The sequence below is a fragment of the Treponema saccharophilum DSM 2985 genome (assembly GCF_000255555.1).
Classification (GTDB): Bacteria; Spirochaetota; Spirochaetia; order Treponematales; family Treponemataceae; genus Treponema_D; species Treponema_D saccharophilum.
Window position 1 is genome coordinate 1 of record NZ_AGRW01000053.1, and the last position, 57,671, is coordinate 57,671.

At 55.7% G+C, this 57,671-nt stretch carries 47 protein-coding genes (1 of these 47 running past the window's edge); 24 read left to right on the forward strand and 23 right to left on the reverse strand.

Features of this window, described 5'->3' with window-relative positions; translation table 11 throughout:
• Nucleotides 1-127 precede the first annotated feature (127 nt).
• Nucleotides 128-1,747, reverse strand: a complete 1,620-nt coding sequence (locus TRESADRAFT_RS11615; RefSeq protein ID WP_002705896.1) for an extracellular solute-binding protein — start codon at nt 1,745-1,747, stop codon at nt 128-130.
• A 198-nt stretch (nt 1,748-1,945) separates the two neighbouring features.
• On the opposite strand from TRESADRAFT_RS11615, the gene TRESADRAFT_RS11620 reads away from it, so the two are divergent.
• The 11 genes from TRESADRAFT_RS11620 to TRESADRAFT_RS11670 all read left to right on the forward strand — a co-directional run bounded on the left by TRESADRAFT_RS11620 (nt 1,946) and on the right by TRESADRAFT_RS11670 (nt 15,822).
• Nucleotides 1,946-3,016, forward strand: a complete 1,071-nt coding sequence (locus tag TRESADRAFT_RS11620; protein ID WP_002705897.1) for an MraY family glycosyltransferase — start codon at nt 1,946-1,948, stop codon at nt 3,014-3,016.
• 78 nt (nt 3,017-3,094) lie between these two features.
• Nucleotides 3,095-4,411 (forward strand): SH3 domain-containing protein, encoded by a 1,317-nt coding sequence (locus TRESADRAFT_RS11625; RefSeq protein WP_002705899.1) that lies wholly within the window; start codon nt 3,095-3,097, stop codon nt 4,409-4,411.
• Between the two features lie 63 nt (nt 4,412-4,474).
• Nucleotides 4,475-6,418, forward strand: coding sequence for an ABC-F family ATP-binding cassette domain-containing protein (locus tag TRESADRAFT_RS11630; protein WP_002705901.1), 1,944 nt, complete (start codon nt 4,475-4,477; stop codon nt 6,416-6,418).
• A 186-nt stretch (nt 6,419-6,604) separates the two neighbouring features.
• On the forward strand, nt 6,605-7,945 hold the full coding sequence (locus TRESADRAFT_RS11635) for an SPFH domain-containing protein (RefSeq protein ID WP_002705902.1): 1,341 nt from the start codon (nt 6,605-6,607) through the stop codon (nt 7,943-7,945).
• Nucleotides 7,946-7,993: 48 nt separating this feature from the next.
• Entirely contained in the window at nt 7,994-9,118 is a 1,125-nt protein-coding gene (locus tag TRESADRAFT_RS16310) for a TFIIB-type zinc ribbon-containing protein (RefSeq protein ID WP_002705903.1), read from the forward strand.
• 14 nt (nt 9,119-9,132) lie between these two features.
• Complete coding sequence (locus TRESADRAFT_RS16315; protein ID WP_002705904.1) at nt 9,133-9,882, forward strand: TPM domain-containing protein; 750 nt, start codon at nt 9,133-9,135, stop codon at nt 9,880-9,882.
• Nucleotides 9,883-9,949: 67 nt separating this feature from the next.
• The gene (locus TRESADRAFT_RS11650) at nt 9,950-11,191 is read left to right on the forward strand and encodes a M20 family metallo-hydrolase (RefSeq protein ID WP_002705905.1); all 1,242 of its coding nucleotides are present in this window, start codon (nt 9,950-9,952) and stop codon (nt 11,189-11,191) included.
• Between the two features lie 125 nt (nt 11,192-11,316).
• Nucleotides 11,317-12,153: a FliG C-terminal domain-containing protein gene (locus TRESADRAFT_RS11655; RefSeq protein WP_002705906.1), complete on the forward strand. Its 837-nt coding sequence runs from the start codon at nt 11,317-11,319 to the stop codon at nt 12,151-12,153.
• A 282-nt stretch (nt 12,154-12,435) separates the two neighbouring features.
• Nucleotides 12,436-13,551, forward strand: coding sequence for a class II glutamine amidotransferase (locus TRESADRAFT_RS11660; RefSeq protein ID WP_002705907.1), 1,116 nt, complete (start codon nt 12,436-12,438; stop codon nt 13,549-13,551).
• Nucleotides 13,538-15,046 carry a glutamate synthase-related protein gene (locus tag TRESADRAFT_RS11665; protein WP_002705908.1) on the forward strand — a complete coding sequence of 503 codons (1,509 nt, stop codon included), beginning with the start codon at nt 13,538-13,540 and terminating at the stop codon, nt 15,044-15,046. The genes TRESADRAFT_RS11660 and TRESADRAFT_RS11665 overlap by 14 nt, the downstream gene beginning before the upstream one ends.
• Nucleotides 15,047-15,081: 35 nt before the next feature.
• The gene (locus tag TRESADRAFT_RS11670) at nt 15,082-15,822 is read left to right on the forward strand and encodes a GltB/FmdC/FwdC-like GXGXG domain-containing protein (protein WP_002705909.1); all 741 of its coding nucleotides are present in this window, start codon (nt 15,082-15,084) and stop codon (nt 15,820-15,822) included.
• Nucleotides 15,823-15,897: 75 nt separating this feature from the next.
• Here TRESADRAFT_RS11670 and msrA read toward each other — a convergent pair whose 3' ends face one another.
• From msrA to TRESADRAFT_RS11685, 3 genes are all read right to left on the reverse strand, one after another.
• Complete coding sequence (msrA, locus tag TRESADRAFT_RS11675; RefSeq protein ID WP_002705910.1) at nt 15,898-16,380, reverse strand: peptide-methionine (S)-S-oxide reductase MsrA; 483 nt, start codon at nt 16,378-16,380, stop codon at nt 15,898-15,900.
• Between the two features lie 167 nt (nt 16,381-16,547).
• Complete coding sequence (locus TRESADRAFT_RS11680) at nt 16,548-17,411, reverse strand: LysR family transcriptional regulator (RefSeq protein WP_002705913.1); 864 nt, start codon at nt 17,409-17,411, stop codon at nt 16,548-16,550.
• Between the two features lie 412 nt (nt 17,412-17,823).
• The gene (locus tag TRESADRAFT_RS11685; protein ID WP_002705914.1) at nt 17,824-19,815 is read right to left on the reverse strand and encodes an oxidoreductase; all 1,992 of its coding nucleotides are present in this window, start codon (nt 19,813-19,815) and stop codon (nt 17,824-17,826) included.
• A gap of 151 nt (nt 19,816-19,966) precedes the next feature.
• On the opposite strand from TRESADRAFT_RS11685, the gene TRESADRAFT_RS11690 reads away from it, so the two are divergent.
• Nucleotides 19,967-21,046: a biotin--[acetyl-CoA-carboxylase] ligase gene (locus TRESADRAFT_RS11690; RefSeq protein ID WP_002705917.1), complete on the forward strand. Its 1,080-nt coding sequence runs from the start codon at nt 19,967-19,969 to the stop codon at nt 21,044-21,046.
• A gap of 194 nt (nt 21,047-21,240) precedes the next feature.
• On the opposite strand, the gene TRESADRAFT_RS11695 is transcribed toward TRESADRAFT_RS11690, so the two are convergent.
• Together TRESADRAFT_RS11695 and TRESADRAFT_RS11700 are read right to left on the reverse strand one after the other, a co-directional pair.
• Nucleotides 21,241-23,025: a hypothetical protein gene (locus TRESADRAFT_RS11695; protein ID WP_002705919.1), complete on the reverse strand. Its 1,785-nt coding sequence runs from the start codon at nt 23,023-23,025 to the stop codon at nt 21,241-21,243.
• 167 nt (nt 23,026-23,192) lie between these two features.
• The gene (locus TRESADRAFT_RS11700; protein ID WP_002705921.1) at nt 23,193-24,059 is read right to left on the reverse strand and encodes an AraC family transcriptional regulator; all 867 of its coding nucleotides are present in this window, start codon (nt 24,057-24,059) and stop codon (nt 23,193-23,195) included.
• A gap of 129 nt (nt 24,060-24,188) precedes the next feature.
• On the opposite strand from TRESADRAFT_RS11700, the gene TRESADRAFT_RS11705 reads away from it, so the two are divergent.
• Nucleotides 24,189-25,655 carry an MATE family efflux transporter gene (locus TRESADRAFT_RS11705; protein WP_245534354.1) on the forward strand — a complete coding sequence of 489 codons (1,467 nt, stop codon included), beginning with the start codon at nt 24,189-24,191 and terminating at the stop codon, nt 25,653-25,655.
• A gap of 120 nt (nt 25,656-25,775) precedes the next feature.
• Here the strand turns inward: TRESADRAFT_RS11705 and TRESADRAFT_RS11710 are convergent, their stop codons facing one another.
• Together TRESADRAFT_RS11710 and TRESADRAFT_RS15340 are read right to left on the reverse strand one after the other, a co-directional pair.
• Nucleotides 25,776-26,045 carry an ACT domain-containing protein gene (locus TRESADRAFT_RS11710; protein ID WP_040843048.1) on the reverse strand — a complete coding sequence of 90 codons (270 nt, stop codon included), beginning with the start codon at nt 26,043-26,045 and terminating at the stop codon, nt 25,776-25,778.
• Nucleotides 26,046-26,527: 482 nt separating this feature from the next.
• Nucleotides 26,528-27,673 carry an Mbeg1-like protein gene (locus TRESADRAFT_RS15340; protein ID WP_002705927.1) on the reverse strand — a complete coding sequence of 382 codons (1,146 nt, stop codon included), beginning with the start codon at nt 27,671-27,673 and terminating at the stop codon, nt 26,528-26,530.
• A 183-nt stretch (nt 27,674-27,856) separates the two neighbouring features.
• On the opposite strand from TRESADRAFT_RS15340, the gene TRESADRAFT_RS11720 reads away from it, so the two are divergent.
• A complete protein-coding gene (locus TRESADRAFT_RS11720) occupies nt 27,857-29,290 on the forward strand; it encodes an amidophosphoribosyltransferase (protein ID WP_002705929.1) in 1,434 nt (477 codons plus the stop codon).
• A gap of 97 nt (nt 29,291-29,387) precedes the next feature.
• Here TRESADRAFT_RS11720 and TRESADRAFT_RS11725 read toward each other — a convergent pair whose 3' ends face one another.
• Nucleotides 29,388-31,139, reverse strand: coding sequence for a 1-deoxy-D-xylulose-5-phosphate synthase (locus TRESADRAFT_RS11725; RefSeq protein ID WP_002705931.1), 1,752 nt, complete (start codon nt 31,137-31,139; stop codon nt 29,388-29,390).
• Nucleotides 31,140-31,327: 188 nt separating this feature from the next.
• On the opposite strand from TRESADRAFT_RS11725, the gene TRESADRAFT_RS11730 reads away from it, so the two are divergent.
• Nucleotides 31,328-31,810 (forward strand): flavodoxin, encoded by a 483-nt coding sequence (locus TRESADRAFT_RS11730; protein ID WP_002705932.1) that lies wholly within the window; start codon nt 31,328-31,330, stop codon nt 31,808-31,810.
• Between the two features lie 169 nt (nt 31,811-31,979).
• Here TRESADRAFT_RS11730 and TRESADRAFT_RS11735 read toward each other — a convergent pair whose 3' ends face one another.
• The 10 genes from TRESADRAFT_RS11735 to nrdD all read right to left on the reverse strand — a co-directional run bounded on the left by TRESADRAFT_RS11735 (nt 31,980) and on the right by nrdD (nt 42,029).
• Nucleotides 31,980-34,067: a methyl-accepting chemotaxis protein gene (locus tag TRESADRAFT_RS11735; RefSeq protein ID WP_002705934.1), complete on the reverse strand. Its 2,088-nt coding sequence runs from the start codon at nt 34,065-34,067 to the stop codon at nt 31,980-31,982.
• A 160-nt stretch (nt 34,068-34,227) separates the two neighbouring features.
• On the reverse strand, nt 34,228-34,869 hold the full coding sequence (locus TRESADRAFT_RS15345; protein ID WP_002705936.1) for a S24 family peptidase: 642 nt from the start codon (nt 34,867-34,869) through the stop codon (nt 34,228-34,230).
• 53 nt (nt 34,870-34,922) lie between these two features.
• Entirely contained in the window at nt 34,923-35,537 is a 615-nt protein-coding gene (locus TRESADRAFT_RS11745) for a histidine phosphatase family protein (protein ID WP_002705939.1), read from the reverse strand.
• 103 nt (nt 35,538-35,640) lie between these two features.
• On the reverse strand, nt 35,641-35,787 hold the full coding sequence (locus TRESADRAFT_RS16320) for a hypothetical protein (RefSeq protein WP_159100066.1): 147 nt from the start codon (nt 35,785-35,787) through the stop codon (nt 35,641-35,643).
• A 182-nt stretch (nt 35,788-35,969) separates the two neighbouring features.
• Nucleotides 35,970-36,341 (reverse strand): hypothetical protein, encoded by a 372-nt coding sequence (locus TRESADRAFT_RS11750; protein ID WP_141607371.1) that lies wholly within the window; start codon nt 36,339-36,341, stop codon nt 35,970-35,972.
• Nucleotides 36,342-36,913: 572 nt separating this feature from the next.
• A complete protein-coding gene (gdhA, locus tag TRESADRAFT_RS11755; protein WP_141607373.1) occupies nt 36,914-38,284 on the reverse strand; it encodes an NADP-specific glutamate dehydrogenase in 1,371 nt (456 codons plus the stop codon).
• A gap of 301 nt (nt 38,285-38,585) precedes the next feature.
• On the reverse strand, nt 38,586-38,810 hold the full coding sequence (locus TRESADRAFT_RS15730) for a hypothetical protein (protein ID WP_002705942.1): 225 nt from the start codon (nt 38,808-38,810) through the stop codon (nt 38,586-38,588).
• Nucleotides 38,811-38,990: 180 nt separating this feature from the next.
• The gene (locus TRESADRAFT_RS11765) at nt 38,991-39,215 is read right to left on the reverse strand and encodes a hypothetical protein (RefSeq protein ID WP_002705943.1); all 225 of its coding nucleotides are present in this window, start codon (nt 39,213-39,215) and stop codon (nt 38,991-38,993) included.
• 2 nt (nt 39,216-39,217) lie between these two features.
• The gene (locus tag TRESADRAFT_RS16090; RefSeq protein WP_141607375.1) at nt 39,218-39,466 is read right to left on the reverse strand and encodes a hypothetical protein; all 249 of its coding nucleotides are present in this window, start codon (nt 39,464-39,466) and stop codon (nt 39,218-39,220) included.
• A 361-nt stretch (nt 39,467-39,827) separates the two neighbouring features.
• Complete coding sequence (nrdD, locus tag TRESADRAFT_RS11770; RefSeq protein ID WP_040843052.1) at nt 39,828-42,029, reverse strand: anaerobic ribonucleoside-triphosphate reductase; 2,202 nt, start codon at nt 42,027-42,029, stop codon at nt 39,828-39,830.
• A gap of 371 nt (nt 42,030-42,400) precedes the next feature.
• Here nrdD and nrdG point away from each other — a divergent pair, with 371 nt between their 5' ends.
• Complete coding sequence (nrdG, locus tag TRESADRAFT_RS11775; protein ID WP_002705949.1) at nt 42,401-42,931, forward strand: anaerobic ribonucleoside-triphosphate reductase activating protein; 531 nt, start codon at nt 42,401-42,403, stop codon at nt 42,929-42,931.
• A 189-nt stretch (nt 42,932-43,120) separates the two neighbouring features.
• On the opposite strand, the gene TRESADRAFT_RS11780 is transcribed toward nrdG, so the two are convergent.
• Complete coding sequence (locus TRESADRAFT_RS11780) at nt 43,121-45,226, reverse strand: cation:proton antiporter domain-containing protein (protein ID WP_002705951.1); 2,106 nt, start codon at nt 45,224-45,226, stop codon at nt 43,121-43,123.
• Nucleotides 45,227-46,003: 777 nt separating this feature from the next.
• Here TRESADRAFT_RS11780 and TRESADRAFT_RS11785 point away from each other — a divergent pair.
• The 4 genes from TRESADRAFT_RS11785 to TRESADRAFT_RS11800 are packed head-to-tail and all read left to right on the forward strand — an operon-like array spanning nt 46,004 to nt 50,214.
• Nucleotides 46,004-47,551, forward strand: coding sequence for a S41 family peptidase (locus TRESADRAFT_RS11785; protein WP_245534355.1), 1,548 nt, complete (start codon nt 46,004-46,006; stop codon nt 47,549-47,551).
• The gene (locus TRESADRAFT_RS11790) at nt 47,548-48,324 is read left to right on the forward strand and encodes an RsmE family RNA methyltransferase (protein ID WP_002705956.1); all 777 of its coding nucleotides are present in this window, start codon (nt 47,548-47,550) and stop codon (nt 48,322-48,324) included. Before TRESADRAFT_RS11785 ends, TRESADRAFT_RS11790 begins: the two co-directional genes overlap by 4 nt.
• 2 nt (nt 48,325-48,326) lie before the next feature.
• A complete protein-coding gene (locus tag TRESADRAFT_RS11795) occupies nt 48,327-49,190 on the forward strand; it encodes a WecB/TagA/CpsF family glycosyltransferase (protein ID WP_002705957.1) in 864 nt (287 codons plus the stop codon).
• Between the two features lie 13 nt (nt 49,191-49,203).
• Complete coding sequence (locus TRESADRAFT_RS11800; protein ID WP_002705958.1) at nt 49,204-50,214, forward strand: sigma 54-interacting transcriptional regulator; 1,011 nt, start codon at nt 49,204-49,206, stop codon at nt 50,212-50,214.
• Here TRESADRAFT_RS11800 and TRESADRAFT_RS11805 read toward each other — a convergent pair.
• On the reverse strand, nt 50,208-50,945 hold the full coding sequence (locus TRESADRAFT_RS11805; protein WP_002705959.1) for an RNA methyltransferase: 738 nt from the start codon (nt 50,943-50,945) through the stop codon (nt 50,208-50,210). The two genes, TRESADRAFT_RS11800 and TRESADRAFT_RS11805, sit on opposite strands and share 7 nt — an antisense overlap.
• A 45-nt stretch (nt 50,946-50,990) precedes the next feature.
• Between TRESADRAFT_RS11805 and TRESADRAFT_RS11810 the strand changes: the two genes are divergently transcribed.
• The 4 genes from TRESADRAFT_RS11810 (at nt 50,991) to TRESADRAFT_RS11825 (ending at nt 55,405) form a co-directional block, all read left to right on the forward strand.
• Nucleotides 50,991-51,740 (forward strand): SDR family NAD(P)-dependent oxidoreductase, encoded by a 750-nt coding sequence (locus TRESADRAFT_RS11810; RefSeq protein ID WP_002705960.1) that lies wholly within the window; start codon nt 50,991-50,993, stop codon nt 51,738-51,740.
• A gap of 117 nt (nt 51,741-51,857) precedes the next feature.
• Nucleotides 51,858-52,409, forward strand: coding sequence for an STAS domain-containing protein (locus TRESADRAFT_RS11815; RefSeq protein WP_002705962.1), 552 nt, complete (start codon nt 51,858-51,860; stop codon nt 52,407-52,409).
• Nucleotides 52,410-52,638: 229 nt separating this feature from the next.
• Entirely contained in the window at nt 52,639-53,568 is a 930-nt protein-coding gene (locus tag TRESADRAFT_RS11820; RefSeq protein ID WP_002705963.1) for a hypothetical protein, read from the forward strand.
• A gap of 1 nt (nt 53,569) precedes the next feature.
• Nucleotides 53,570-55,405: an LptF/LptG permease family protein gene (locus TRESADRAFT_RS11825; RefSeq protein WP_002705964.1), complete on the forward strand. Its 1,836-nt coding sequence runs from the start codon at nt 53,570-53,572 to the stop codon at nt 55,403-55,405.
• Between the two features lie 93 nt (nt 55,406-55,498).
• Here the strand turns inward: TRESADRAFT_RS11825 and murA are convergent, their stop codons facing one another.
• Both murA and pepT read right to left on the reverse strand, forming a co-directional pair.
• The gene (gene murA / locus TRESADRAFT_RS11830; protein ID WP_002705965.1) at nt 55,499-56,803 is read right to left on the reverse strand and encodes a UDP-N-acetylglucosamine 1-carboxyvinyltransferase; all 1,305 of its coding nucleotides are present in this window, start codon (nt 56,801-56,803) and stop codon (nt 55,499-55,501) included.
• Nucleotides 56,804-56,806: 3 nt separating this feature from the next.
• Nucleotides 56,807-57,671, reverse strand: partial view of a peptidase T gene (pepT, locus tag TRESADRAFT_RS11835; RefSeq protein WP_002705966.1) — the 3' portion only. The gene runs 371 nt beyond the window's last position; only the last 865 of its 1,236 coding nucleotides appear in the window; its start codon lies off the right edge, out of view — the gene reads right to left on this strand; the stop codon is at nt 56,807-56,809.

The window sequence follows — 57,671 nt, forward strand, 5'->3', positions numbered from 1 at the left end:
GGCGCAACTCGTTGCGCATCCGCTCGCTCCGTAAATCAAAGATTAACGAGCGTTATCAATGCGAGCACGCGCTCCATCCAAAAAGGGCGCAACTCGTTGCGCATCCGCTCGCTCCGTAAATCAAAGATTAACGCGCGCTATCAATGCGAGCGGCTTCCCCAAGCAGCCTGTTGTCTTCGGCGAACGAGATGCACTCGGCTTCCCATTTTTTGCCGCCGAGACGGTCGAACTCGGCAAGAAAGCTCTTCCAGTTGTCGCGGGAAAGGCTTCTCTTGCCCGTCACGAAGTCGAGGATTCCGTTCTCGTACATCTTCTTGAGCTCCGGGGGCGGCGGGGGAAGCCTGTCCGCTCCCAGCGCCGCAGTCCACGGGCGGGACTGCATGTCGCGGAGAATCGAAAGCGCGCTTATCTTCTTTCCGTTTTTCGTCGTCCACTCCGGATAGCGCGCGGAAAGCTCGCTGTCGCTGTTGTAGAAGACCATGTTCCGAAGCTGGATTAACGGGGCGGCGGCCGTCTTCGAATACGCGAGTTCCGGGTCGGGAAGGCCTTCCGTCGTCACCTTGCCGTCGGAATCGAACATGAAGTTGACACCCTCCTCTCCGTACGCGACGAGATAATACGCGTCGGTGCTCATCCACTCAAGGAGGCGCGCAATCGCCGGAAGCTTGTCCAGCTCAGCGGCGCGGCGGCTTACGGCATACGTCCTGTAACCCTGCGTGTAGCAGCCGACGGACTGCAATCCGTCCGGCCCCTTCGGCGGGTTTATGAGAATCCACTCGCCGTCGGGGAATTTCTCATCGAACGGCTTGTAGCCGCGCTCAAGCCCGAAAGCCGCGTTCTGCTCGCGCATTATCCCAAAACGCCCGTTCTTCCACGCCTCGCGGAAATCGTCCTTGCCGTACGCGAGCCAGTTCGGGTCGATTACGCGCTCCATGACCATTTTCTGGATGAATTCGACCGCGTCGTAGAATCCTTCCTTGTATATGTTCAGCCCGGCATTTTTCTTCGTCATGTTGAACGTCCCCGCAACGCCGAACGCCCCGAAGAACGGCTCAAGCCTGCGCCCCAAGCCTCCGCTCATCACCGTCGTCTCGATGAACGCGCCGTATCCGAACGTGTCGTTCTTTCCGTTTCCGTCCGGGTCGTCGGTCGTGAACCGGCGCATGACGTTCATATAATCCTCAAGCGTCTCCGGGACCGGCATGTTCAGTTTGTCGAGCCAATCCTTCCGTATGAAGATTCCCTCGTTGCGCGCGATTGAGCCAGACTGTGAAAGCCCGTACGAAGCCCCGTCGAAGGAGGATGCGGCCCGGGCGTCCTCATCGTACATGTGCGCGGTACGGTACGGCATCATCTTGTACATTCTGTCCACGCGCGCGATTTCGTTCCGCTTCGCGAGGGAGACAAGCTCGTCGCTCGTCACCATGAACAAATCGGGAAGGCTCCTGCTCCTGACGGCAGCCTCAATCTTCTCGTTCTGGTCGGCGACGGAAGACGGAAGAGGGACGATGGTGAGCTTTATGCCGAGCTCCTCCCTGACACGCGCGATGAAGCTCCAGTCGTCTGGCGGCGGCGGGGAATCGCTTGAGGAAGGTCCGTACCAAACCGTAAGTTCCGTGACGCTTCCGTCAGCGGAGGCGGAGCATCCCGCAAAAAACGCGGACGAAAAAGCCAGGCACGCCGCCGCCGCAAGAACCTTTCCCGAAAAGCGGCATCCTCTCCGGGAAAAGCTGATATCAAAAATCATTTTCTCCTCCTTAATTTTTGTTGCCTTTCTGACAGCGCTTCCGGGCATCCCCGGCAAAGGCAACCTGCTCGGCAACAATCCGAACACGTTTAATATCGGCACTCTTGCCGCCGGAATCGCCCGATACATGTCCCCAAAACAGCGGATTCCGAACAGCATTATTGAAGAAAAATGCCCGTTCTCCGATAATGAATCATTATGCTTTACAATTTCGGCGGTTTTTTGACGCAGTTTTTCGGTCCTGCAAGGCTTTTGCAATCATACACGGTCCTCATAGTCCTCGCGCTGTACGCAGGCTTCATAATCGTAAGATACGGGCTCCCCTCCTTCTACGACAGGCTTCCGCACGACCGCGGAAGGGAATTCACCGTCTCGGCGGAGGCGGCGAAGGGAAAACCCACCGGCTCGGGCGTCGTCTGGGTTTCCGTGTTCGCGCTCCTGTCTGTGATTTTCGTGCCGTTCGACTGGGAGAAGACGGCGCTCATCGCGCTCATATGGCTCATGATGCTCACCGGCTATCTTGACGACGCAAGCAAGGCGTCGTGGGGCGAATACAGGAAGGCAATCCTCGACCTCGTTTTGAGCGTGGCGGCATCCGTCGTCATCGCGCTCTACATGAAGAACACCTCCGACGACGGGACGATAAAGTTCTGGTTCCCGTTCTTCGCGCATTCCGTCCCGGTGGCGCCGTGGCTGTTCGTCGCGATTTCGACGGTGATACTCTGGGTTTCGGTGAACACGACGAACTGCACCGACGGCGTCGACGGGCTGAGCTCCACGCTCGTACTCGTCGCGCTCATAACGCTCGGCTCGCTTTTCTATTTCGTGCTCGGCCACAAGGACATCGCCGCATACCTCCTCGTCCCGCACATAAAGGACGGCGCCTCCTGGGCGGTCATGACGTTCTGCCTCGCGGGCGTCCTTATGGGATACCTCTGGCACAACGCCTACCCCAGCCATGTCCTCATGGGCGACGCCGGAAGCCGCGCGCTCGGGTTCTTCATCGGAATCGGCGTCATGGTGACGGGAAATCCGTTCATCATTTTGGCGACATCGTCCGTCATCTTCATCAACGGGGGGCTGGGGCTCGTGAAGGTCGCGCTCAAGCGTTTCCTCCACATATCGATTTTCACGACGGTTCGCTTCCCGCTCCACGACCACATGCGGAAAAACCACGACTGGAGCCCGACGCAGGTTCTCATCAAATTCCTGATGATACAGATTCTCGTCACGCTCGCAATCGTCGGAATCATTTTCAAAATCCGCTGAGCAGCCGGAAAAATCCCGCCCGAGGGGAATGCGCATTCCTTCCTTTTCCCTCCGGGCGGGTTTTTGTATAATTGGCGAATGGACTTCAGAAAGATAAAGGGAACGATAATTCTTGCGGCGGCGTGCGCCGTATTCCCGTCATGCACGAAAACAATCGGATATTCCGTCGTACTTTGGGGCGACGAGAGCAACGGGCTGGAAGACGGCGACATCGTAAAGGTCATAGTCAAATCGAACATCACCCACTCATACATAATCGAGCTTCCCGAAGGGCAGGGAAACAAGGAAATCCCGATATGGCAGGTTTCCGAGCCGGAAGGAAAGAAATCGGCGCTCAGAATGGCAGCGGCATACGCGGACTTCGCGAACAAATACGCCGAGGTCAAGCTTGACGGACTTCCGATACGGGCGGAGCCGGTGAACACCGCGAAACAGGTCTACCGGCTCCGGGCGAAGGAAATAATCCGCGTGCTGTACAAGGGCAAGGGCGCGGCAGTCTCGAACGGAAAGGGAACGATTGACGGCGAATGGTACCGCGTCCTCACCGCCGACGGAACGCAGGGATGGTGCTTCTCGCACAACCTCGACATATACGATTCGGAGACCGGCGGCAGGCGGGAAAAAGCGGCATCGGAAAAAAAGGGCGAGACGGACAAGCTCCTCCAGATTCTGCGCGGGAAGAAATGGGTTCCCGCAGAATACGAGGACCTCATAAAGGCGAAGAGAATCGACCTCGACAGGTTCGACGAGCAGTACGGGTTCACCTTCGACGAGCAGACGGGAAAGCTTTCCATACTGACGGCGGACGGGCAGAACGAGCAGACTTTCACGAAAATCAGGAAGATAACGGGAAAGCAGTACCGGTTCGAGGGCGCGAGCGTCACCGCGACGATAAACGGGGACGACGACATCACCGTGCAGTACATGGAGAACGGAAAGCCGAAGAACGTGAAGTTCTCCACGACAAAGGAGGACATCCCCGCGCTCATAAAGAACGAGCGGAGCCGCAGAATCCGCGAAATACAGAAAATCGCGGGATTCGGCCCGACGTTCTCAAGCTCGAACTACGGGACGCTCACGATAACGCCGGCAAACGGCTCGTTCTCCTTCACCTGGCAGAACACGAAGCTCCTGTCCGACTCCAAGATAATCGAAAGCGGGGCGCGGGGAAGCGGCACCGTCTCCGTAAAGTACTACCTCTCGAAGCAGCTTCAGTCGTCATACGACGGAATCCTCACGTTCAGGTTCGACGGTTCCGCTTCGGAGAACAATTTCATCTACAAGATGACGGAAAAAGGAATACGGCTTGAGGACGCGGGCGGCGCCTCGATAAAGAACAACGTCGTCAACTCGCGCGGGCAGTCGCCGGCAGTCATCTTCCTCGAAAAGCGCTGATTCAGGCGGCGCGCTCGGGGAAGTCTCCACCACCAATTTCAAGGCATATCGAAAGGAAAAAGAATGGCATTCGTACAATTCTCGCAGGTCTCGCTCGCATTCGGGGACCGCGACATACTGAAGGACGTTTCCGTGAACCTCATGACGGGAACGAAGGCGGCGCTTACGGGCGCGAACGGAACAGGAAAATCGACGCTCATAAAAGTGATGGCGGGGCTTGTCCAGCCCGACAGCGGAAAAAGGACGGCGGAAAAAGGCGCGCGCATCGCATACCTTCCGCAAAGCGGGCTTACGCACAAGGGGACGACGCTCCGGGAGGAGGCCGACAAGGCGTTCCAGTTCGGCTACGAACTTCAGAAGGAGCTTGATGAAATCGGCGACGCGCTGAAATCGGGGAACGGGAACCAGAACGCGCTTCTCGAGCGCCACGACAAGATAATAAACGAGCTTGAGGATTCGGGCTGGAACAGGAGAAGCGCGCTTGCGGAGCAGATTCTCGTCGGGCTAGGCTTCTCGCGCGGGGATTTGGACAGGCGGTGCGAGGAATTCTCCGGCGGATGGCAGATGAGAATCGCGCTCGCGAAAAGCCTCATGGTGAATCCCGACATACTCCTTCTCGACGAGCCGACGAACTACCTCGACCTCGACGCGCGCGAATGGCTTGAGTCGTTCCTCGTGAATTTCAAGGGCGGGTTCCTCCTCGTCAGCCACGACAGGTACTTCCTCGACCACACAATCAACGAAGTGTACGAGCTTTTCGGCGGGAACCTCCACCGCTATCCGGGCAATTTCTCCCATTACGAGAAAGTCCGCGAGGTCGAGCTCGAGACGCTGATGAGGGAATACGAGAAGCAGCAGGCGGAAATCAGGCACCTTCAGGAATTCATCGACCGCTTCGGCGTGAAGGCGACGAAAGCCGCGCAGGCGCAGGAACGCCAGAAAATGCTCGACAAAATAAAGGAAAACGAAATCGTGATTCCCGAATCGCTCAAGAAGATACGCTTCAAATTCCCGCAGGCGCCGCATTCCGGGCGTCTTGTCGCGACGATTCAGGGACTGACAAAATCATACGACGGCGAGCGGAACGTCATAGACAACCTCGACCTCGTAATCGAGAACGGCGACAGGCTCGTCGTCGCGGGTCACAACGGCGCCGGAAAATCGACGCTCCTCCGTATGATTGCGGGAGTCGACACGGCGACGGGCGGAAGCGTCAAGCTCGGAGCGGGCGTCGAGGTCGGCTACTTCTCTCAGGACAACGCGGAAAGCCTCAAGGGAAGCGGAACCGTGCTCGATACAATCGAGGCGGAGGCTCCACTTGAGCTGATTCCGAAAATCCGCGACATGCTCGGCGCGTTCCTGTTCCGGGGCGACGACGTTTTCAAATCGATAGACATGCTTTCCGGCGGAGAGAAAAGCCGCGTCGCGCTCCTCAAGCTCCTACTCCGCCCGGTGAACCTTCTGATTCTCGACGAGCCGACGAACCACCTCGACATGCACTCGAAGGACGTCCTCCTCGACGCGCTCAAGGATTTCGGCGGGACGGTAATCTTCGTCAGCCACGACCGCGGCTTCATCGAGGATTTGTCAACGCGCGTCCTTGAGCTCAAGCCGGGCGAATGGCGGGTTTTCCCCGGCGACTACCGCTACTATATGCAGCGCCTTGAGGACGAGCGGAACGGCATCGTCTCCGCCACGGCTTCCCCGTCTGAAAAGAAAACAGAGAAAAAGCCCGAGGAAACAAAATCCGCGACAAAGCTTTCCTGGGAGGAGCAGAAAAAAGCGGACGCCGAACGCCGGAAAATCGAGAAGGCGGTGGAGAAGCTCGAATCGGAAATCGCTTCCGCGGAGGAGGAGAAAGCCGCCGAGGAAGCGAAGATGGCGAACCCCGACGTCTACTCGAACGGAGAGAAAGCGAAAGCCGTCCAGAAAAAAATCGAGGAGCTTTCCGCGAAAATAGACGCCCTCACCGAGGAATGGGAAGCACAAGCCGCCCTCCTCGGGTGATGCGACGCCCGGAATTGACGTGATTCAGTTCCGGGCGTTTTTTTTTCGACAAGGCGGCGTTCTGCTGTTAGAATCTATTTTATCCGGACAATAATTTTCAATTTTCCGTTCAGAAAAACAGCCGATTCAAACGAGCTGTCTGATTTTTCGGGCAGCTCGTTTTTTTGATGAAAAAGGAGGACAAAGATGGGACTTTTGAAAGCTGCGGCAGGCGCGGTCGGGGGAACGCTCGCCGACTCATGGAAGGAATATTTCTACTGCGATGCGCTCGACGCAGACACGCTCGTCGCGAAGGCGGAAAAACGGGTCGGCGGGCGCTCGTCGAACAAATCGGGATCGGACAACATCATAACGCAGGGCTCCGTTATCGCCGTTGCCGACGGGCAGTGCATGATAATCGTCGACCAGGGAAAAGTCGTGGAGCTGTGCGCGGAGCCGGGCGAATTCAAGTACGACTCGTCGTCGGAGCCGTCTATTTTTTCGGGCGGGCTCGGAGAGGGAATCATCAGCACGTTCAAGAGCATCGGAAAGCGGTTCACGTTCGGCGGGGAAGCACCGAAAGACCAGCGCGTTTATTTCATCAACACGAAGGAAATCCCCGGAAACAAATACGGCACGGCATCTCCCGTCCCGTTCAGGGTCGTAGACGAGCGCGCGAGAATCGACATGGACATTTCGATACGGTGCTTCGGCGAATACAGCTTCAGGATTTCGAACCCGATTCTCTTCTACACGAACGTCTGCGCGAACGTCCAGACGGAATTCACGCGCGAGCAGATTATGGGGCAGCTCAAGGCGGAGCTTCTCACCGCGCTCCAGCCGTCGTTCGCGCTTCTTTCCGAGCGGGGAATCCGCTACTCCGCCCTTCCCGGCCACACGACGGAGCTTGCGGAATTCCTCAACAAGAACCTTTCCGAAAAATGGCGGAACCTCCGCGGAATCGAAATCGTCTCGTTCGGAGTCTCCTCTGTAACGGCAGACGAGGAGGACGCGAAGAAAATCAAGCAGATGCAGGAGATGGCGGCGTACACCGACCCCACGATGGCGGCGGCTCGCCTCGTCGGTGCGCAGGCGAACGCAATGGAGACGGCGGCGGGAAACGCAAGCGGAGCCGCGCACGCGTTCATGGGGATGAACATGGCGGCGGGTGCCGGCGGATTCAACGCGCAGAACCTGTTCGCGATGGGAGCCGCGCAGCAGAACAAGACGGCGCAATCAGCCCCGAGGCAGGCAGAAAGCCCGAAAAATTCACCTGCATCGTGGAAATGCTCGTGCGGGGCGACGGCAGAGGGAAAATTCTGCCCGGAATGCGGAAAGCCGAAGCCCGCGGAAACGACCGGCTGGACGTGCTCGTGCGGGACCGTCAACAAGGGAAAATTCTGCATGGAATGCGGAAAGCCGAAGCCGGCAGGAGCGCCCCTCTACCGATGCGACAAATGCGGTTGGGAGCCTTCCGACCCGAAAAACCCGCCGAAGTTCTGCCCGGAATGCGGCGATCCGTTCAATGAAGGCGACATCGTAGGATGACAAAAGCGCCCGGGGGATTTTTCCTTCGGGCGGAAAACTGGAGACGGCATGGAAAAGACGAACAACTACAAATGCCCGGCGTGCGGCGGCGGGCTCATATTCAGCCCGAAAACAGGAAAAGTGACGTGCGAATACTGCGACAGCAGCTACACCGTCGAGGAAATCGAGTCGAAGAACAAAGTCCAGGAGACCGCCGATTCCGGAGAACAGGAGAAAGAGGCGGACATCGGAAACGAGGGCGCGGAATGGAGCACCGACTCGCTTTCATCGGAATGGGGAAGCGAATCCGGCTCGATGAAGGAATACTCGTGCCCGTCGTGCGGAGCCTCGATAATCTGCGACAAGACGACAGCCGCGACGAAATGCCCCTACTGCGACAATCCCGCGATTATGGAAAAGCAGTTCTCGGGCGCGCTCAAGCCGAACTGCGTCATCCCGTTCGCCATAACGAAAAAAGAGGCGGTCGCGCGCCTGGGCGATTTCTACAAGAACAAAAAATTCCTCCCGAAACTTTTCTCGGACAAAAACCACCTCGAGGAGACGAAGGGAATCTACGTCCCGTTCTGGTTCTTCGACGGAAAGACGGAAGGCTCGGCCGTTTTCAGGACGACGACGACGAGCCGCTCGCGCAGGGGCAACACGGAGACGATTACGACGAGGCATTTCGAATGCGAGCGGACTGGCTCGCTCGACTTCGAGTCTATTCCGGTGGACGCGTCGAAGAAAATGCCCGACGATTTGATGGATTCCCTCGAGCCGTTCGATTTCTCCGCGATGAAGGATTTCTCCACGGCGTATCTTCCGGGATACCTCGCGGACAAATTCGACGACACGATAGAGGAATGCACGCCGCGCGCCGAGCGGAGATGCTCCGAGTCGTTCGTTTCCTCGCTCCGCGCGTCCGTCAGCGGCTACGACTCGGTGTCGCTCAAGCAGAGCAACATAACGTTCCGCAACGGAAAAGTGAGATACGGGCTTGTCCCCGTCTGGCTTCTCTACACGAAATACAACGGCGAGCGGTTCCTCTTCGCGGTCAACGGGCAGACCGGAAAAGTCGCGGGAACACTTCCGGCGGGAAAAAGCGAGGTATTCGCATACAACGCGCGGAATTTCCTCGTGTCGCTGGCAGTGTTCGCCTCACTGATTGCGCTCGCGGCGAAATTCGTAATCTGACAACGGAGGAAAAAATGGAAACGAAAACGAAAGCGAGGGCAATAGCCTTCGCGCTCCTCGTCGCGCTCGCCCCGTTTTTGGGCGCGAAAGAATTCATCAGGGACGGCGCGGGAATCCTGACGCAGGTGCAGAAGGACGCCCTGTCGGCAAAGCTTGAGTCGATTTCGCTGACATTTCCGACAGACGTGTTCATCGTCACGGCAAAATCGTTCAGCGAATACGGATACGACACGGAGGACGCCGCGGAAAAAGCGCTCCGCGTCATTCCGTTCGACGACAGGCGGGGCTGCCTCCTTCTTTTCATCGCGGTGAAGGACAGGACGTACGACCTCGACGTAATCGGACACGGGCAGGAGCTCTTCTCCCATTCGGCGTGCAACAGGCTTGAGCAATCGTTCCTCAGCGATTTTTCGTCAGACGACTGGAACACCGGCCTCCTCGATTTTACGGAATGCGCGAGCACAATCCTCATGAACCACGACGCGGAAGCCTGTGCGGAAAAGAAAAAGCAAATCGCGATTATGTTCGCCATCGCGCTCATCGTCAGCATCATCATCTCGTTCGCGCTTTACCGCAAGGAAATGAAAAAGCTCGACAACGTAGCTCTTGCCCATGACGCGGACAGGTACGCCTCGGGAAGCCTCGCCCTGTCACGCTCCCGAGACACGTACACGCATTCGACGACGAGGACAATCCACCACAACGAAAATTCCTCGTCCGGCGGCGGAAGCAGAAGCCACTCGCACCACAGCGGGCATTTCTGAGCGCGCGAGAAGAAATCAAAAAAAAATGCTAGAATCCCCGCAGAAAAAAGAAAACGGAGATGAAAGCATGACAGATTTCGAGAAAATGAAGGCGACGATAGCGGGGGACATCCCGCTCATGGTCGAGATGGAGAAAATTCTTACGGCGATACCGGCAATGGCTCCGGAAAGCGGCGGTAAGGGAGAGATGGAAAAATGCGCCGCGCTCGAATCGCACCTGAGAAAGCTCGGATTTGCGGACGGAGCCGTTTCGTTCGAGCGGTTCGACGCTGACGACGAGAGAGTTCCGCAGGGAAAGAGACCGAACCTCGTGGTGACGGTTCCCGGAAAGAAGGACGATTTTTCGATTTGGGTGATGGCTCACCTCGATGTCGTCCCGCCGGGAGACCTTGCTATGTGGGAAAGCGACCCGTGGACCGTCGTCGAGAAGGACGGGAAACTGTTCGGGCGCGGCGTCGAGGACAACCAGCAGGGGCTCGTCTCCGGCGTTTTTGCGGCGAAGGCGCTGCTCGACAACGGGATTGTCCCCGAGCACACAGTGAAGCTTCTTTTCATGGCTGACGAGGAATTCGGCTCCGAATACGGAATCAAATTCCTCCTCAAAAAGCATCCTGCCCTTTTCAGGAAGGAAGACATAATCATCATCCCGGACGGCGGAGACCCGAAAGGCGAGACAATCGAAGTCGCGGAGAAGAACATCCTGTGGCTGCGCCTCCACACGACGGGGCTCCAGAGCCACGGCTCGATGCCGGACAAAGGGAAGAACGCATTCCTCGCGGGCTGCGAGCTTGCGCTGTCGCTCAACGACCTCGAGCATTTCTTCGGGGAACGCGACGAGATGTTCAACCCCACGTGGTCGACGTTCCAGCCGACAAAGAAATCAGCGAACGTCGAGACGGTGAACATCATCCCCGGCGACGACGTGTTCTTCATGGACTGCCGGATTCTCCCGCGCTACACGCTCAAGGAAGTCCGCGCCGAAATCGACAAACGGGTCGCGGCAATCGAGGCGAAGCACGGCGTCAAAATCGAGGTCGAGGAGCTGCAGCATCAGGAATCGCCCGCGACAAGCGCCGACGCGCCGGTCGTCAGGCGGCTCAAGGACGCGATAAAGAAAGCGCACGGAATCGAGGCGCGCCCCATCGGAATCGGCGGGGGCACGGTCGGCGCGGAGCTGCGGAATCTCGGGTTCGATGCCGCGATATGGTCGACGATGGACGAGGTCTGCCACCAGCCGAACGAATACTGCATCGTGAGGAACATCGCAACGGACGCGGAGACGCTCGCGGCGCTCTTCACGACGGAATAACGGCCTCAAGCGAAAAGAACATTTTTCCGCCGTTTTCCTTTACGCGCCCCATTTTCCGCCTACAATAAACAGGAGCGGCGCGCGGGTATCATATTTCCGCGCGTCCGCCAAAAAAGGAGCCTGACATGAATCTTTTTGAAGGAATCCCCACGGAAAAAATCCTCGACGAAAAAAAGCGCGCGCACCTGTTCGACGTCGCGGATATGGTCGTGTCGCTTTCCGAAATCGCGCGGCGCGAAGGGCTTCTCGGCCTGGACGAACGCGCCGATTTTTCGTCGCACAAAATCATGTTCGACAAGGAATGCGGCGACTTTTTGCCGGCGCTACGGGAAATCGAGCTTACAGACGAGGAGCATCTCGTCTTCAGCACGCTCATCCACCTCGTCGTGGACGGATGCGATCGGGAAAAAATCAGGGACATCGCGAAATACGCGGTAAGCTCGTCCGTTTCAAGCGAAGAGAGAAAACTGTCCCTGAAGATTGGCGCGGAGGGAATCATTGCCGTCTGCGAAGGATTCTCCTCGGAAACCATAATGATTGAAAGCGCAATGATGATGGGCGCGAACGCAGCGGATTATCTCTCGCACAAAAAACGGATTGATGACGAAAAAATCGCAAGCGACAATGAAATACGCGCGTTCTTCGCCGAAGAAAAGGAGGAGGACGGTCAAGTCGAGGAAGCCGAAGACGATTCAGAAATCGATTTCGACTTTCTCCTGTTCTTTGACGAGGACGAAATCCTGAAAATCATGCGCGCGTCGAGTTTCAATGATGTCGTGCTCGCGCTGAAAAACGTGTCCGACGAGGTCCGGACAAAAGTGATGGGCAGCCTCCCGAAAAAAATCGCCGCAAAAATCCGCGAGGCATGCGAATTTACCGGTCCCGTCCGGCTCAAGGACATCGAAAAAAGCCAGGCCGCGATTATCAGAACCGCAAAGAAAATGCACGGAACAAAAAAATAGCCGCCGTTCATCAGACCTGTGCGGCGGTGATGCCGGTTCCGCGCCTTTTTTGCGCGTTTTTTTTGATTAAGAGGCGCGGCAAACTTGATTTTTTTCATAGCGCGTTCTATTATGCTTGCCGTTGCGGACAATGGGGTTCGGCGGAAAGATACGTGTATTCGCGTCTTTCCGCCGAACCCTATTTTTTTTGCCCGCATGGACGATGGCGTTCACCGGAGGGGTTTTCATGCCCGTGCGGGAACGCCATTTTTTTTTCAGAACGGCAATCGGGGGTACAAACAAATGGCATTGCTTTTTGAAGGGGAGACGCGCATTCCGTCCGGCTGCGCGATTTCCGGAATTTTCGACGCGTCGGGGAGGCGCATGGACGGAAGCTCGATTATCCGCTCAATCTCCACGATGCACGACCGCTCGAACGGGCTTGGCGGCGGGTTTGCGGGGTACGGAATCTACCCCGAATACAAGCAGTATTACGCGCTGCACATCTTCTACTCGTCGCTTTCGGCGAAACACGAGACGGAGCTTTTCCTTGAGACGAAGTTCGACATCGTGAACCTGTCTAAAATTCCGGTGAGGAAGCACCCGCGCATCCACGACGAGCCGCTTATCTGGCGGTACTTCGTCGCGCCCCTCCAGACGAAACTCGCGGCAAGCCAGCTCGACGAGCTTGAGTACACGGGAAGAGCAGTGAACCATGTGAATTCGATGATTGACGGCGCATTCATATTCTCCTCGGGAAAGAACATGGGCGTCTTCAAGGCGGTGGGCTACCCCGAGGACGTAGGCGAGTTCTACCGGCTCGACGAATACGCGGGCTACGCGTGGACGGCGCACGGGCGCTATCCGACGAACACCCCGGGATGGTGGGGCGGCGCGCATCCGTTCGCGTTCCTCGACTGGACGGTCGTCCACAACGGCGAAATCTCAAGCTACGACGCTAACAGGCGCTTCGTCGAGATGTTCGGCTACAAATGCAATCTCCAGACCGATACCGAAGTCATAACGTACATAATCGACTACCTCGTGCGAAAACAGGGGCTGACCCTGACGGAGGCGGCGAAAGTCATCGCGGCCCCGTTCTGGGAGACAATCTCCAAAATCGAGGACGAAAAACAGCGGCGCGAGGCTGAATTTTTGAGAAGGCAGTTCAGCGAGCTGCTCGTCACCGGGCCGTTCTCGATAATCCTCGGGTTCAACGGCGGGCTCATGGCGCTCAACGACAGGCTCAAGCTCCGCTCGATGGTCGCCGCGCAGAAAGGATGCGTGACGTATTTTGCGAGCGAGGAATGCGCCATCCGCGTCGTGGAAAGCGACCTCGACAAAATCTGGTCGCCGCGCGGCGGGGAACCTGTTGTCGTAGAGCTTAACGAGGAGGGAAAGAGAAATGTTGCCGGTTGATTACATCGCCCCGGAATTCGAGGTTTTGAGGAGCGCGGCGTGCGTCAACTGCCGCAAATGCGAGAAGGAATGCGCGAACGAAGTGCACAAATTCGACGAGCGCACGAAAACCATGTTCGCCGACGAATCCAAGTGCGTGAACTGCCAGCGGTGCGTTGCGGTCTGCCCGCTCCACTGCATAAAGATTGTCCGCTCGGAGAACCGTTTCAAGGAAAACGCGAACTGGTCGGAGCAGACGATGAAGGAAATATACAAGCAGTCGTCTTCGGGAGGAGTGCTCCTTTCGTCGATGGGAAACCCGCTCTCGAACCAGCCCGTCTACTGGGACAGGATTCTCGTGAACGCGAGCCAGGTGACGAATCCGCCGATTGACCCGCTCCGAGAGCCGATGGAGACGCGCGTCATGCTCGGAAAGAGAAACGAGAAAGTCGAGCGGAACGCGGACGGCTCGCTCAGGACGGAGCTTCCCCCGCACATCGAGCTTTCGACGCCGATATTGTTCGGCGCGATGAGCTACGGCGCGATAAGCTACAATGCGCACAAATCGCTTGCGATGGCGGCGACGGAACTTGGAATCTGCTACAACACGGGAGAAGGCGGGCTGCACGAGGATTTCTACGCCTACGGCCCGAACACAATCGTGCAGGTGGCGTCGGGACGGTTCGGCGTACACAAGGACTACCTTTCGGCAGGCGCCGCCGTCGAAATAAAGATGGGACAGGGCGCGAAGCCGGGAATAGGCGGGCACCTTCCCTCGGCAAAAATAACGGACTCCGTTTCCGCGACGCGCATGATTCCGCTTGGGACGGACGCAATCTCCCCCGCCCCGCACCACGACATCTATTCGATTGAGGATTTGCGGCAGCTCATCTACTCGCTCAAGGAAGCGACTTCCTACAAGAAACCGATAATCGTCAAGATTGCCGCCGTCCACAACTGCGCCGCAATCGCGTCGGGAATCGCGCGCTCTGGCGCGGACATCATCGCAATCGACGGATACCGCGGAGGAACGGGAGCCGCGCCGACGAGAATCCGCGACAACGTGGGAATTCCGGTCGAGCTTGCGCTCGCGTCAATCGACCAGCGACTGCGCGAGGAGGGAATCCGCGGAAACTGCTCGCTCATCGTCTCCGGCTCGATTCGCTCGTCGGCGGATTTGGTGAAGGCGATTGCGCTCGGAGCGGACGCCGTCTACATCGGAACGGCGGCGCTCCTCGCCATGGGATGCCACCTGTGCCGCTCGTGCCAGACGGGAAAATGCAACTGGGGAATCGCGACGCAGAACCCGGATTTGGTGAAAAGGCTCGACCCCGAATGGGGAGCGAAGCGCCTCGTGAACCTCGTCCGCGCATGGACGCACGAGCTGAAGGAAATGATGGGCGGAATGGGAATCAACAGCGTCGAGGCACTGCGCGGAAACAGGCTCATGCTCCGCGGCGTCGGGCTTCACGCAAAAGAGCTTGAGATTCTCGGAATCAAGCACGCGGGGGAATGATTTTTCCGCACGCAAAAAAAGGAGAACTGAAAAAAATGACTGAGATAAATGCTGGAATAAAAATGGATTTCGGCGAGCTCAACGAGAAAATCCGCGAGAGCACCGACCGCGAAATCTCCATAAAAGGATGCACGGGCCAGCGCTACATCGCATCGGGGCTTTCCGGGAAGAAAATCGAGATTGACGGTATTCCCGGAAACGCGCTTGGTTCCTATCTCGACGGAAGCTCGATTACGGTGCGCGGAAACGTGCAGGACGCGACTGGCGACACGATGAACTGCGGCGAAATCGTCATCCACGGGAACGCCGGCGACGCGACGGGATACGCGATGCGCGGCGGCTCAATTTACATCAAGGGAAACACGGGCTACCGCGCGGGAATCCACATGAAGGCGTACAAGGAGCAGCAGCCCGCGCTCATAATCGGCGGCGAGGCAGGCTCGTTCCTCGGCGAATACCAGGCGGGCGGAATCATCGCCGTCCTCGATATTGAGCAGAAAGCCGAGCGGCGCGGGAACGGCACCTTCATCGCGACGGGAATGCACGGCGGAAAAATATACATGCGCCTCCGCACCGGCGCGAAAGTCCCGGAAGTTCCCCCGTACGTGAAGCTCACGCTCGGGCACGGAAAGGATTTGGCGGAAATCAGGCCGTATCTGGAGAAATTCTGCTCGTATTTCGGGGACGTCAACCTCGATTCGCTCATCGAAAGCGACTATGCCGTCCTTGAGCCGAACAAGGACCATCCGTACAAGCAGACGTACTGCCTGAACTAAAAAAACAGCCCGGATACGCGTTTTCCGCATGAATCCGGGCTGTTTTTTCTCTGTTCGGAATGACCGAGGGCACGGTCATTTTTTCCGGCCGCTTTCTTTTAGCTCGCGTTCAAAGGCTTCGGGATTTTTCAGATAATAATCCTGATGCTCTTCTTCTGCCCGGTAAAATGACTTGAACGGCTCTACGGCGATATACGTCTTTTTTCCGCTCCGCGCTTCAAGCTCATTGATTTTTCTTGAGGCGATTTCCTTTTCCTCGTCGGTCTGATAATAAATTGCAAGCGTGTACGAAAACCCTTTGTCGATGAACTGCCCCTGCCCATCAAACGGGTCAACATTCGAAAGAAAAATGTCGAGCAGTTTTTCGTAGCTCACGTTTTTCGGCTCGTATTCAAGCTCAATCGTTTCCCTGTGCCCCGTCTTCTGGGCCTTTACGTCCGCATAAGCCGGATTCACCTCGTCGCCGCCGGAATACCCGCAGACAACGCTGTCAACGCCATAAATTTTATAAATCGGAGTGACGCACCAAAAGCACCCTCCCGCAAAATAAGCCTTCATTCAACCTCCTCGTATGCGAATGATACACGGGCAGATTCTATCACAAAACATCGCGTCCATGCCCCACACGCTCTTTCGCAGCCGTATAAGGATTTTTGCCCCGGCAACGTGCGGAAACGACGAAAATCCGTCCGCGCCCGATTTTTTCGCTTCCGGAACGACAGCGCTCACATTCCTCCTTTCAGCTTCCTTATCAGGCGCTCGACAAGAGCGATGTCGGGATTGTCCTCGCGGTAGATTCCGTAGACATCCCAGGTGTACGCGTCCTTTATCGGGACGGCTTTTATCTCGTCCGTATCGCCGAAGAATTTCGGGGACACGCCGATTCCGATGCGGTTTCTCACGAGCTGGTAAATCGACTCGCCCTCGGACACGCGGGCGATTATCTCCGGCTTGAATCCCTTTATCATGCACGCGTTGAGCACGTCGTGGTAAATCCTGAAATGCTCCCCCATGCAGACGAGCGGCTCGTCCTTTATGTCGAGCAGGCTGACCTCGCTTTTGTCCCACAGACGGTGCCCGCCGTAGACGTAAATGACGACGCCGATGCTCTTGAGCTTCACCGATTTCAGGTTCGCGCCCGAGCCGCTTCCCACGACAAGGCCGAACCCAATCTCGTTGTTCAGGACGCGGGAAAACACGCTGTCGTTCTCCTGCTCGCGCCAGCTCGCCAGAATCTGCGGGTTGTCCTCCATGAATTTCCTGACGATTGAAACGTCAAGGGCGCGGATTGTCCCGCACGCGAACCCGATTTTGAACCGCTTCTCCCTCGCGTTTATCGCGCCGATGCACGAGAACATCTCGTTCAAATCCTTCGTGACGATTTTCGATTTCTCATAAAAGACTTTTCCGCAGGCCGTCGGGACGAACCCTTCTTTCGTCCGCACGAAAAGCGGGGCGCCGCACTCATCCTCAAGGCTCTTTATGACTTTGCTCAATCCCTGCGGCGACAAAAAAAGTTTTCCCGCGGCTGTCTGAAGATTTTTTTCCTCGTAAACGGTCTGGAAGCATTTTAGGTTGCGTGTGTTCATCTTTGACAATCCCCTCCCCGCCGCACGATTATATCGCAAATCAACTTAAAACTTGCCATCCGGAAACGGGATTTCTGCGGGAACAGGCTTTTCATCATCACGGGGTTGTAAAACGCTCCTCCACGGGCATCCGCGCGGAAAAGGCGATGATTAAACCTTTTCGGAAACATCAGTTTCAGAAAAGGTCAAATGTTTCTATTTCTGAAAGCTGCATGGCGGCGAAACCGAAGCCGCCCGAAAAAAAATCAGAGCGTCCATGCGCAATAAGATGCCTTTTTGAGGAATGCGCCACGCCGAATGGTGAAACGGCACAAAAACTCCGCCCGATACAGTACCGGGCGGAGAAAAAAAGAGGGGTAAGTTATGTTTTCCCGCGCCCGAAGAAACTCCCCGCGCGCGGTTCGCATACATATTAGATGTTGTTCGCTACCTCAAAGGCATCCCAAATTGCGTACATGATGTTCGAAACCTGCCGAGCGTCGCCGAGAAGGTACACTTCGTCAAGACAGTCCTTGAACTGGTTGTAAAGCGAATTCTCGCTCGAATATCCAACGCAGAGAACTACGCTGTCGGCCTTGAATTCCTTTTTTCCGCCAGCTGTTTCTGCACAAAGAACGCCGTTCTTGAATCCAGTGACTTTCGCGTTGCAGCAAACGTCGATTCCGTTGAAAGGAATGAGTTTTTCGAGCATTTCGCGGTTCGCAGAGCAAAGAGGTCCGTTCACAGCCAAAAGTTTTCCCAAAGCCTCAACGATTGTGACTTTCTTTCCTTTCATCGCAAGGTCAAGGGCAAGCTCGCAGCCAACAAGTCCGCCACCAACCACAACAACGGTGTTTCCGGCATCTTTCTTTCCGAGAAGAACTTCCTCTGCGGAGTACACTTTGTCGTCATCGCCGAGCGAGAATCTCTTCGGGCGTGAACCTGTCGCCATAATCACGGCATCGTAAGACTTGTCCAAAATCTCTTTTTCGCCGGCTTTTGTGTTCATGTGAACTTCTACGCCGAGTCTCTTCATCTCGTCCTCGTACCATTTTGCCAGAGCCAAATCGTCCTCTTTGAACGAAGGAGCGCCACCCGGAATCAGGTTTCCGCCCAAGCGGTCGCTTGCCTCGTAAAGAACAGGCTCGTGTCCGCGCTCAGCAAGCACACGTGCGGCTTCGCAACCAGCCACGCCACCGCCGACAACGAGAACCTTCTTTCTGCGGACAATCGGATTGAATCTGTTCACCCGTTCCTTTCCCGCCTGCGGGTTAACAGCACAGTTGATGAGGGAATACGTCTGGATTCGTCCCATACAGCCTTCCTGGCAAGAAATGCACGGACGAATCTGGCTCAAGTTGTTCCTTCGGATTTTGTTTACAATGTCCGGGTCTGCGAGAGTCGGGCGACCGAGCGAAATCATGTCGCAAACATCTTTTTCGAGGCAGCCGAGTGCCGTGTCCGGATTGTCAACGCGGCCTGCCATGATTACAGGAATCTTGACGTTCTCTTTTGTGATTCTCGCAAATTCCTTGTACGGAGCCTTTTCCATGTACATCGGCGGATGATTCCACCACCAGGCGTCGTATGTTCCGGCATCAACGTCAAGAGCGTCGTATCCGTACTGTTCGAGAAGTTTTGCGGCCTCAATTCCTTCTGCAATGTCGCGGCCTTTCTCTTCAAATTTCTCGCCCGGAAGAGCGCCTTCGCGCCAGTCCTTAATCATCGATTTGAGGGAGAACCGGAGCGCGACCGGAAAGTCAGGACCGCACGTGCGCGCAATTTCCTCGCGGATTTCGCGGGCAAAACGCAATCGGTTTTCAAGGCTTCCGCCGTATTCGTCATTTCTCTGGTTGAAGAACGAGATTGCGAACTGGTCAATCAAATATCCTTCGTGAACAGCGTGAATCTCCACTCCGTCAAAGCCAGCCCGTTTTGCGTTGAACGCGCCTTTTCCGAAGCTTTTTACGATTCCGTGGATTTCTTCGACGGTGAGCGGACGGCACGTTTTGTCGAGCCATCTGTGCGGAATTGCAGATGCTGAAACCGGCGGAAATTCTCCGAGGTTTGTAGGAATCGTAACGCGTCCGAATCCGCCGCTCATCTGCAAGAAAATCTTTGCGCCGTAAGCGTGAACTTTTTCAGTCATCTCGCGGCTCGTGCGCACGAACTGAACAGGATTGTACGTTGAATTCGGCGTGTTCGGGAACGAAGGCTTCTCAACCTCCGTGTCCGAGAACGTAACGCCTGTTATGATAAGACCGATTCCGCCCTGGGCGCGGCGTGTGTAGTAATCTATTCCGCGGTCATTCCAGCCGCCCTCGCAGTCTCCAAGACCGAGCGGTCCCATCGGTGCCATTGCGTAGCGGTTCTTGATTTCAAGTTTGCCGATTTTTATAGGCTCAAAAAGTTTCTGATATTTCATTAGATTGTACCTCTTCTGCCCATTCTACCCGCACGACAGCCCCAAATCCATCAACAAAACGTTGAGCGTCGTTTTCAAAAAGGCGATGACGAAAAAACGCCCCCGTCACGCGCTATGGCGAAAAATGTGTTTGTGTTTTAAAATCCCGCGCATGACGACAAAAGAGAAGATTCTTGAAATGATGGGAAAAGGCGAATTCGTTTCCGGCGAGCTTATGGCGCAGGAATGCGGAATATCGCGGGCGGCTGTCCACAAGGCAATCGAATCGCTCAGGAATGCGGGGTACTTCATCGATGCGGTGAAGAACAAGGGATATATGATTTCGCACATGCCGGATGATGTTTCCGGCGAAGAAATCGGACGCATCGCACAGTCGCTCGGCTGCACGATTCCGCCCGTCATGGCGCACGACACAATCGACTCGACGAACACGGAGGCGAAACGGCTCTGCGCGGAGGCAGGCTCGTTCAGGAACGCGGACGGCTCTCTCACCGAGGGCGGAAAGAAGCTCAACAGGCAGCTGATTGTCAGCGGGGAGCAGACGGCGGGACGCGGGCGCATGGGAAGGGAATTCGTCTCGAAGGCGAATTCCGGAATCTATTTCTCGCTCATCCATTCCCCCAAAAACGGCGTGACGAATCCCGCGATGCTCACGGCGGCGGCGGCAGTCGCAGTTTCCCGCGCGCTCGACGAAATCTACGGGACGAACTGCCGCATCAAATGGGTGAACGACATCCTCCTCGAAGTCGGGAACGGAAAATTCAAGAAGGTATGCGGAATTCTTACGGAAGGAATCGCGAATTTCGAGACGGGAACGGTCGAGGCGGCGATAATCGGCATCGGAATAAACGTCAGGAAGGGCGAGTTTCCCGGCGCGCTCGGGGAAATCGCGGGAAGCGTCGAGGACATTCTCGGTGACGGCGCGAAAAAAGGCGTGTCCCGCAACGAAATCGTCGCGCGGACCGCGGCAAACCTGCTCTCGCTGTACGACGCGATGGAAAACAACGGTTCGGACGCGAAAAAGGCGATGATGGAATCGTACAAGGAAAAATCGATGCTCATCGGAAGGACCGTGACCGTGAACCCCGCCGCGGGAATGACGGGCGAGACGTACGGCGCGAAAGTCATCGGAATATCCGACGAGGCGGAGCTTGTCGTCGAGGCGGAAAACGGCGGGACGAAATGCCTGCATTCGGGCGAAGTCTCCATACGCTCGTCGTCGTTCTCGTAATGTTCGGCTTTGTCCGTAAAAACGGCTGCATTATTTTTCATGCGGAACAGCAAAGCGAGTTTTCCGAACAGGTTTAATCTGCCATTCCCCGTTCGGGTGGCGGAACGGAAAAAGCAGTTTTGGCGCATGGACGGGCGTTTCCCCCAAAAAAATCCCCGGCGTGAGTCAAACCTCAAAAACCGGGGAATGTCCCGTCAATCATCGCCGATTCCGGGGAAGCGGAGCGAATCGTACGGCTCGTTTACCTTGTTGTATTCCTTCAGCTCGTCCTTCGTGAACGTTCCGATTCTGACGGAATCCTTCCTGAACAGGTCGAGGTAGACCATGCTGCGCTTGCTCAGCATCTCGCGGCGCTCCTTGCTGAACGGGATGCTTCTCCAGAATATGCCGCGAAGCTCCTTCTCCATCACCTGCGTTCCCTCGATTTCCTTCGTCATCCACGTGACGTAGTCGGCGATGAAGTATGATTTGAGGTCGCCCTTAATCTTCTTCGACTCGATGTACTGGTAATACTGACCGGTGATTCCGTCCTCGGGGTCGGTCCAGTCGACAGCCTTCTCCTTCGCGTACTGCCAGCGGTAATCGGCGACCGCCATGAGGATTGAGACCTTGAGGTTTTTGGGATACATCGGGATTATGAGGCGTCCGCGGCTTGATGAGCGGTTGAGCCTGTCGAACGGCTGCCAGCAGAAACCGAAATCGCCATATGTCGGGATGCACAGGACGAACGGGAGTATGCGGTTTATCATTCCCTTCGACTTTTTCCTGAAGACGGAGCGGTCGTTCATCTCGACCCAGCGCAGGATGTTCGCGACTTCCTCGCGGAACGCGACGCCGTGCGGCGGGCAATGGAAGAATTCGCGGGTGAAAACGGGGAACGGGTTTCCGCGCTTTCCGCAGGACATCTTCGCCATCTGCCGTATCGTGCCGAATTCGTCGTCGATGAGCGAGCTGTCTATGCTCTCGTCCACGATTCCCTGGTCGCTGAGTTTCTGCTCGAGCGAGATTCCGATTTCGCGCGCCTCCTCAAGCTCCTTCAGATACGTCGAAATGTCCTTGTCGATTTTCTGCAATGCGCGCAGCCGCTCGAATATGTCGGCAAAAAGCCCTTTCTGCGACTCCGTGTACGCCTGCTTCAGCCCGCCGTCAAGACCGATGACGCGCTCGTGCTCGCACAACGTCTCGATTCTGTTCTTGAGCTCGAGCTCCATCCCCTGACGCTCAGCCTGCTTCGCGTTCGCGAATCCCTCAGCCGCCTGAATGCGCCCGTCGTTCTTCGCCTTGAGCTGGAGCAGCTTCTGATGCTCGCCGTCCGCACCCGCGGAAACCCTGATGTGCTTCTCGTCAGTCGCCGAAGGCGCGATGTGGTTCTTCGCGACTTCCTCAAGCCACTCGTCGAGATAGTAAATCGGCTCGCCAATCTCGTTCTTGAACGGCACCTTCGAGAACATCGCCTTCTGCTCGGGCGTGAAGAGCGACGGAAGGACGACGCCAAAACGGATGAGGAAGCGCTTCGCCATGGGAAGCCGCTTGTCGATTACTTTCGGCGACATGACGCGCAAAAGCTCCCACCATGCGTTGACAATCTGCATCCTGTACTGCGCGCGCTCCTTCGGGTCCTGAGTGGTGAGATATTTTTTCAGGAGCTGGTTGACGCGGGCGCCCTGCTGTCCTTCGCCCTCAAGCGCGCTCCTGTAGTAGCTCCCGTTCTCGTAGCTTTTGTCGTCAAAATAATGGGACGGCTCCTCGTCGAAGAATTTCTTCACCTCAAGGATTCGCTCGCGCCTCATGTCAACTTTGTATGGCTCTCTTTCTGGATTTCCGTCGAATACCCTGCCGTCGTCGTCCGCACCGAAGTCGGAATCCGAAAAACCGAAAGCATCGTCACCGAATCCCGACGATGCTCCCGGCTTGGAGTCGTTCACATCCGCAAGCATTGCCGCGATTGTCGGGTCGATTTCATTGTCGATTGAATCCATACGTCTCTCCTAAAAAACAAAAATAATCCCCAAAGACAAACGCTCCCGGAGATTCACACCGATAAAATCGCGCGCGGGAGAAAATTCTTCCTGCGGGCACGCGAAACAGAATCTGATTATATCACAGCTTCGCCAAACATGCCGACCCTGAGCCTTTTTCCGGAATACTAAAGCGCTTTCGTCCGCCGCTTCCTGTATTCGAGAGGATTCGTCCCCGTGAGTGCGCGGAAGCACCTGCCGAACTGCGTGAGCGAGCCGAACCCGCATTCCATCGCGATGTCGAGGACGGAGCGGCTCCCGTCGGAAAGAAGGCGGCACGCTTTCGTAATCCTGAGGCTGTTGACGTACTCGACGAACCCGAAATGCGTCGCCTCCTTGAACGAGCGGCTCAGATGACTCCGGCTCAGCCCGAACATGTCCGCGACGTACGCCAAGCTGACGCTTCCCGAATAATTGACGTTCAGGTAGTCGATTACGGCGGCGATGTGCCCGTTCATCTCGGCGGTGGGCTGCACCGCAACCCCGGCGGACGCTTTCTGGCGCGAGACCGTGACGAGAATCTCGGAAAGGTACGCCCAGACCATGTTCTTCCATCCGTCCTGCGCAGAAAGGATTTCCCTTCCCATCTTCGAGAAAAGCGCCGTTATCTCCGACTGCACGTCCGGAAGGAGCGCGATGCAAGGGTCGCAATTTTTGAGAAGCGGCGCGATGAATTTGAAGCGCGGGCTCTCTCCGCTCAGGGGAAGGTTGTCGTCGGCGAAATACACGTTGTACAGGTTGCAGACCTCGCCCTCGGGATTCACCGCGCGATGGAGGATTCCCGGGGCGATGCAGATGAACGTCCCCGCCGTGATGTGGAGCGTCCTGTTCGCGTAGAAGAACGTCCGCTCCCCGCTTTCGATGTAGAGGATTTCCCACCACGGGTGGAAATGGCGCGTGGGGTTCGTTATCGCGTGCGATTTTTTTATGAGCGAGAATCCGCATCCTGTCGAAGTGAGCCTGTAGTCGTCAGGCTCCGCGCGCATGTTCTGCATAAAAACCTCCGGAACGGCACCAATAGTATACGGACGCAGCCGAATGACAACAGCAAAATACGCACAAAAAAAGCAAAATTCAGCAATAACCGTACAGATTTTTCAAAAACCGTACTCTAGAATGTCGCCATGAAACGGATGGATTCGGAAAAAGAGGCGCAGGGCGGAATCGTCCTCGGCGAGAAGGAAAAAAAGCGCAGGAAGATGATTCTAGAGGGCGCGGAGGTGCCGACGATTTTCGTCATCGCGCTTCCGCTCGTGTTCTACAACAGCCTTCATCAGGTTTTCCAGCTCGTCGACACGCTCATCGCGGCGAACATGGGCGCAGGCGTCGTCAGCACGGTCTCGTTCATATCGCAGATTGAGACGATGCTGTTCGCGGTCGGCTCGGGGCTTTCTGTGGGCGGCTCGATACTGATTTCGAGGAGCTACGGCAGCGGCGACATGGAGAAAGTGCGCGAGCAGATAAGCACGCTCTTCTTTTCCGCAATCGCGATTGCCGCCGCGATACTTCTTGTCGCGCTTCCGTTCGCGCGCCCGTTCCTTGTTCTGCTCCGGATGCCGGAAGAGCTTTTGGGGCAGGGAACAATCTATTTCATGATTGCGATAACGGCGATTCTCTTCCAGTTCGTCAACACGATATACCTCGCCACGGAAAAATCGCGCGGCAACACGAAGACGATAATGTGGTGCAACATCCTCGTCATGGTCGCAAAGACCGTGCTGAACGCGCTGGCAATCCGGCTGATGAAATCGGGAATCGTCACGGCGGACACGGCGATGCTTCTTCTTCCCGTCGCGACGATGGTCGCGCAGGCGTCTCTGACATCAATCGCGGTGCTGAACCTAACCTCGCGGAAAAACCCTTTCAGGATAAGCGCGCGCTGCTGCTCGTTCAGAAAAACGTTCCTGCTTCCGCTCGCCACCATCAGCATTCCCGTCTTCCTCGAGAAATTCATCTTCGCGTTCGGAAAGGTGATTGTGAATTCCATGTGCGCGGGCATGGGAACGACAGTCGTCGGCGCGCTCGGCGTGTCGAACAGGCTCGGGGGCTTCTCCACGAACCCGCCGGCAGGATTCCAGGAAGCGGAGACGAGCCTCATCAGCCAGAACCTCGGGAACAAGAACCTTTCCCGCGCGCTCGGCATCTTCTACAGGACGCTCGTCATAAACATAGGAATCGCGTCGCTCTTCTTCGCCGCAATGCTCGTCTTCAAGGACAGCATCATCCTGATGTTCGCCCGAGGGGACGCTTCGTTCGCGCGGGAAATCGACGCGATTTACACATACGAATGCTGGGATTCCGTCCTCGTCTCGATAAACGCCTCGGTGATGGGGCTTCTCTACGGGTTCGGAAAAACGCGCATATCGATGGTGATAAACCTCGTGCGGCTGTTCGTCTACCGCATTCCGCCGCTGTTCCTCCTCCTCCGCTTCACGGACATAGGAATTCCCGCCGTCGGAATCGCGATGCTCGTGTCGAACGGGCTTGTCGGAATCACGTCGGGAATCGTCGCGATTTGGTTCATCAGGAAAACGAAGCGCGAGAATAATAAACCTGTTCTGAATCTGAATTTTCCGAGCAGGCTACCTTAAAATGCGATGTTCAAAAATTGCTGTCTGCACGTTATCGAACAGGTTTAATCTGTCCGACAAAAAATCGCTTTCCGCATAAAAAAATCCCGGAAGGAAATTCCCCGGGATTTCTGGCGGCATTCAGATTCTGTGCATGGACGTGAAGACTTTCTCCGACATGATGTTTATCTCCACGCCGAGTTTTCCGCTCGTCTCGGCGAGGATTGTGCGAAGCGCATCAATCGTAATGTCCGCATTGTCGAAGCTGACCATCATCATCATGACGAAATTCCCCGATAGGATTGTCTGCGTGATGTCCGCTATATTGATTTTGTGAGAGGCGAGCAGCGCGCTGACCTCCGCTATGATTCCCACTTTGTCGCTTCCGACGACCGTAATTATTGCATTCATGACCGCCATTCTACCCAAACAAAAGGCGTTCAACAAGCGATTGCATTCTTTTTCTCGTTCCAAGTTCGGCTTGGTCGGAGCAATCGTTCGCCGGTGCGCGGGGGCGCACCTTCCGTGCCCAGTGGGCGGTTGCATTCTTTTTCTCGTTCCAAGTTCGGTTTGGTCGGAGCAATCGTTCGACGGTGCGCGGGGGCGCACCTTCCGTGCCCAGTGGGCGGTTGCATTCTTTTTTCCGTTCTAAGTTCGGCTTGGTCGGAGCAATCGTGCGACGGTGCGCGGGGGCGCACCTTCCGTGCCCGAGGGGCGGTTGCATTCTTTTTCTCGTTCCAAGTTCGGCTTGGCAGTGGCAATCGTTCGACGGTGCGCGGGGGCGCACCTTCCGTGCCCAGTGGGCGGTTGCATTCTTTTTCTCGTTCTAAGTTCGGCTTGGCAGGGGCAATCGTTCGACGGTGCGCGGGGGCGGTTGCATTCTTTTTTCCGTTCTAAGTTCGGATGGACGGGAGGAGCTGGAGGATTGAGGTGCCGGCTTCGGAGCTGATTATTTTTACGAAGGCGCGGATGAGGCGCGCGGACTCGTCCCTTATTTCGGGATCGAGGGCGGAGAAAGAGCGGACGATGGTCGCGGCGTTTTTGATTGCGTCTTTCGAAAGCTCGGTGTTCGTCTTTGCGCCGGACGACTCTATCACGCCAAAAAGCGTCTCGACGAACTGCTTCCGCTGATTTTCCGAAAGAGCCGCGAACCAGCGGTTGAAGCCGCGGAAGAAAACCTCGCTGCCCTCGTCGAGCGAATTCTTCCTGACGAACGAGTGCGGGCCGGCTGCCCACGAGAACGGATTGTGCTGCATGATGAATTTCTCGTCGCTTTCGACGACGGAATATCCGCCGAAGTGGTGGAACAGCATCCCGACAATCGAGAACTGCGGGAAGAACGAGCGGATTTTTTCCTTTATCGAAGCGAATTCCTCGCTCGCAAGGTCGGACTCGCGGAAACCGGGGCCGTCAAAATTGAAGATTTCGGCAATCCGCGCCTTTTCCATTTCGGGAAGGTGGGCGGCGGAATAAATCGCGAGGTTCCCGCCTTTCGAGTGCCCGCCGACGCGGACTGCTCCCTCTGTCTCCGCCATCGCGCGGGAAAGATAGCGGAGCGCGGAATCCTGCGCGGGAACGCTTTCCATGAACGCGAGGTTGAAATCCTCCTTCCAGCCGACAATCGTGTCGTCGGTGCCGCGGAACGCGACGAACGTCCCCTCCCCGTCAAGGCTGAACGTCACCGCGGAGAACTGCACTTCCCTTTTCTCGTCGTACTCATCGACGAACGCCCGCACGACAGCGCCCCCGAACCGCGCGGATTTTCCCGCATCGACGAGAAGGTCGCTCGTCCGCGGGTCGAGAAGAACTCCCAAATCGCGCCGCTCATCGGCATCGGGCGCGGTCTCGAACGCGGCGGCTATTTCGGAAAGACGCTTCCCGCCGGAAAAACCGCTTCCGGCAATCCGCGAGATGTCCGCATACGAAAGCTGGCAGAAAATCAGCGCGTCGATTTCGTTGAAGGGGCTTGCGGAGAACGGGATGTCGCCGCGCCATTTCATGTAGTCGGTTATGTCGGATTTCTTTTTCTTGTTTTCCATGCGCCAATTTTATTACCCGACGCGCGTTTTTTCCACCGCCGGGAGAAACGTAGAAAAAACGCCCGATTTCGGCTAGGATTTGTTCCGACGGGCAGCGCGGAATTCAATTCTTCGGGCAGGTCAAATCAAAATTCGGAACCCCGGGATGCAGCAGTTCCGGGATTCTTCTTTCAGGGGCAACATATGGGCGGAATTTTCGGAGTCGTCTCAAAGGACAACTGTTCGCTGGATTTGTTTTTCGGCGTTGACTATCACTCGCATCTGGGAACGAGGCGCGGAGGGCTTGCCGTTTACCGCGAGGACGGCAAATTCCAGCGCGCAATCCACAACATCCAGAACTCGCCGTTCCGCACGAAATTCGAGAACGACATCGAGGAGATGAAGGGGCACCTCGGAATCGGGTGCATTTCGGATTACGAGCCGCAGCCGCTTCTCGCCCGCTCGCATCTGGGCGTTTTCGCGCTGACGACAGTCGGAATCGTGACGAACAAGGACGCGCTCGTAAAGGAGCTGATGGAGAACGGCGGACTTTTCATCGAGATGAGCGGCGGCGAAATCAACCAGACGGAGCTCATCCTTGCCCTCATAAACACGCAGAACACGATTCTCGAGGGAATCCAGTACGTCCAGTCGAAAATCGAAGGCTCCATAACGATGCTCGTCGCGACCGCCGACGGAATTTACGGCGCGCGAGACAAAATGGGAAGGACGCCGCTGCAAATCGGTATAAAGAAGGACGCGCAGGGCTCGATTCTCGCGCACTGCCTTTCGTTCGAGAGCTTCGCGTACATAAATCTGGGATACAAGGATTTGCACGAGCTCGGTCCCGCCGAAATTGTCTACGTCACTGCCGACAGATACGAGATTCTCCAGCAGCCGCAAAAGGACATGAAAATCTGCACGTTCCTTTGGATTTACTACGGCTACCCGACGGCATGCTACGAGGGCGTGAACGTCGAGGCGATGAGATACAACTGCGGAAAATTCCTCGCGAAGAGGGACATGGACGACAATATCCACCCGGACTGCGCCGCGGGCGTCCCCGATTCGGGAACGGCGCACGCCGTCGGATACGCGAACGAGGCGGGAATCCCGTTCACGCGCCCGTTCATCAAATACACGCCGACATGGCCGCGCTCGTTCATGCCGACAAGCCAGGACCAGCGGAACCTCATCGCGCACATGAAGCTCATCCCCGTCCAGCAGCTCATCAAAGGGAAAAGCATACTTCTCATCGACGACTCAATCGTGCGCGGAACGCAGCTGCGCGAGACGACAGACTTCCTATACCAGTCGGGAGCGCGCGAGGTGCATGTCCGCCCGGCGTGCCCGCCGATTATGTTCGGATGCAAATACCTCAACTTCAGCCGCTCAAAAAGCGAGATGGATTTGATTGCCCGCCGGGTTGTCAGGCAGTTCGAGGGCGACGACGTAAGCGCGGAGACCCTCGCAAAATACTGCGACCCCGACACGCCCGAATACGCGAGGATGCAGGAGGAGATACGGAAGCAGCTCCATTTCACGACGCTGCGCTTCCACCGCCTTGACGATATGCTCGACTCCACGGGGCTTGACCACTGCAAGCTCTGCACGTACTGCTGGAACGGAAAGGAATAAGGCACTCCCGCCAAGATAACAAAAACTCCCGCCGAACGGAAAATCCGGACGGCGGGAGTTTTTCTTTTTGGCAATCAGACAGCGCTGAAAATGCCCGTCACAGCGCGGCGGCCGCGTCAGAGGCAATGAGCTCCGGCGTCAGGCGGTTGTCCAGAAGCACGTCGTCCGCCTTGAAGCGGTCAAGAAATTCCTTCTTGTATCCACGGTTTATGACCTTGACGCCGCTTTCGGCACCGAAGAACGACGCGATTGTCTGTCCCCAACCGCCCGAAAGGATTCCGTCCTCGAGCGTGACGATTACGCGGTGCGATTTTGCAAGCTCCTTCAGGCATTCACCGTCGATGCAGGATGCCGAGACGGGATTCACGAGCGTCGCGTCGATTCCTGAAGCAGAAAGGCTTTCGACGGCCTTCTCCCCAAGCTGGAAAAAATCACCGAGCGCGATGATTGCGACGTCCTTCCCGCGCTTGACGACATCGTATGAAAGGTCGCCGTAGTCCTTCCTTACAGCGCGCGAAGAATGGACGACGCCGTTCGAGGGCTGCCGTATCGCGACGGGAAGCTTGTCCTGCTCTATGCTCCAGTCGAGCATCGAAAGATATTCCTCCACGCTCGTCGGCGCAAGATAAAGGAGGTTCGGGATATGGCTGAGCATCTGGATATCGTACCAGCCGATATGCGTGACGCCGTTCATTCCCCAAACGCTCGCGCCGCACACGACGAACGTCGCCGCGCTTCCGTTGACGCAGACATCCTGCTGAACCTGATCGTAGCATCTTTGGAAGAACGTCCCGTAAACGCCGAAGACAGGCTTTCCGCCGCGGCGCGCCATTCCCGATGCCATAGCCGTCGCAGTCTCCTCCGCGATTCCGACATCGATGAACTGGCTTCCCGCCTCGTCGCGCCTTTTTTTGTCGAACCCGAGAATCGTCGGCGTTCCCGCGGTGATGACGGCGACGCGGCTGTCATTCTTCATTTTTCCGAGCAGGAATTCGGCGGAGATGTTCCCGTAGTTCTCCCCGCCGCCCACGCGTCTCGGCTTTCCCGTCCCGAGGTCGAACGGCTGCGCGTAATGCCACGGCTCGCGGTTCTCCTCGGCAAGCTTGTATCCCTTTCCCTTCTGCGTGACGATATGGACGACGACGGGTTTTGAGGAATCCTTCACGGAGCGGAACGCAGTGAGGAGCGACGGAATATCGTTCCCGTCCTTCACGAAAACGTAATCAAGCCCCATCGCGCTGAATATGTTGTCCGCGGATTTTCCCTCCGTGGCGCGGAGCTTCGACAGGGACGTGTACAAACCGCCGTGGTTCTCCGCGATGGACATGTCGTTGTCGTTCACGACGATTATGAAATTCGAGCCCATCTCGCCGGCAACGCTCAGCCCCTCAAGCGCCTCGCCGCCCGAAAGCGAGCCGTCGCCGATGACGGCGATGACGTTCTCCTTCGCGCCCTGCAAATCGCGCGCCTTCGCGATTCCGAGCGCGAGGCTTATCGACGTAGACGTATGCCCGATGGTGAACTGGTCGTGCTCGCTTTCCGCGGGATTCGTGAACCCCGTCACCTCGTCGTACCGCGCGGAATCAAGCCACGCGAACGCGCGGCCCGTCAGCATCTTGTGCGTGTATGTCTGGTGCGAGACGTCGAAAACGATTTTGTCGGAGGGAGAATCGAAAACGTAATGAAGGGCGATTGTCGCCTCAACCATTCCGAGATTCGGCCCGAAATGCCCGCCCTTCTCCGACAATTTGTTCAGGAGAAGTACCCGAATCTCATCCGCGAGCGAGGGAAGCTCCCTTTCACCAAGTTTCTTCAAATCTACAGGCGAATCAATTCCTTCAATAATCATCGAAATCCTCCTAGCAATGGCGTTCGTGGAAAATATATTTGATACAATATAATAGATGCATATCCGCACGAAAATCAAGTGCCGCACCGCCAATCGTTTTTTTAAGGAAACTGCACTTGAAAAAAATCGATTTGCAATATATTGTACGCAACATAAATGGATAAAATCCGAAAAAAAAGGAGAAACGAATGGCTGACACACTCGTCGTTTACTACTCGCTCGAAGGCAATGTCGATTTTCTGGCAAGGGAAATTGCCGACGAAATGAAAGCGGATTTGCTCAGGCTAGAGACGGAGAAGGAATACCCGAAAAAGGGACTTGTCAAATTCTTCCACGGCGGGAAGGACGCGATATCGAACGCGCGCCCGAAGCTCAAGACCGCCATCCCCGACCTTTCCGGCTACTCCACAATCGTAATCGGGACGCCGGTCTGGGCAGGAAAACCCGCCGCGCCGATAAACACGTTCCTCGCTGGGAAAAATTTTTCGGAAAAGAAAGTCGCCGTTTTCGCATCGAGCGCGGGCGGCGCTGCCGAAAAGACGTTCTCGGCAATAGCGGACGCGTCGTCGGCGAGCCTGTTCGCCACGCAGTCGTTCAAAAACCCGCTGACGAACGAGACATCCTCCAAGGAAATCGCCCGCATGTTCGCGCGGAAAGTGCGCGGGCTTTGAAAAAGCAATGGTAGGAACCGTCGCCGCGCGCAGAATGCTGAAAAACGGAAGGCGCGGGCAAGGAAGCCTCTAAATGGAATTCCCATTCCATCCCTGCTTGCGTCCCCGTTCCCCCCACCCAAAAAGCACGACGGCGCGGGACAGTTCCTTTTTTCCGGCTTTTTGGCAATCAGCCCTGAAATTTCGCAATCTGCCGGCCGATTTCGGCAATCGAATCCTCGACGACGGACGATATTTCCGAAAGCGTTTTTCCCGTCGCCGATATAGTCGACGCGCTCCCGTTCAGCTCCTCCATTCCCTGGCTCATGACGAGCGTCTCATTCTGAAGGTTCCCGACCTCGGAGCTGATGACACGGCTGCTTTCGTTCATGCTCCGGGACGCATTCTGCACGCTGACGGTGCTCTCGTTCATCTCGTGGAGCGCGCCCGTAATCTGCGCAGAGCCGGATTCCTGCTCCTCCATCGCCGCCTTTATCTGGTGGACGAGGCTTCCTGTCGAGTGGATTTCGCTCGCGAGATGGGTATACCCCTGGACACCACGCTGCGTCGCCTCGACGACGGTACCGATTGTCGCCTGAATGCTTCCGAGCTGCTCGCCGATTGTCCTCGACTGCGTGGAAGATGTTTCGGAAAGCTTCCTGATTTCATCGGCGACAACGGCGAATCCCTTTCCGGCCTCCCCCGCATGGGCAGCTTCGATTGCCGCGTTCATCGCCAGAAGGTTCGTCTGCTCGGCAATCGAGGCAATCACCGTGTTCGCCTCGCTGAGGAGCTGCGACTGGCTCTCGATTTCGCCAATCTGCCGCTGAAGCTCCTCCTGCGTCTTTGCCCCGCTTTCCGCGTCGGACTCGAGAACGGCGAACGACGATGCCATCCTGTCGACGTTCCTGTTGACCTCGCCGATATTCCCTATCATCTCCTCGACCGCGCTCGACGCCCCCTGAACGAACTGCGCCTGCTCACCGACGAGCCGCTCAAGCGACGAGATTTCCGAGATTATCTTCGACACGCTTCCCGCAGTCTGCTCGACGCTGCTGTTCTGCGTGCGGAGAATTTCCCCCATGTGGCTGGTGCTTTCCGTGATGCGGGAAATCGCCTTCTCCGTATCGCACGTCCCGTTCTTGAGGGATTCGCCCGCCTGTCCGAGCGAGGATTGGGACTGCTTCATGCTTCCGATTATGTCCTGAAGCCGCTCGGAGAACATGTTGAACCCGCGCGAAAGGACGGACGCCTCGACGGTGACGAAATCGGGATATTTCCGAGAGAAATCGCCGTGCGCAATCAAATCGCAGCCGGAAGCGATGTACTTGAAACATTTCGAGACCCTGTTCGAAAAAACGACGTCAACCAGAATCATGACGAACATTATCGCGGCGAGCGCCACTAGAAGCATCAGCACGTACGCGACCGTCTCCTCGGAAAAATCGGAGACGTCGCCATCCACGACGATGAACCAGTCCGTGCCGCTTATTTTATGGACGCCGTAGAACGAGCCTCTCTCGATAAACGCCTTCGCATTCCCGTCGAGATACGAATTTTTCGCGTACGACCGGAACGAGACGGAATCGAGGTAGTTCTCCGACATTATCGCGCCCGCGTCCGGGTTCGTGAGGAAACGGCCGTCATTCAGCACGAGATATATTTTGCTGCTTTTGGAAATTGTTATGTTCCGAACGGCCTCGGAAAGCGCGTCGAGCACGACGTCGAACCCCGAGACGCCAACCGTCTTTCCGCCGCCGTCAACGACCTTGCAGCTTATCGTGACGATTGTCTTTCCCGTGTTCGCGTCCTTGAACGGCTCCGTATAGCAGACGCCAGAAGTTCCGGAAAGCGCGTTCTTGTGCCATTGGCGCGACTTCATGTCGAAATCATCTGGCGGAGTCCATCCCGAATTCGAAATCAGGAACCCGCCGTCCCAAATCTGCTCCGCCGTCGAATAATAAAGAAGATAATCGCCGGAAAGGTTCCGGCCCATGCTTTTCACGATGCGCTCCATCGAATCCTTGTCATCGCATATCGGAGAAAGCGCGTTCGACAAGTTCACGACGATATCGTTGTAATCCCCGAGGATTCCCGAAATCTCATTGTTGAGCTTGTCCATCGTAAGATTGATTAAATTCAAGGTCGCCTTGTCGATGTTCTTGAACATGACAAACAGGCAGGAAATACAAAGAAAAACGGCCACAATCAGCATCGAGCCGACATTCCCTATAAGTACCTCCATCATAAGCGATATGTGCTTTTTCTTTTTTTCCATCACTACCATCCTTACTCACATATTTTTAAAATAAAATCAATACAAGTTTAAGTCACTTTCGCATTTAAATCTAACATTTTTTTTATAAGGTTCGTCAGGAATGCGCGGGCAAAAAAAAAGCCATGAACGGAAAAAATAGCGTTCACGGCGCAAAACCCTATTAGTGGACGACGTGCCGGACTTTCCCGACGACGCGGAAATCCTCGCTCGTCCCCCGCTCGAACATCGGCTCGTAGGCGGGGTTGTCGGAGATAATCGAAATGCCGCCGCCGCTTCTCTTCAGGCGCTTGACGAATCCCATTCCCTTGTAATGAATCAGGTAGATTCCCTCGTCGCCGTCATAACCGAGATTGTCGCATATTATCGTGTCGCCGCTGAAAAGCGTCGGCTCCATCGAATCCCCGCGCACGAATGTCGCCGCGAGATGCCCGTCGAACCTCCTGAGATTATCGGGCGCCGCGATGTATCCCGCGATCTCCTCCTCGTCCGCGAGGAACTGCCCGTGCCCCGCGGAAAAAAGCTGCTCGTAGACGGGAACTTTGAAGCCGCCGTCGTAAAATTCCTTCGGCTTCGACCTCGGCATACCCGTGCAGCTTCCGGGTGCGCGGCAGAGCGACTCAAGCGGGAGAGCGAGCGCCTCGGAAATGCGCACCGCCTCGTCAAGCCGCGGCTGAATGCCTTTTTTCATCCGGTTTTTCATAGTGCGGAGAGAAAGCCCCGCCTCCTTGCAAAGCCACGACGCGCACCGGTCCTTTTCCGACAAGGCGATGGCGACGCCGTTCCAAAAATAAGAAGCATCCATGGAAGTGACTATATTTCGAAAAGCACCAGTTGTCAAACGTACGGAACATGCGGCTACTCAAAAAGGCGGCTCGTCCACTCAAGGCGGAACACCCCGCGCTCGAGCGTTACCAGGTTCATCGCGCAGTTCTGGAAGCTGACCTTCCAGTAGTCGCGGAGGCTCCGCTTGTCGATATGCAGGAGGAGGGACTGGAGCGCGCCACCGTGCGTGACGACCAGAACGTTCCCGGCTTTTCCCTCAAGCGCGCGGATTTCGTTCTCCCAGAAATCGGCGGTGCGGGAAAGAGACGACGAGAACGGCTCGGCACCGTCGCGCGGCTCGTATTTTTCCGGCGCGTCGAAAAAATCATTGAACCATGAAAGCTCCTTCCTGCGTTTTCTGTCCTCGGGCGTCGTTCCCTCCGCGCTCCCGAACGACAATTCTATTATGCGCTCGTCCGTCCTTATCGCGCCGCGCGGAAAGCCGCTCATAATCTCCGCCGTCGCCAGCGCGCGCTTGAGCGGGCTTGAATACACAATGTCGAACGATATCCCCGCTCTCCGCAGCCCCTCGCCCGTCTTCCGCGCCTGCTCGATTCCCGTTGCGTTCAATGCGATGTCTGTGCGCCCCTGAAGCTTCCAGACGGTGTTCCAGTCGGTCTGCCCGTGGCGCGTGATGTAAATGTTCATGGCGACATTGTACCGAAATCCGCCGCGATGTTCTTCCAAAAAGATGCGCGGAAAAGAAAGCGCCCGCCGTGCGGGGAAGCAGCATCTTTTCCGCGCAAAGCCGTCATCTATGTATTGTGCGCCTTCTATCAATCATCGAAACGCACTGCTCGCCCAGATTGTCGATTGCGACCCCGACGGCAGAAAAGATGAACGAAAAAACGACCGAGCATCCGGCGACCATAACAAGATTCGAAAAAATCTCAAGCATATCATTCCCCTATTTGAAAAAGATGATGCAGCAGCCTGTCACGACGACAAAAATGACTGCAATCGTCACAAAACTAACCATATAGGCTCCATAAACGAGAAAATCATCAGTGCCGCGCGATTGCGGCATTTTTTCCGGCTCCGTCAAGAAGGACAAAGCCGTTCAGTTTGGGAAAGGACTTTTCAGAAAACGGTCTGGAGGAAAATCAAGACGAGAATCGGTTTCGGAAGGAGAAGGACACTCGAAGAGAACAGCACGCGCGCATCGCGAGAAAGAGGCACCGAACGGAACGGAACGGAATCGCTCCGCCAGAAATCCCACGCGGAGTTTTTTCCTTCCGGAAAGGATTTCCGGTGGGAGACCCCCGAGCGAAGATGGGGCGAACCAGGCTCACTCACCTGCATGGGAAGCATTTCGTGCGCTGACGAACGTTCCTCGACGATTTTCAGCCCGCCGCCCGCCGGAGAGAACACTGCCGTACGCACAGTCATCCCGTAATGCGGGAAGAGCAGGACGAGAACGGAAAGCAGAACGGGCAAAAATCGTTTTTTCATCTGCAACACCGGTTCCGCGGCAATACATGTCCGATAACTTCGTTGCCGCTTCAGATAACGCGATTATATATGAAGCCCGCCCAGCCCCACAACGAAACAGCCGCTTTGTAAAGAAAATTTTACATACGGAAAAAGACGTCCCCGTTTCTGAAATCACTGAACACGGCTGCCGCACGCAGAACGGCACGCCTCTCAATCCCCCGTGAAAATTCTATGATGATGCCGGTTTCGAGACGAAAAAACGTTCCTCAGATTTTTTAATTTTGCAAAATAAAGGACTAACGTAGCAGAATGACAGGAATCCTTCGGAAAACAGTTCCGAAGGATTTTTTTTGCCGCACCGAACCATATTTTCCGAAACGCAGATGCAAAGCGACAAAACGCGCACAGCAAAACCGGAAGGGCAAAAAAAAAGCCCGCAAGATTCGCAAAAATCAAGCGGGTTGTCATGGCGGCTTCGACTGCGCTCAGCCACCAGAAAGATTCATATCAGACCAATCCCTGAGCCAGGAACTTCGCTTGTGCGAAGTTCTGCGAGAATCCGCTTCGCGAATTCTCGTGGTCACATTGGCTTAGACCAATCCCTGAGCCATCATAGCGCGGGCGACTTTGAGGAAGCCGTAGATGTTCGCGCCGGAAACATAGTCCACCGTCTTCGAGGGAGCGTATTTCTTCGCAGTCTCGAACGCGTTGTCGTGGATGTTCGTCATAATCTGCTTGAGCTTCGCGTCAACTTCCTCGCGCGTCCATGAGAGGCGCTCTGAGTTCTGAGACATCTCGAGGCCGGAAACCGCGACACCGCCGGCGTTTGACGCCTTTCCAGGAGCGAAGAGAACGCCGTTCTGCTGGAGGAACGCGATTGCGTCGGCACGGGTCGGCATGTTCGCGCCCTCCGCGACGAGCTTCACGCCGTTCGCGACGAGCTTCTGCGCGTCTTCCATGTAGATTTCGTCCTGAGTCGCGCACGGGAACGCGCAGTCGACCTTCACGCCCCACGGCTTCTCGCCCTTGAAGAACTTCGCCTTGGGGAACTTCTTGACGTAAGCGTCAATCTTTTCCTTGCGTCCGCGGAATTCCATGACGTAGGCGAGCTTCTCCGCGTCGATTCCGTCCTCGTCGAGGATGTATCCTGTTGAGTCAGACAATGTGACGACTTTTCCGCCGAGCTGCGTGATTTTCTCGCAGGCGTACTGCGCGACGTTTCCGTCACCGGAGATTGAGCAGACCTTGCCCTTGAAATCGGTTCCGGCAGCCTTGAGCATGCACTCCGCGAAGTAGATGAGTCCGTATCCGGTCGCCTCCGGGCGAATCAAAGAACCGCCGAAGTCGAGACCCTTTCCAGTCAAAACGCCCGTGAACTGGTTCGTAATCCTCTTGTACTGGCCGAACATGTAGGCGACTTCCTTTCCGCCGACGCCCTTGTCGCCAGCGGGAACGTCCGTGTCGGCTCCGATGTGCCTGTAAAGCTCGGTGATGAAACTCTGGCAGAAGCGCATGATTTCGGCGTCAGATTTTCCGTGTCCGTCGAAATCAGAACCGCCCTTTCCGCCGCCCATCGGGAGCGTTGTGAGGGAGTTCTTGAGAACCTGCTCGAAACCGAGGAACTTGAGGACGTCGAGACCGACCTCGGGAGAGAAGCGGAGACCGCCTTTGTACGGTCCGATTGCGCTGTTGAACTGAACGCGGAATCCGCGGTTCACGTGGGGCTTTCCGGCGTCATCTGTCCAAGGAACGCGGAACATAATGATTCTTTCCGGCTCGACGAAGCGCTCAAGAACAGCGGTCGCCTCAAGCTCGGGCATCGTGTCCACGACAGGCGAAAGAGTCTCAAGAACGAGACCTGCGGCCTGGAGGAAGTGCTCCTGGTCGGCATAACGAGTCTTCAACTCATCCCACACGCGCTTGCAGTACGCGTTCTTCACATTGAATTCTTTGATAGCCATACAGCGTAACCCCTTTTGCCCCTCGCCCATCGGACGCAGGAAGCAGAATTTCATATTTTTTGCCGGCAGGTATCCCATGCAGGCAAAAAAAAAGACAAAAATGCCTTAGGCAAAAACTCCGTGGACATACCACTGCGAAGCGTTTGCCTCTGACACCTTTGTCATGCGAAGAGTTTTACAAGTTTTTCAAAAAATAGTCAACAGAATCGGACAAAAAATCGAAAAACATGCAGAAAAACGGCACAAAAAAACGGAAAGCATCCAACCTTTTTATTTTCAGTTTTCCGCTTTCCGCTTTTTACTATTCAACTTTTACAAAGAGCTTTGGAGAATAGACGTACGAGTCCCCGCTCTCATCGATTACTCCTAAATAGCCTTTTTGTGGTGGCTCGATAATTTCTCCGATACATTGATAGATTCCGCCGGGGGTAAGACTTAATGTCATTTCACCTATGTATCGCACTTTGTAGTTTACCTTTTTAGTTATCATTGGATCTGGTTTTGTTGGTCTTGTTCTTACATTCATGTTTAGTCTTCCTCCCATTTTTCTTTTATTTCAAATTTTCCGAAGTTTTTCACATAGTACCAATGCAATTCGACAAAACGTGTTTCCGTCTGATATTTTTACGCGTAAATTATCTCCGCCGTCAAAAAAACGGAAAGCATCCAACCTTTTTATTTTCAGTTTTCCGCTTTCCGCTTTTTACTATTCAACTTTTACAAAGAGCTTTGGAGAATAGACGTACGAGTCCCCGCTCTCATCGATTACTCCTAAATAGCCTTTTAGTGCCGGCTCCGTAATCTCGGCGACACATTGATAGATTCCGCCGGGGGTAAGACTTAATGTCATTTCACCTATGTATCGCACTTTGTAGTTTACCTTTTTAGTTATCATTGGATCTGGTTTTGTTGGTCTTGTTCTTACATTCATGTTTAGTTTTCCTCCCATTTTTCTTTTATTTCAAATCTTCCGAAGTTTTTCACATCGTACCAATGCAATTCGACAAAACGCGTTTCCGTTCCGTCTGTTATAAATCCGAGCCCTTTTGATTTCGTCCAGTCATCGACTTTTGTTTTTTTGCCGTACATTTTCTCAAATTTTTCTCGCAGAAAATTTACAACTCTGATGGAGCTCCCTTTTGCAAAATGCTGTATATCTGTGACTTCACCGTCCTTTTGCAAAAACCAGCCTTCATCATAACTTCCATCAACAAGAACCGGAGTGTCCGCCTTTGCGATGAAGTACGTGCCCTTACTGTACTCAAAATTTTCGTTTTCACTGCCTTCAAGTTTTATCCAGCCGCCTGAACCTTGGCGAATTTTAATATATTCACCGTCTTTTCTGTGGCTTACATATCCGATTGGGTATGCATCAAGAACTTCCTAAAGTCCTTTTTCGCCATTTTTCATGTAGACGAACATTTCGTTCAGTGTAAAATTATTCAAACTGATATTTTTACGCATAAATTATCTCCGCCGTCAAAAAAAACGGAAAGCATCCAACTTTTTTATTTTCAGTTTTCCGCTTTCCGTTTTCCTTTTCCTACAGGTGCAGGACTCTTTCCTTGATTTCCTGCGTCCTTCCCTGGTTCCAGTACTGCGTTCCGATATAGCCGCACGTCCTCCGAGCGACGTTCATCGTGGACTGGTCGGTGTTGCCGCAGTTCGGGCATTTCCACACGAGCTTGTTCTGGCCGTCGGTCACAATCCTGATTTCTCCGGTGTAGCCGCATTTCTGGCAGCAGTCGCTCTTCGTGTTTAGCTCGGCGTACATGATGTTCTCGTAGATGTGCTTGAGAAGCGCCATGACTGCCGGGATGTTGTTCTCCATGTTCGGCACCTCGACGTAGCTGACCGCGCCGCCGGGGGAAAGTTCCTGGAACTGGCTTTCGAACGTGAGCTTCGTGAACGCGTCCATCGGCTCAGTCACGTGAACGTGGTAGCTGTTCGTGATGTAGTTCTTGTCGGTGACGCCCTCAATTTCGCCGAACCGCTTCTTGAGGCATTTTGCGAATTTGTACGTCGTGGACTCGAGCGGGGTTCCGTAAAGAGAGAAATCGATGTTGCTCTCCGCCTTCCATTCCGCGCATTTTTCGTTCATCCGCCTCATCACGTCAAGCGCGAACGGCGTGGCGCTCGGGTCGGTGTGACTCTTTCCCGTCATGTAGCGGACGCACTCGCAAAGTCCCGCGTACCCGAGGGAAATCGTCGAATACCCGTTGAACAGAAGCTTGTCGATTGTCTCGCCCTTCTTGAGGCGGGCAAGCGCGCCGTTCTGCCAGAGGATGGGAGCGACATCGCTCGGCGTTCCGAGAAGCCGTTTGTGGCGAATCATGAGCGCCTTGTGGCAAAGCTCGAGCCGCTCGTCGAATATCTTCCAGAAAGCGTCCATATCGCGCCCCGAAGAGCATGCGACATCGACGAGGTTTATCGTGACGACACCCTGATTGAAGCGGCCGTAGTATTTCTTCTTCCCTTCCTCGTAGTTTCCGGCGTTCGCGATGTTGCCGAGCCCCGCGCCCGTAAACCTGTCCGGCGTGAGGAACGAGCGGCAGCCCATGCACGTGTAGACGTCGCCCTTGAGCTCCTTCATCTTCTTCTCGCTGATGTAGTCGGGAACGAGCCGCCGCGCGGTGCATTTCGCCGCAAGCTCCGTGAGATAATAGTATTTTCCGTCAGGCTCGATGTTGTCGTCCTCAAGAACGTAGATGAGTTTGGGGAACGCCGGAGCGACCCAGAATCCCGCCTCGTTCTTCACGCCCTGGAAGCGCTGCTTCAGGACTTCCTCAACCACCATCGCGAGGTCGGCCTTCTCCTGCTCGTTCCGCGCCTCGTTGAGATACATGAACACGGTCACGAACGGCGCCTGCCCGTTCGTCGTCATGAGCGTCACGACCTGATACTGAATCGTCTGTACGCCCCGCTTTATCTCGTCGCGGAGGCGCATTTCCACAATCGCCTTCTTCTGCTCGTCAGTGTAATCGACGCCCGTCTGCGACTCGACTTCCTCGATTTCCTTGAAGAATTTCTGGCGGCTCACCTCCACGAACGGAGCGAGATGCGTGAGGGAGACGCTCTGCCCGCCGTACTGGCTCGACGCGACCTGCGCTATTATCTGTGTGGCGATGTTGCACGCCGTCGAGAAACTATGCGGCTTGTCGATTTTCGTCCCGGAAATGACCGTTCCGTTCTGCAGCATGTCCTCAAGGTTCACGAGGTCGCAGTTGTGCATGTGCTGCGCGAAGTAGTCCGCGTCGTGAAAGTGGATGATTCCGTCGTTGTGAGCCTTCACAATCTCGTCGTCGAGGAGGAAGCGCTTCGTGATGTCCTTCGACACCTCGCCCGCCATGTAATCGCGCTGGACGGAAACGACGGTGGGGTTCTTGTTCGAATTCTCCTGCTTGACTTCCTCGTTCTGGCACTCAAGGAGCGACATTATCTGCTTGTCGGTCGAATTCGATTTCCGCATGAGCGCATGCTGGTAGCGGTACGTTATGTATTTCTTCGCGATGGTGAACGCGCTCGCCTTCATGATTTCGTCCTCGACCAAATCCTGAATCGCCTCCACGTTCATCTCCGTGTTGACGGTCGCGCAATGCTCCTCGATACGCTTCGCGATTTGTTCTATCGTCGATTTGCTCAGCTGCTCAGCGAGAGGAACCTCTTTGTTAGCCTTGGATATTGCCGTTATGATTTTTTTTGAGTCGAAGAGAACCTCTTCACCGTTTCTTTTGATGATTTTCATACGCCTTTCAATCCCCGTTTTTTCTGCAAAAAAATGTCCGGAACCACTTGACACAGCCGCGTCGTGTTTTTGTGTATTTTCGGCCATTTTTAGTAAAAAGTACGCTATATCTAGCGTTTTTTTCATTATTGGATAAATATAGTTTGGAAGTCGGGCGGTGTCAATTATCGAATCTGTGGATAACCTGTGGAAAACCCTGTGGAAAACTGGTGTACAGGCAATGCTGGCGCGCCTTCGCGGTTCCGAAAACTTTTTTTTGTATTTTACTGACATGATTTCCGCCGTTTCCAAATCAGAAAAATCATCATCCGCCTTTTCCCCGGAAGCAGGACCCCCATGCGGAAAAAAGTCAAACGCACTATAATCGGCTCATGAACTATGCGGAAATAAAGAATCTTGATGTCGCGGACGGGCTCGGAATCCGCGTCTCGCTTTTCGTCTCCGGCTGCAGGAACCATTGCAAAGGCTGCTTCAACTACATGACGTGGGATTTTTCATACGGACAGCCGTTCACCGCGGAGACGGAAGAAAAAATCCTCTCGCTCCTCGCACCCCCGCACATAACGGGGCTTTCCGTTTTGGGCGGAGAGCCGTTCGAGGAGGAAAACCAGCAGGCGCTCGCCCCGTTCCTTGAGAAAGCAAAACAAACGTTCCCCCGCAAGGACATTTGGGCGTGGAGCGGCTATCTCCTCGACAAAGATTTGCAGGCGGCGGACGGAAAAAAACGGACGGAGCATACTCAGAGAATCCTCGACTGCCTCGACTACGTCGTCGACGGCAAATTCATCGAGGAAAAGAAAAACCTCGCCCTCGAATTCCGCGGCTCCGAGAACCAGCGCATCTGGAAAAAAACAGCCGGCATCTGGCATCTCGCCAGCGGCCCCGGAAAACAATTCAAATAACTCCACCCCAGCTAATTTCCACGCAAAAACAAAAACGGGACGCAAAACGTCCCGTCATAAAAAAAATCAGCAATTAACGCGCATGAACAAAACAAGACGCCCTCATCCGCCACGGTAGGCACGAACGTGCCGGTGAACGTCCCGTCCCATAAACCAACGGCTAACGCGCAAAAACAAAACGGGACGCCTTTACCTGCACGCGCCTTTCAGCTGCTCCATGACCTGCGCGGGTGTCTCTGCGGCGAGAATTCCGGAGCGGACATCGTCCTTGGAAAGGGCTCCGGTGAGCGCCGCCATGACGCGCATCTGCGGGCCGGACTTTGACGCGGGAGAGGCAATCATGACGAAAATGCGGGAAGGCAGGCCGTCGAGCGAGCCGAAGTCGATTCCGTCCTTCTTGATTCCTATCGCGACGCAGATTTCCGAAACGCCGTCCGTGCGCGCATGGGGAATCGCGATTCCCTTTCCGATTCCGGTGCTCATCGCCTCGTCGCGGGCTTTCATGTCGGCGACGAGAAGCTTCCCGTCCGTGACGCAGCCGGAATTCGACAGCATCGCCGAAAGCTCCTCGATTATCTCCTGTTTTGTGTTCCCCTTGAGGCTGCACGAAATGCACTTCTCGTCGAGAATCTTGTACGCGAGCTTCTCGACCCTGTTCTCGGGGCTGGCGAACCCGTACTGGAGCTTGTCCGTATTGCGGAGTGAGCCGAGCGTCGCGAGCGATTTGTTCAGGCGGAGCATGACCTCGTAGATTTCGCCCTTCACGAATCCCATGTCTGCCTGAGCCGCCTCGATTGTGAGGACGCTCCCGTCCTGCTGAATCGAAATAGAGATGTTCTCCTTACGCGCGTGCGTCAGCCCCTCGTCCATGTTCATCGTCTGCACGTAAAAGCTTTCCGCGCGGAGGTCGCGTATAAACGAGTCGAGGACAAGGCGCGCAATCTCGAAATCCTTGAAATCCCAGATGAACTGCTGGCTTTCGGAAAGCGAGACCTCCTTTTTCGTTCCCCTTCCCTTTATGCTAAGCGAGATGTTGAGGATGGGAGGCGCGATGAGCGTCGTGACAAGCGTCATGAGGATTACGACGTTGAAAAGCTCCGGCCCGATTATCGGAAGCCCGTCCGGACCTTTCGCCGCAAGCCCGATTCCCGCGATGATGAGCGCGACCTCTCCGCGGGGAATCATTCCCGCGCCGATGCGGAACCCGCCCTTAATGTTGAACCCGAGCGCGAGCGCAGGACCGCCGCAGCCGATAAGCTTCGACACGACGGCGACGACGGTGTAGATTCCGCCGCAGACGAGGACATCCCGCGTGAAAAGGTGCGACACGTCGACGCTCATGCCGGTGACGGCGAAGAAAAGCGGCACGAAGAATTTGTAAAGCCCGTGGATTCTCTCCTCGATGACGGGCGCGATGTCCGTTCCAGAAAGCGCAAGCCCCGTCGTGTACGCGCCGATTATCATCGCGATGCTCTGTTTCTCGAAGAAGCCGGCGAGGAGGAACGCGACGCCGAGCGCCGCAATCGAAAAGTCATACGTGCCTCCGAAAAGACGCACGAATTTCGCGATTTTCTTGGAGATGGCGATGAAAACGACGGTCGCGACAAGCCAAACGCCGAACGCCTTGAGCGCGATAAGCCCGATTTTCCCGCCGGAAAGCGTTCCGCCGGTTCCGAGCGCCGCGACGATTCCCATGACAATCGCGAGGAGGACAATTCCGAGAACATCGTCGAAGACCGCCGACGCGAGAATCGTCACGCCCTCGGGGGAATCCATCTTCTTCTTGTCCGAAAGTATGCGCGCCGTGATTCCGACGCTCGTCGCGGTGGACATAATTCCGAAGAAAAGGCACTTTATGTCCATGAATCCCGAGCAATCCGCGCCGAGCATCGGAAGAATCCACAGCGCGCAGATGTCGCCGAAAATGAACGACACGACGACCCCGCCAAGCCCGATTATTCCACCGGAAACGGAATACTTGAGGAAAAGGGACAAATCCGTCTCAAGCCCGGAAGAGAAAAGAAGGATTATGGACGCAATCTGCCCGAACGCATACAGCTCCGGGCTTACGGCGCCCGCGATTGAATTCTCGACGCCGAAAAGCCCGTGCGGAAACCCAGGAAACGGAATTCCGCCAAGCGCGAACGGCCCTATTACGATTCCCGCAATCAGCTCCCCCAAAACCGACGGGATTCCGACTTTCGCCGCCAGTTTTCCGAACACGCGGACGGCAAAAATGATGACTGCCATCTGGAACACGAGGTTCGTGATAACCTCCGTGATATTCTCTTCCATAAAAAACCCCTTAAACTTTTAAACTCGCCGAAAACTATACAGGCTTTTAGAAATAAAGTGAACGACGCACGCGGAGTTTTATGAGCGTTCAGCTTTGTTGAATGGAGCGTGCGTTCGCAGCCTTCCGCTTTGCGGAAGGTGCGCCTGAACGGGCGACGCGGAATTTTTGAGCGTTCAGTTTTGTTGAATGGAGCGCGCGGTCGCAGCCTTCCCTTTGCGGGAGGTGCGCCATGGTGGGAGGGCGCGTGTTTTTTCGTGCTTTTGTCGTGTTTGGCGGAGCGGGCGTTCGCAGCCTTCCGCTTTGCGGAAGGTGCGCCTGAACAGGCGACGCGGAGTTTTATGAGCGTTTGGCGTTGCCAAGTGGAGCGTGCGTGCGCAGCCTCTCGCTTTTGCGAGAGGTGCGCCATGGTGGAAGGGCGCGTGTTTTTCGTGCTTTTGTCGTGTTTGGCGGAGCGGGCGTTCGCAGCCTTCCCTTTGCGGAAGGTGCGCCTGAACGGGCGACGCGGAGTTTTATGAGCGTTCAGCTTTGTTGAATGGAGCGTGCGTTCGCAGCCTTCCCTTTGCGGGAGGTGCGCCATGGTGGGAGGGCGCGTGTTTTTTCGTGCTTTTGTCGTGTTTGGCGGGAGCGGGCTAAAAAACCGCCCTCCGGGCACGGAAGGTGCGCCAACGCGCACCGGCGCACGCTTGCTCCGATGAAGCCGAACTCAGAACGCCAAAAGCCCCGCAAGCGCAGGCGCAAGTTGAAAAAAACGGCGGAGAAACGTAGAATGAACGCCTATGAAAAAAGCTATTCAACTGCGGAAGGGTTTGTGCACGCTGCTCGGATTCTTCTGTCTTTCCACGTTCACATCGTTTCCGTCGCAGTGCTTCGCGCAGTCGGGCGACGAGCAGGAGCAGAAGAAGGGAGTCGCATCAAAAAAGCAGATAAGCGAATATATCAACAATATCTATTACGCGATGGAGGTCCTCAATCAGTGCTACGTCGATGACCTCGACATGGAGCAGATTTACAAGGGCGCGATGAAGGGGCTCCTCGACGCGGCGGGGGACGTCTACACGGCGTACCTCGACACGACGGCAATGCGCGGGCTGAACGACACGACGGAAGGAACGTTCGGCGGCGTCGGGCTTTCGATTTCGAAGGCGTTCGAATCGACGGACGAGAAGCCGGCATACGTCGAAGTTGTCGCGCCGATTGAAGACACGCCGGGCTTCAAGGCGGGAATCCAGCCGGGCGACCTGATTGTCACCGTCGACGGAACGGACACGTCCACGATAACTATGGACGATGTCCTCGACAAACTCCGCGGGACAATCGGCGAGAACGTAACGGTCGGAATACGACGCGGCGGCGCCGATTTCGATATCGTGCTGACGAGGGCGGAGATTGAGGTTCCGACCGTCAAATTCGGGACGATTCCGCTCGACTCGAAAACGGAAATCGGGTATATGCGCCTCATCGAATTCACCCCGCTCACCGCAACGAAAGTCCAGGAGGCGCTCGATTCCTTCGATTACGGAAAGACGAAGGGAATCATAATCGACTTGCGGAACAATCCCGGCGGGCTCATATCGAGCGTGCACGCCGTCGCGGACAAATTCATAGATGAAGGCCCGATTGTCTCGACGAAGGGGCGCGTCAAAAGCGAGAACAACGTCTACTCCGCATCAAAAGCGAAGACGACTTTCAAGGCAGGCATCCCGATTGTCGTCCTCATAAACAAAGGCTCGGCTTCGGCTTCGGAAATTCTCTCGGGCGCGCTCAAGGACAACCACCTCGCGTATCTCGTCGGGCAGCGGACGTACGGCAAGGGGCTCGTGCAGCAGGTCTGGCAGCTTTCGAAGACGGAGGGATTCAAGTACACGGTCGCGCGCTACTACACGCCGAGCGACGTCTGCATCGACAAAATCGGCATTCCGCCGGACAGGGAAATTCTTTTCCCCGAACTTTCCGAGGAAGGCGCGAAGCAGTACGCGGAGCTTTACAAATCCGGCGAGATTTCGAAATATGTGGAATCGAAGAGGAAATCGTTCGAGAAAAACGAAGAGAAGCAAATAAAATCGTTCTCGAAATCGCTCAAGAAGTCTTATCCGGAAATCGACGAGCCGACATTGCGGAAAATGATCCGAAACGAGGTGCGGAAATCGAAAGGCTCGATGCTCTACGACCTCGACTACGACATCCAGCTCATCGAGGCGATAAAAATACTCGACAAGGAAGATTTCAGCTCGCTCGTCAAGAACGCAAAGACGCTCAAGGAGCTTCAGGATTCCGCGCTGCTTGAGGAGAAAAAAGAGCCGGAAGGAAAAAAAGACAAGAAATGAGGCAGTTCGTTTCAGCAGAGGAGCCGGAAAACGGGATGATTCGCGTCCGCGGGAAGGATTTCCGCTACCTGCGCTCGGTACTGCGCCTGAAAGCCGGAGACATGCTCTCCGTGAGGACGCCGTCCGGGGCCCTTCTTGCGACGACCGTCGCGGGAATCGACGACGACGCGCGGAAAATCACGCTCTCCGTATGCTCGACAATCGGGGATGGGGCGGACTGCGCGAACGGGGAGAACATCCCGGCGGAGCGGCTCAAGGAAATCACGCTTTTCATGTTCGTCCCGAAGCCGTCGAAATTCGAGCAAATCGTCAGGCAGGCGTGCGAATGCGGCGTTGCGAGAATCGTTCCCGTCGCCTCGGAATTCTCGCAGAAAGGCGCCGAGCGGATGGACTTCAAGGGCGAGCGTTTCTCGCGGATTCTCAAGGAGGCGAGGCAACAGAGCGGTTCAGCCGTTGAGACCGTCGTCGAGAAATGCGTCTCGTTCGACGGCGCCATATCGATGTGGAGGGAAATGCGCGGTGATGGTTCCGTCGCGTTCGTCATGTACGAGAGAAGCGAATTCACCGTCCCGATGGCTGATGCCGTCGCGGGAAAGGATGTCGGGAAAGCTGCCCTTTTCGTCGGCGCGGAAGGCGGAATAAGCCCGCGCGAGATTGATGCGCTCCGAAACGAAGGCGTCATTCCCGTGCATTTCAGGACGAACATATTGAGATGCGAGACGGCCGCCATTTACGGAATCGCCGTGATGCAAAATTTGATAGAAGGAATGTAGATATGGCTTTAAAAAGGATAGAACTGCTCGGGGTTCCGGTCGATGTCTGTCGTCTGAACGAGCTTGACGGCGAAATCATCAGGATTCTCGAAAAGCCGGGAACGAAGCAAATCGTTTTCCTGTCGGTCTGGGATTTGCTCAGGGCGCGCAACAAGAAGAAGGATTTCTGCGAATGCCTGAAGAACGCCGACCTCATCCTCCCGATATCGAAAAGCATCATAAGCGGCGCGAAATTCCTGCGCTACGAAGACATTCCGGTGCGCTACAACCCGTTCGACGCGACGATTCTCTTCCTCTCGGCAGTAGACCAGCACTACAAATCGATTTTCCTCCTCGGCGGACGCAAGAAGACGCTCCAGCAGGCGGAGCGGAACGTGCACGAGACGTTCCCGAACATACGGATTGTCGGGCGTTACGTCGGCTATTTCCCGAAGGACTGCGAGGCCGACGTCATAACGGCAATCCACAAGGCGTCGCCGTCGCTCGCGATTATAAGCGAGGGAATAAAGGAGAAGAACCTTTGGGCGTTCCACAGGCGCGACAAATTCGCCTCGAGCATATTCCTCTATTACAACGACTGCCTCGGCATTTTCTCCAAGCGAATCAGGCGCGTGAGCGAGAAGACGTTCGAGCGCGGGCACGAAATCTGGAGCGAAATCGCCCACAACCCGTTCAAGATTTTCCTCATCTTCCCGTTCTCTCTCTACGTCCTGCTTCTTCTTTGGAGCAGGTTCTTCAAGAAGCCGAAGAAGGCGGTCGGCGACATCATCACGGAGCAGAAAGAGCCGGAACAAAAGGCGGAAGAAACGCCGTCCCCGCTCGCCGCACAAAAAACAGACGACGCCGAGGACCTCGAGCTGGAATAACGGCAATAGAGCGATGTCGGGGATTCTGTACCTTTTTTCAAGGGATTCAGAGGAAATCGTTGCGTTCCACAACTTGTTCTCCTCCGATTATTCGATTTTTGTATGCAGCGACCTGCACCAGCTTGAGGGGATAAACGACGGGACTTTTTTCGTCGGAAAGTCGCTTGCGTTCGGCAAGGACAGGGACGAATTCCTCAAAGCGGGAAAGCCGTTTCTCTTCGGGGGATTCGGCGCGCCATCGTCGCGGACATGCATCATCGGCGAGAACGTCCCGAAAAAATGCCTCGATGGACGGCTCGGAATCGTCGGCACCTCGAAAATAATGGAAACGATACGGCGGAAAGTCGAGCTCGCCGCCACGACGAATCTTCCCGTCCTCATCCTCGGCGAGAGCGGAAGCGGAAAATCGTTCATTGCGGAACGGATACACGAAATATCGCCCAGGTGCGGGATGCCGTTTTTCGGCGTGAACATGGCGTCCGTCATCGATTCCGCCTGCGAGAGCGAGCTTTTCGGCGTCGAGGCGGGAACGTTCACGGAAGTCCGCGAGCGCGAGGGTATATTCAGCGCGGCATCGGGCGGAACGCTTTTCCTCGACGAAATCGGGGACGTGAGCCTCAGAATGCAGGGAACGCTTCTTGACGTAATCGAGCGCGGGGAATTCCGCCGGGTCGGCTCGACGGAAAGCACGAAATCGGATGCGCGGCTCATTTTCGCAACGAACGCCGACCTCAAATCGAAAATCGCGGCGAAGGAATTCAGGCTTGACCTTTTCTACCGGATAGCGAACATCGTCATCGAAGTTCCCCCGCTCAGGGAACGGCGCGAGGATATACAGATGCTCGCGGAAGTCTATCTGCGCTCGGTGGGAAGCGGCGTCTCGCTGTCCCCTTCTGCTTGCGACGTCCTGCGAGAGTCGGACTGGCCCGGAAACATACGGCAGATGCAGAACACGCTCAACCGCGCAATCCTCAACTGCGGAGGAACCGGCGAGATTCTTCCGCAGCACATCGAGATTTACTGATTTTCCGCGGGAACGGCTCCGTTTTTCGACGCAAGCCCCGCAATCTTGTCGAACGTCCGCTCGATGAACGCGGTCTCGCCCTCGCTCAGCGCCGCCCTCGAAAGGATGTCGCGCCAGAATTTCTCCATGTCGCCCCGTCCGGCAAGTTTGAAGAACCCCACGCGCGCGAGGTCGTCGGCAATTTTTCCGACGGCAGACGAAAGCCTTCCGAGCGTCACGGGAACGCTTCCGCTTGAATGCTGGGACGACTCGCGGAAAATCTGGTACGAGACAATCTGCACCGCATGGGAAAGGTTGAGCGACGGGAATCCCTCGTCAGACGGAATCGTAACGCCCATCGTGCATTCGTCAATCTCCTCCTCGGTAAGCCCCGTCCGCTCGTTCCCGAACACGACGGCGACAGTTCCCCCGTCGGAAACGCCGGACGCGAAGCGGGCGAATTCTTCAGGAAGAAGGAGCTTTCCACGTTTTTTTCCGCGCCTTCTCGTCGTTCCGGCGGCGACAACGCAATCCGCCGTCGCTTCCGTTATCGAATCGAAAAATTCCGCGCGCTCCCACAGCTGTCCGGCGTGTATCGCAAGAATGCGGACGCGCTCGTCGTCAAACGATTCCCTTTTCCCCACTATGCGGAGGCGGGAAAGGCCGCAGTTCGCCATAGCCCTGCACACGGCGCCGACATTCCTTGACTCGTCCGGGCGCGCAAGGACGATTACGATGTTGTTCAAATCCATGCTTTCCAATTTAATGAAAAGAACGATTTTTAGAAAGGACGGAACATGATGGATTCTCTCAGCAAAATGACCGCGCTCGTCGTCGGCGGAAGCGGCGGAATCGGAAAGAGCATATCGGAACACCTTGCCGGCGAATGCGGAAGGCTTGTCGTCCACGGCGGCCACGGCTCTCCGGCGTTCGATGAATTCGCGCGCGCTCTCCGGGAAAAAAGCGGCGGCAGGACGGAAATCGAGACGCTCGTCCAGGATTTCGGGACGGGATTCTGCGGAATCGGCTCCTCGGAAATCGCACGGAAAGCGGCGGAATCGGACATTCTCGTCGTCTGCTACGGTCCGTTCCTTCAGAAAAAGCTCGACGAGATGGATGCGGGCGACTGGATAAAAGCCGCGCTGCACGACTACGCGCTTCCCGGCATACTTCTTTCCGCCGCCCTCCCCAAAATGGTCGCGCGGAAATTCGGACGGATACTTCTTTTCGGCGGGACGGGAACGGCGCACCGGACGGAATTCTTCACGAACGCGGCCTATGCGGGCGCGAAGACGGGCGTCGGGACGATTGTCGAATCGACGGCGGCATCATACGCGCGATTCGGAATAACGTGCAACGCGATTCTTCCGGGATTCACGAAAACGCAGTACACGGAAAAAATCGACGCGGTCCTCGACGCAAAAATGCCGTTGGGAAGGCAGATTTCCGCGGATTCCGTCGCGGACGCCGCGCTGTTCCTCCTCAAAAACCCCGACGCGAACGGCGTTCTACTGCGCCTTGACAGGGGCTGGTCCCCGGCTTTCTAGCAAAAGGCAACTTTTTCGGGCATTTTTTATTTTGCTAGACAGATTTCTGAAAATTGTAGTATTATTTCAACGGCATACTTTAAGAAAAATTAAGTTTCGCAGGAGATATAGAATATTATGGGTAACAACAATAATTTGGTTCCAGGTTTCAACGACGAACGCGACGACAGCCTAAAAATCAACCTTGAGAAATTGAACGATGTCGAGAACGGACTCATAATCTATCTCAATGGGTACATCGACACCTACAATTCAAGCTTCTTCCAGAAGAGGATACAGAAAGTTGTCGAAGCGGGTTTCATAAACCTCGTGTTCAACTGCGCATCGCTGAACTATGTATCATCGACGGGAATCGGTTCATTCACTGCGTTTCTCAAGATGATAAAACCGAAAGGCGGAGACATCGTCCTTCTTGAAATCCAGCCGAAAGTGTACGAGGTCTTCCAGCTCCTCGGATTCTCCCAGTTCTTCAACATCAAGGATTCAATGCAGGAAGCTTCGATGTTCTTCAAGCAGGGCGCTCCTGTCGCGGACTCGATTTTCCCGAAGATTTTCAGCTGCCCCGTCTGCTCGAAGCGGCTCAAGGCGACAAAAAGCGGAAGGTTCCGCTGCTCGGAATGCAAATCCATTCTTGCCATCAACCCGCAGGGACAGGTTTTCCTCGGCTGAGACGGGGACATAAAAACGCACGAGAAAGCCGGCATCGCGCCGGCTTTTTTCATGCCCGCCGGGACATGAGTTCGCCTTGAATTTGCGGGAAAATTCACCGAAAATTTCAATAAAATGCGATGCCCGAAAATGCCCGTCACGGCGATTCCGGGCGCGCCTGCCTGAGCGGCGGAAAACTCGCCGAGCCAGGTTCACGGTATCGTAAAAACGATTTACATCTGGGGTTCTTATGAAGACGGCACTGAAACTCATAATTGCTTACATTCTGATGTGTGTCTGCGGCGTTGCGTTCTGCGGATTCTTTTTTATGGTCTGCGGGGAGCTGAATTTCTTTGTCGCGGGAAGCGAGCTTGAGATTTCGTCATTCAACCTGTTCATAAAGGGAATGTCGTTCTCGATACCGGGAATATGCACGGTCGCCCAGCTCATGCTCATACTCTACGTCATACGGCATCCGGAAAGCCCCATCCACGCGCTGGTCGTATACATCCTCATCGGATGCGCAACGTGGTGTCTCGCGTTCCCGAAGCTCATAAGCTTCTCGGCGGGGAACGGAATCTACACCGACACGCGCATCGAGCAGAAGCAGCTTTCGGCGGGCTACTTCAGGCGGGGAAACCGGGGCATTTTCTATTATTCGAAGGTGCGCGAGAACGGAAACGCCGACGGAATATTCATCGACGAGAAAAAGAGCGACGACATCGTATCGCTTTTTCAGGACAAGAACACGTACCAGGTTTCGGCATACCCGTATTCCGACGTCCTCATCCGCGATGCCGTCGAGCCGCCGAAAATTGTCTCGGTGCCGCTCGGAATATACCGCTCGCTCATGGACGTCGCAAAAGAAAAATGGGCCGGCGGAAAGATGGAATGGCTTTCGTTTGCGTCGCTCGGGTTCGTCCTGCTTTCGATATACGGGCTGCAGTTTTTCAGCATGTGGAATCTCGTGAATTCGATTGTCGTTATTTTCACGGCGCTCGTGGTGATTCTGCTCGACTATATCGTCCTTCTCGAAAAGCTTCCAGGAATCCCGTCCGGCGCGGGCGGAAAAATCGCACTCGTGATGAACATCGTCCTTTTCGCGCTGTTCGTCGTCTACGGCTTCTCAATGAAGCTGTACCGGATTTGTATGCAGAAACAGGAATTGGAGCAGGAATAGCATGAAAAAAGTTCTGTTGATTGTATTGTCGTATGTCATTTTCTCATTCTTCGTGGCGTTTGCCGTCGTGGCGTTCTTCCAGACGCGCCCCACGATTCTGCCCGGAGACGTCAGGGCATACATTGCGCTGCAGGCCGCCCTGCTCTTCTTCGGGATGTTTCCGGCGGTCGTCTGCAGCGGATTCCTTGTCGGCTGCGCGGTCTCGTTCGGAAGGGAAATCCACGACGACGCGATGAGGACATTCTCGCATCTCCTTTTGAACTCGATTCTGTTCGTCTTCCTCCTTTTTTCCGTCGGGGAGGCGTTCGTCCCGTTCCTCCAGAATAAACAGGCGGCGCTAGAGGAAGCCCCGGTGGCGTTCAGCAAATTCATGACGCTCAGCCGGAAATGCTATGCCGACGGGCGGATGCTCGAATCCGCGAAATACGCGAACGAGGCGCTCCTGCTCAATCCGTCGAGCGAGGACGCGATGTCGCTCAGGGAACTTGCGCTCGCGAACGAGGATTCGGTGGCGGAAGCGCAGCGGGAGAAGAAGAAGAAGGAGAGGAGAACGGCGGCCGCGGCTTCCGACAAAATCCCGTTCCTCGCGCACAAAAAGGAAACGCCCCAATCGCTTCTCGAAAAGGCGCGCGCCGCGGAGCGTGACGGAAAATGGTTCGACTCGCACTACAACGCGCGCCTTGCGGAGTCTATTGCGGGAGACGACAGCGCTGTAATCGCCGAGTCAGAATCGCTCGCTCAGAAAGCCTGGAAAGAGCTCCGCGCGCCGAATGTGTTCGTCGACACGCCGGAAATCGTCCTTTTCAGGCGGAAGCTCAAGGCGTACACGATGTTCGTTTCCGGCGACAATGTCGGCGCCTACTACGAATTCCTCGCAATATCGAACAGCTCGCCCGCCGCATCGCGCGACCCTGACGTGATAAAATACCTCGCGCTGTCCTCGGAGGAAGTTCAGAAGGAGCGTTTTTTTATCGACGACATGGAGAACCTCCAGCGGTTCGAGTCGCAAACAGGCGTGCATTTCTCGCTGAAGAAGGCAGACGGGACGGTCGATGTCGTCTACATCCAGGGCATAACGTCGGTGAAGGACGCGGGAAGCGTCATAAAATACCTGCGCGGGCTTTACATATACGAATTCGGCGCGGACGGCTCTTTCAATATGAGCATCCATGCGCCCTACGCGAAGCTGATGTTCGAAGACGCCGGCTCTTTCGACAAGAAAACGAAGGAGCGGTTCTCGCTCCCCGAGATTCAGTGCGCAGTCCCGAAGATTCTGCTCAACGGAATCGACTCGCGCTTCTCCGACAAACGCTCCGTTCCCGAATTCAAAATGGCAGACGGAAGCGAAATCGACAAGGACGAATGGAACTACGTCGTCCTCGGGCTTTCGTCGGATGATTTCAACCTGCTCTGCGACAGCTCCATCGGCTCCGACAGGATGAGCCTTATCTCTCTGTGGCGGGTTTTCGGAATGGCGCGGCAGTTCGGCTACTCAAGCGAGGTTTTCGGCGCGAGCCTTCTCCGCCGCATCACCTACCCGCTGACGCTGCTCATTCTGTTCGTGTTCCTCGCCTGCATCTCGTGGAACTACCGGCTTGCCGAGAACCAGATTTTCAAATTCAAGTGGATATACATTCTTCCGATAAGCACGTTCATCCTTTATTTCTGCCTCGAATTCATAAAATTCGCGCTGAAACTGATGAACTACGTCTTCATTGCCTTCGCGGGATACGCGTCCGTCGCGATGTCGCTCGCGTGCCTTATCGCCGTGTTCGCGATTGTCTCCGCCGCATTCGTGAAAAAAGTCAGCAAATCAATAAGGAACGGGCATCGGTAATCCGTTTCCACGCGGACGTCGGATTCGGATTCAAAAAATGAGGAACGACGCCCGCTTCGGAACAATCCTTCTGCGGGCGCAGTGTCCGGAAAATCAGTCGTCTATTTCAATCCGCTCGATATGCGCGCCGAGCGACTTGAGCTTTTCAACGAGATTCTCGTATCCGCGCTCAATCTGATAAACGTTCGATATCATGCTTTCCCCATGCGCGCACAGCGCCGCGATGACCATCGCCATTCCAGCGCGCACGTCCGGCGACACGAGATTGTCCCCGTGGAGGGTGCTCGGGCCGGAAACGACGGCGCGGTGCGGGTCGCAGAGCGTTATCTTCGCGCCCATCGAAATCAGCTTGTCGACGAAGAACATCCTGCTCTCGAACATTTTCTCGAAAATAAGAACTGTCCCGTCAACCTGCGTCGCGACGACGGTCATTATCGAAGTCAAATCCGGCGGGAACCCGGGCCACGGCGAATCGTCAATTTTCGGAATCATTCCGCCGAGGTCGGGATTCACCTTCATCTCCTGGTTCACGGCGACGGAAAGGACATCAGAATTCGGTTCGCTTCCCTCGGTTATCGTCCATTTTATGCCCAGCTTCCCGAATGCGACGCGGAGCGGCCTCATGTCGCGCGCGTTCACGCCTGTTATCGAAATCGAGCCGCGGGTCGCCGCAGCAAGCCCTATGTACGAGCCGATTTCCATGAAGTCTGGGCCTATCGCGAATTCCGTTCCGTGAAGATTCCGCACGCCGTCAATCGAAAGGATGTTGCTTCCGATTCCCTCGATTTTCGCGCCCATCGAGACGAGCATCCGGCAGAGGTCCTGAACGTGAGGCTCGCTCGCCGCATTCGTTATCGTCGTATGCCCCTCCGCGAGGACGGCGGTCATCACGGCATTCTCTGTCGCGGTCACGCTCGTCTCGTCGAGAAAGATGTCGGCGCCCACAAGCTTGTTCGTGGTAAAGTTGAACGCTCCGTCAATCTCAATCCTGACGCCAAGCTCCTGGAGCGCGAGGAAGTGAGTGTCCACCCGTCTCCGCCCGATGACGTCGCCGCCGGGAGGAGGAAGGACAGCCTTTCCCGTCCGGGCGACGAGCGGTCCCGCAAAGAGAATCGACGCGCGTATTTTTTTCGAGAGCTCCGGGGGAATCGACGAGTTGCTGATTTCGGCAGATTCAATGCGCCATTCGTGGGCGGACGTCTTCGTGACCGTCGCGCCGAGCGCCTGGAGGATGTGGAACATTACGTTCGTATCCTCTATTTCCGGAATATTCCTGAGCATAACGGCGTCTTTTGTCAGCAATGTAGCCGCTATGCACGGAAGGGCAGCATTCTTGTTTCCGCTTGCCGCAACGGTTCCCCTTATCGGAATTCCGCCTTCAATTTTGTATTTGTGCATCAGTTATTTCCTTTCCGCATCGGAGACGAGGTTCACCAGAACGAGGACGGCTTTCTCCATCTGCTCGAGCGACGCCCATTCCGTGCGCGAATGATAATTATGACCGCCCGTGAACATGTTCGGAGTCGGGATTCCCATCTCGGTGAGACGAGAACCGTCAGTCCCGCCGCGAATCGGCACGAACACCGGCTCGACACCGGCTTTTTTGTACGCGGCGACAAGCGAATCGACGACGCCCGGATTCTTGTCGAGCCTGTCCCTCATGTTCTCGTACTGGAACGTGTGGACGACCTCGGTCTTTCCCCCGAACGACAGCGCAGCCGCGGACGCGAGAGCATCGACGACGCGTTTTCGCCGCTCGATTCCGTCTTTCTCAAAATCGCGGAGGAAAACGCAGACATGCGCGCTCTCAATCGTGCCCTCAATCGACATCGGGGCGAAGAATCCCATCTTTCCGTCGGTCGTCTCGGGCGCCTCGTTTCTCGGCAGGCTCGTCACGAAGGAGGACGCCATCGTCAGCGCGTTCACCATTCCGGGACGGGCGCTTCCCGTATGCATCGAGCGGCCCGTGAACGTGACGTCGCTTTTGTACGCGTTGAAGCATTCCGTCTCAAGCTCGCCGATATGGCCGCCATCGACCGTATACGCTTTTTTCGAGGCGATAAGCCCGAGCGGAACGTTGTCCATCCCGTGCCCCGTCTCCTCGTCCGGAGAGAAAATCACCTCAATCACGCCGTGCGGAAGCCCGCCTGCAATAACTTTCTCGACCGCGCACATTATTTCCGCGACGCCCGCCTTGTCGTCCGCGCCGAGGAGCGTGCTGCCGTCCGACGTTATGACGGTCTCGCCGTTCTTTCCCGCCTCAAAA

What these genes read in the sequence shown, in the direction of transcription:
- TRESADRAFT_RS11615 (WP_002705896.1), bottom strand. Translation starts at nt 1,747, where the DNA reads ATGATTTTTGATATCAGCTTTTCCCGGAGAGGATGCCGCTTTTCGGGA.
- TRESADRAFT_RS11620 (WP_002705897.1), top strand. Translation starts at nt 1,946, where the DNA reads ATGCTTTACAATTTCGGCGGTTTTTTGACGCAGTTTTTCGGTCCTGCA.
- TRESADRAFT_RS11625 (WP_002705899.1), top strand. Translation starts at nt 3,095, where the DNA reads ATGGACTTCAGAAAGATAAAGGGAACGATAATTCTTGCGGCGGCGTGC.
- TRESADRAFT_RS11630 (WP_002705901.1), top strand. Translation starts at nt 4,475, where the DNA reads ATGGCATTCGTACAATTCTCGCAGGTCTCGCTCGCATTCGGGGACCGC.
- TRESADRAFT_RS11635 (WP_002705902.1), top strand. Translation starts at nt 6,605, where the DNA reads ATGGGACTTTTGAAAGCTGCGGCAGGCGCGGTCGGGGGAACGCTCGCC.
- TRESADRAFT_RS16310 (WP_002705903.1), top strand. Translation starts at nt 7,994, where the DNA reads ATGGAAAAGACGAACAACTACAAATGCCCGGCGTGCGGCGGCGGGCTC.
- TRESADRAFT_RS16315 (WP_002705904.1), top strand. Translation starts at nt 9,133, where the DNA reads ATGGAAACGAAAACGAAAGCGAGGGCAATAGCCTTCGCGCTCCTCGTC.
- TRESADRAFT_RS11650 (WP_002705905.1), top strand. Translation starts at nt 9,950, where the DNA reads ATGACAGATTTCGAGAAAATGAAGGCGACGATAGCGGGGGACATCCCG.
- TRESADRAFT_RS11655 (WP_002705906.1), top strand. Translation starts at nt 11,317, where the DNA reads ATGAATCTTTTTGAAGGAATCCCCACGGAAAAAATCCTCGACGAAAAA.
- TRESADRAFT_RS11660 (WP_002705907.1), top strand. Translation starts at nt 12,436, where the DNA reads ATGGCATTGCTTTTTGAAGGGGAGACGCGCATTCCGTCCGGCTGCGCG.
- TRESADRAFT_RS11665 (WP_002705908.1), top strand. Translation starts at nt 13,538, where the DNA reads ATGTTGCCGGTTGATTACATCGCCCCGGAATTCGAGGTTTTGAGGAGC.
- TRESADRAFT_RS11670 (WP_002705909.1), top strand. Translation starts at nt 15,082, where the DNA reads ATGACTGAGATAAATGCTGGAATAAAAATGGATTTCGGCGAGCTCAAC.
- msrA (WP_002705910.1), bottom strand. Translation starts at nt 16,380, where the DNA reads ATGAAGGCTTATTTTGCGGGAGGGTGCTTTTGGTGCGTCACTCCGATT.
- TRESADRAFT_RS11680 (WP_002705913.1), bottom strand. Translation starts at nt 17,411, where the DNA reads ATGAACACACGCAACCTAAAATGCTTCCAGACCGTTTACGAGGAAAAA.
- TRESADRAFT_RS11685 (WP_002705914.1), bottom strand. Translation starts at nt 19,815, where the DNA reads ATGAAATATCAGAAACTTTTTGAGCCTATAAAAATCGGCAAACTTGAA.
- TRESADRAFT_RS11690 (WP_002705917.1), top strand. Translation starts at nt 19,967, where the DNA reads ATGACGACAAAAGAGAAGATTCTTGAAATGATGGGAAAAGGCGAATTC.
- TRESADRAFT_RS11695 (WP_002705919.1), bottom strand. Translation starts at nt 23,025, where the DNA reads ATGGATTCAATCGACAATGAAATCGACCCGACAATCGCGGCAATGCTT.
- TRESADRAFT_RS11700 (WP_002705921.1), bottom strand. Translation starts at nt 24,059, where the DNA reads ATGCAGAACATGCGCGCGGAGCCTGACGACTACAGGCTCACTTCGACA.
- TRESADRAFT_RS11705 (WP_245534354.1), top strand. Translation starts at nt 24,189, where the DNA reads ATGAAACGGATGGATTCGGAAAAAGAGGCGCAGGGCGGAATCGTCCTC.
- TRESADRAFT_RS11710 (WP_040843048.1), bottom strand. Translation starts at nt 26,045, where the DNA reads ATGAATGCAATAATTACGGTCGTCGGAAGCGACAAAGTGGGAATCATA.
- TRESADRAFT_RS15340 (WP_002705927.1), bottom strand. Translation starts at nt 27,673, where the DNA reads ATGGAAAACAAGAAAAAGAAATCCGACATAACCGACTACATGAAATGG.
- TRESADRAFT_RS11720 (WP_002705929.1), top strand. Translation starts at nt 27,857, where the DNA reads ATGGGCGGAATTTTCGGAGTCGTCTCAAAGGACAACTGTTCGCTGGAT.
- TRESADRAFT_RS11725 (WP_002705931.1), bottom strand. Translation starts at nt 31,139, where the DNA reads ATGATTATTGAAGGAATTGATTCGCCTGTAGATTTGAAGAAACTTGGT.
- TRESADRAFT_RS11730 (WP_002705932.1), top strand. Translation starts at nt 31,328, where the DNA reads ATGGCTGACACACTCGTCGTTTACTACTCGCTCGAAGGCAATGTCGAT.
- TRESADRAFT_RS11735 (WP_002705934.1), bottom strand. Translation starts at nt 34,067, where the DNA reads ATGGAAAAAAAGAAAAAGCACATATCGCTTATGATGGAGGTACTTATA.
- TRESADRAFT_RS15345 (WP_002705936.1), bottom strand. Translation starts at nt 34,869, where the DNA reads ATGGATGCTTCTTATTTTTGGAACGGCGTCGCCATCGCCTTGTCGGAA.
- TRESADRAFT_RS11745 (WP_002705939.1), bottom strand. Translation starts at nt 35,537, where the DNA reads ATGAACATTTACATCACGCGCCACGGGCAGACCGACTGGAACACCGTC.
- TRESADRAFT_RS16320 (WP_159100066.1), bottom strand. Translation starts at nt 35,787, where the DNA reads ATGCTTGAGATTTTTTCGAATCTTGTTATGGTCGCCGGATGCTCGGTC.
- TRESADRAFT_RS11750 (WP_141607371.1), bottom strand. Translation starts at nt 36,341, where the DNA reads ATGAAAAAACGATTTTTGCCCGTTCTGCTTTCCGTTCTCGTCCTGCTC.
- gdhA (WP_141607373.1), bottom strand. Translation starts at nt 38,284, where the DNA reads ATGGCTATCAAAGAATTCAATGTGAAGAACGCGTACTGCAAGCGCGTG.
- TRESADRAFT_RS15730 (WP_002705942.1), bottom strand. Translation starts at nt 38,810, where the DNA reads ATGAATGTAAGAACAAGACCAACAAAACCAGATCCAATGATAACTAAA.
- TRESADRAFT_RS11765 (WP_002705943.1), bottom strand. Translation starts at nt 39,215, where the DNA reads ATGAATGTAAGAACAAGACCAACAAAACCAGATCCAATGATAACTAAA.
- nrdD (WP_040843052.1), bottom strand. Translation starts at nt 42,029, where the DNA reads ATGAAAATCATCAAAAGAAACGGTGAAGAGGTTCTCTTCGACTCAAAA.
- nrdG (WP_002705949.1), top strand. Translation starts at nt 42,401, where the DNA reads ATGAACTATGCGGAAATAAAGAATCTTGATGTCGCGGACGGGCTCGGA.
- TRESADRAFT_RS11780 (WP_002705951.1), bottom strand. Translation starts at nt 45,226, where the DNA reads ATGGAAGAGAATATCACGGAGGTTATCACGAACCTCGTGTTCCAGATG.
- TRESADRAFT_RS11785 (WP_245534355.1), top strand. Translation starts at nt 46,004, where the DNA reads ATGAAAAAAGCTATTCAACTGCGGAAGGGTTTGTGCACGCTGCTCGGA.
- TRESADRAFT_RS11790 (WP_002705956.1), top strand. Translation starts at nt 47,548, where the DNA reads ATGAGGCAGTTCGTTTCAGCAGAGGAGCCGGAAAACGGGATGATTCGC.
- TRESADRAFT_RS11795 (WP_002705957.1), top strand. Translation starts at nt 48,327, where the DNA reads ATGGCTTTAAAAAGGATAGAACTGCTCGGGGTTCCGGTCGATGTCTGT.
- TRESADRAFT_RS11800 (WP_002705958.1), top strand. Translation starts at nt 49,204, where the DNA reads ATGTCGGGGATTCTGTACCTTTTTTCAAGGGATTCAGAGGAAATCGTT.
- TRESADRAFT_RS11805 (WP_002705959.1), bottom strand. Translation starts at nt 50,945, where the DNA reads ATGGATTTGAACAACATCGTAATCGTCCTTGCGCGCCCGGACGAGTCA.
- TRESADRAFT_RS11810 (WP_002705960.1), top strand. Translation starts at nt 50,991, where the DNA reads ATGATGGATTCTCTCAGCAAAATGACCGCGCTCGTCGTCGGCGGAAGC.
- TRESADRAFT_RS11815 (WP_002705962.1), top strand. Translation starts at nt 51,858, where the DNA reads ATGGGTAACAACAATAATTTGGTTCCAGGTTTCAACGACGAACGCGAC.
- TRESADRAFT_RS11820 (WP_002705963.1), top strand. Translation starts at nt 52,639, where the DNA reads ATGAAGACGGCACTGAAACTCATAATTGCTTACATTCTGATGTGTGTC.
- TRESADRAFT_RS11825 (WP_002705964.1), top strand. Translation starts at nt 53,570, where the DNA reads ATGAAAAAAGTTCTGTTGATTGTATTGTCGTATGTCATTTTCTCATTC.
- murA (WP_002705965.1), bottom strand. Translation starts at nt 56,803, where the DNA reads ATGCACAAATACAAAATTGAAGGCGGAATTCCGATAAGGGGAACCGTT.